The following is a 55,530-nucleotide window of genomic DNA, read 5'->3' as shown; positions in this document are numbered from 1 at the left end:
TTTCGCGGTGACCATCCCCGAACTGGGCACCGTCCGCGCCCCGGTGCCGCCCATCGTCATCCTGACGTCGAACCGCACGCGAGAGATCCACGACGCGCTCAAGCGCCGCTGCCTCTACCACTGGGTCGATTACCCGGTCTTCGAGCGTGAGATGGAGATCCTGCAGGCCCGCGCGCCGGAGGCGTCAGACCGGCTCAGCCGGGAGGTCGTGGCCTTCGTGCAGAAGCTCCGGACCGAAGATCTGTTCAAGAAGCCCGGCGTCGCGGAAACCATCGATTGGGCCAAGTGCCTGCTGGCGCTGGACATGATGGAACTGAGCCCCCAGGTGATCGCCGACACGCTCGGCGCGATCCTCAAGTATCAAGACGACATCCAGCGGCTCGAAGGCTCCGAAGCCAAGCGCCTCCTGGACGAGGTCCGCGCCGAGCTTCCGGCGGCATGACTTTCCTTGGCCAGGAGGCGATCTCGCGCGCGACGCGGACCACGGGCCGGACGGTGCCGCTCCTGTCCGGCACCGCCATCTTCCTGTCGCTTGGCCGGATCGAGATCGCCGAGACATCCGTTGTCGGCCTGCGCTTTGCCGCGGAAAGGGTCCGGTTGGCGCTGGCATTTCTCATCGGTGCCGCCGCGCTGGGACACGGCGTGCAATGGTATGGCGACTGGATTTCGGTTCGGAACTGGACTCTTCTGGGACGGAAACTGGGTGAAATCAGATACGATGCACGTGCCGAGGCATCCAAATTCGACCGATTGAGGGAAGACCTCCATAGCTTTGCATCTCGAACGGAAACCGAAGACTCCGACGAAACCGCCAGGAATGCACGCCAAATAGCGGACGTGCTGCCGCTTGCCGCAAGAGACGTTGCATACTTCGGGATCTACGCCCGCCTTTACCTGTGCGGCTGGCACCTCGGCCTGCCGATGCTTGCCGCAGCAGTCGCCATTGGTGCCTTGCTCTGGACGACCCCCGCATGACCCTCGTCACCGCCATCGACCACGTCGTTCTGACCGTCCGCGCTCCCGAGGCCGCCGCCGATTTCCACGCCCGCGCCCTTGCGCTCCGACGGATCGACTTCGGCACGGGGCGCATCGCCCTGAAGATCAACCTCCAGAGCCTCGGACAGGAGACCCGCAACCACGCCGGTATCGGAGCGGGCGACATCTGCCCGCTGACCGACCGTCCGCTCGCGGACGTCGCGGCCCGGCTGAAGGCACAGGGGGTGGAGATCCTCGAAGGGCCGGTCGCCAGGTCCGGCGCGCGCGGCCCGATTGCCTCGCTCTACTTCGCCGACCCGGACGGCAACCTTGTCGAGGTCGCGACCTATGGCTGAGGGGCGTATTTCATCTTTCCCCATACATCCTGGGGGGCCGCGCAGCGGCGGGGGCAACGCCCCCTGGTACCCCCATGGCTAGATACGCCGATCTGGATCTGCCCGAGCATCCCAAGCTCGCCCATAACATCACCTGGTTCGCGCGCGCGCTCCGCAACGCGGGCCTGCCGATCGGGCCCGGGCGGGTTATCGACGCGATCCGCGCGGTGGAGGCGGCGGGCTTCACCGACCGGCGGGACTTCTACTGGACGCTCCATGCCTGTTTCGTGACCCGGCGCGACCAGCGTGAGGTCTTCGACCAGCTCTTCCGTCTCTACTGGCGCGACCCGCGCTACATGGAGCAGATGATTTCGTTCCTGTCGCCCATGGTACGCGGCGTGGCGGAGGAACGCGCGGCACGGGCGGCCGAAAAACGCGCGGCGGAGGCGCTGCTGAACGGCGCCGAGGAACCCGATCTGCCACAGCCGGATCGGCAGGACGCGCCCGAGGACCATGTTCTGGAAGTCGACGCCAGCCGCACGGTCTCCGATGAGGAACGACTCCGGACGCTCGACTTCGAACAGATGTCCAATGCCGAGATGGCCCGCGCCCGCAGGATGATCGCGCGGCTGACGCTGCCGGTCCCGCCGCTTCGTTCGCGCCGCACCATCGCCGACGCTCTGGGCCGACGCGCCGACTGGCGCCGCACCATGCAGGGCGCCCTGCGCCGCGGCGGTGAGGTCACCCGGTTCGAGACCCGGACCCAGCGCATCCGCTGGCCGTCGCTGGTGGCGCTGTGCGACATCTCCGGCTCCATGTCGGCCTATTCGCGCGCGGTGCTGCATTTCCTCCACGCCGTGTCGAACCAGAAGGGCGCGGGCTGGGCCGATGTCCATGCCTTCACCTTCGGCACCCGGCTGACCAACATCACCCGCCACCTGCGCCACCGGGACGTGGACGCGGCCCTGGCGGCGGCCGGGGCGCAGGCGCAGGACTGGGAGGGTGGAACGCGTATCGGCGCCAGTCTGGCCGCGTTCAACCGCGACTGGTCGCGCCGGGTCATGGGCCAGGGGGCGATCGTCCTTCTGATCACCGACGGGCTGGACCGGGGCGACCCGGAGGAGCTGGACCGCGCCATGGCCCGGTTGAGTCTGACCGCGCGCCGGGTGATCTGGCTGAACCCTCTGCTGCGCTTCGACGGGTTCGCCCCCCGGGCGCGCGGCATCGCCACCATGATGCGGCACGTCGACAGCTTTCGCGCCGGTCACGATATCGCGTCGCTCGAAGGGCTGGCCCGCGCCGTGGCGCGCCCCGAGGACAAGGGCGAGAAGGCGCGCATGCTGGCCCTGATGCGCTGAGCCCCGCGTCACAACTTCGCCAACGGGCGGAACGGGGCCGCGACACCGCCGTTGTGGCGTCAACACACCATCCGGAGGAAACACAGATGAAATCCGCCCTCAAGACGACGACGGCCATCCTGGCCAGCCTCAACCTGGCCGTGCCGTTCCCGGCCCTGGCGCAGGATGCCAGCCAACAGAGCGTGCAGGAAATGCTGGGCAAGGTGGGGCAGGCCTGCTCCGCGGGGGCGGACAGCGATGGCTGCCAGAGCGCCATAGCGGGCGCGACCGCCGCGGGCGTCCCGCAGGACGCCATCGACGCGGTGGTGCCGTCGGCCGGCGCCGACGCGGCTCCGGCAGAGGCCGGAGAGAGCGCGCCGGCGCCGGCCCCGGCGCCGGAAGCGACGGCACCCGCGCCGGAGGCTCCGGATGCCGGAGAGGCGCCGGCGCAGACAGGCTCCGAAACACCGCCGGAACAACCCGCCGCCCCCGCAGCGACGGAGGAGACGGCCCCGCCTGACGCCAGCGGTGCGGCCGAACCCGCCGCCCCGGACAGCGCGGCCGCTCCGAGCGCTCCGGAGGCGGGCGCGGCCCCCGCACCGGGCGCGGAAACCGCCGCACCGGACACCAGCGCCGAGACCGCCGCGCCGGATGCGGGCGGTCAGACCGCCGCGCCGGATACGAGCGGCCAGACAACTGCACCGGATGCGGGCGCCGAACCCGCCGCGCCGGACGCCAGCGCCGCGACCGCCGCGCCGGATGCGGGCGCCAACACCGCCGCGCCGGATGCGGGTGGCCAGACCGCCGCGCCGGAGGCCAGCGCCGAGACCGCCGCGCCGGATGCGAGTGGCCAGACCGCCGCGTCGGATACGAGCGGCCAGACCACCACGCCGGATGCGGGTGCCGAACCCGCGGCCCCCGAGACCGCGGCGCCCGCCGCGGAACCCCAGGCGGCACCGTCTGCCGGTGATACGGCGCCTGCCGCGACTGGCGGGGCCGCTGCCGATGCGGAAATGCCGTCGGCCGATGAGCTGGAGCAGTCCCTCGGCGCGGCGCAGGAGCCCGCAGCCGGCGCAGAGACCGGCAGCCAGACCGGCGCGGCGCCGGCCGAGACGGCAGCCCCCGGGGCAGGTGCCGACAGCGCAACCCAGACCGCCCCCGCGGAAACGGGCGCCGCCGCGCCGATGACGCAGACCGAAGCGGCCGCCGTCGAAGGCCAGGCGCCCGTCGCGGCCGCCGCAGCAGAGGACGCAGAGGCCGTCGATACCCAGACCACAACCGTCACCGAGGAGACCTCACGATCCAGTTCGGAGGATTTCGCGACCTCGATCCAGCGGAGCGCGGAGGGCGCGGCAGGAGCGAATGCCCAGCAGCAGACCGGCCAGCAACAGGCGGGCCAGGAACAGACCGGCCAGCAGCAGACGGGCGAGGCGGATGCAACCGCCGCCGCCAACGACGACGGCGGCGGTCTCAGCAACCTCGAAAAGGGTCTCTTGCTCGGCGCCGGCGCGCTGGCCGTCGGGGCTCTGATCCGCGGCAACCGGCAGGTCGTGGCCTCTGCCGACGACAGGGTCGTGGTGTCCCGCGGCGACGGCAGCTACGAACTGATCAAGGACGACAACGCGCTTCTCCGCCAGCCCGGGGCAGAGGTCCGGAACGAGACCTTCAGCGACGGCTCGACCCGCAGCACGGTCAGCTATGAGGACGGCAGCCAGGTGGTCACGATCCGCGATGCCGACTTGCGCGTCGTCCGCCGGGTGCGGATCACGCCGGACGGGACGCGCGTCGTGCTGATCGACGACATCGACCAGACGTACCAGCCGGTGGACGTGGCACAGCTCCAGCAGACCGAACAAACCTCTCGTACGGTGGATCTGAACGACGAGGCCGCACTGCGCGACGCCCTGTCGGCCAACCGTCAGTTCGACCGCGCGTTCAGCCTGTCCCAGGTGCGCAACATCCCGGAGGTGCGCTATCAGGTGCCGGCGGTCGATCTGGAGGCGATCACCTTCGATACCGGCTCCGCAGCGATCCGGCCGGAGCAGGCGCAGCAGCTGCGCGCCCTCGGCCAGTTCATCCGCGACACCATCGCCCAGGAACCGCGCGCGGTCTTCCTGGTCGAGGGCCACACGGATGCGGTGGGCGACGCGGCCTACAACCTGGCGCTGAGCGACCGTCGCGCCGAATCCGTCGCGCTGGCTCTGTCGGAGTACTTCCAGGTTCCGGCCTCCAACATGGTGGTGCAGGGCTATGGCGAGCGGTTCCTGAAAGTGCCGACCGAAGCGGACGAACGGGCCAACCGCCGCGCCACGGTGCGCAACATCACCCCGCTTCTGCAGGTCGCCGCGGCGAACTGAGGGGCGCGGATCCGCGCGAGCCATCGCGCGAACGGATGACGGCGGGCCGGGTCGCTTCTGCGGACCGGCCCACCGCGTCGATGACCCCGGCGGCTTCGCTGCGTTCGTGCACGTTGACGCGGACCCAGTTGCACCTGGATACTGCCGAAATGCGCTGCGGAAGGGAGAATCACATGTGCCGAGTTTACGCCAATCAGGATCCGGGGCTCTACGCCAGCACGTCCCGCAGCCTCCGCCTCCGGGGGTACAGCACGTCGATCCGGCTGGAGAACGTCTTTTGGGAGGTGCTCGACCGCCTTTCCGCTGAGGAACGCATGAGCCTTACGGATTTCATCGCCACGCTGCACGATGAGATGGCCCTTCGTGGCGATACGCCGCAAAATTTCACGTCGGCGCTCCGATCGGCCTGCGTGATCTACCTGTCTCGGCCCGACGCGCCGGGATCCATGATGGCCGCGGAATGACCTCCGACCAAAGTCTGAGGCCGCCGGCGCATATGCAGTAAGCATATACCACCACCGGCCGCGTCTCCTGGGGCAGAGTTTTCGCAACAGGCTGCTGCACCGGAGTCCCCATGGCCAAAGCCATACACAGCATGATCCGCGTCCTGGAAGAGGCGCGATCGGTCGCGTTCTACCGGACCGCCTTCGGTCTGGACGTGGCCGACCGGCTGGATTTCGACGATTTCACGCTGATCTATCTCAGCAATGCGGAAGCCGCGTTCGAGGTCGAGTTGACCGTCAACAAGGGCCGGACCGAAGCCTACGATCTGGGCGACGGCTACGGCCACCTGGCCGTGTCGGTCGCGGACCTGGACCGGGAGCACGCGCGCCTGACAGAGGCCGGGTTGAGCCCGCGCAAGATCGTGGAATTCGCACCCAGGGGTACGTTGATCGGGCGGTTCTTCTTCATCGCCGATCCCGACGGCTATCAGATCGAGGTGCTCGAGCGCAGCGGCCGGTTCGGGTGACGCAGCCCCATCAGGGCGGACAGCACAAGAGGGAGGAAAGAGACATGACCACGACGACGGCCCCCAGGGGCCTGACACGGCGCCAACTGCTGTCACGGGCCACCGCGGCCGGCGCCTTCGTCTGCGGCGCGGGGTTCGTGGCCGGGCGCGACGCCGCATGGGCCACCGAGATGACGGCCATGACGCCCGAGAGCTTCGCCACGCTGGTGCAGATGGCGCGCGACATCTATCCCCACGACCGGATCCCCGACGCCAACTACGTGACCGCGGTCAAGGGGTACGACACGCCCGAAGAGGCCGACGCGACAGAGGCCGGGATCGCGGCGCTGGACAGGCGCGCGACGGACCTCAAAGGCAGCCGCTATCTCGACATCGGGTGGGAGCGGGACCGCGCGGAGGTGCTGCGATCCATGGCCGACGACGCGTTCTTCGAGAAGATCCGGGCGGGCCTGGTGACAGGGCTCTACAACCAAAAGGCCGTCTGGCCGATCTTCGGATATGAGGGCGAATCGTATTCCCAGGGCGGTTACATCGACCGCGGCTTCGACGACATCGCGTGGCTGTGAGACGCGCAGGGAGGATCTAGAACATGCCAGCACCATTCGACCTCAGCGACGACAGCGTCGTGGTCATCATCGGAACCGGCGCCGGGGGCGGGGTTCTTGCCAACGAACTGGCCCAGAAAGGCATCGGCGTCGTCGCGCTGGAGGCCGGCGGGCGCTATCTGCCGGAGGATTACGTCAACGACGAATGGGAGAGCTTCGGCCAGCTTGCCTGGCTCGATCCGCGCACGACCTCCGGCGACTGGCGCGTGGCCAAGGACTTCTCCGGGCTGCCGGCCTGGATCGTCAAGGCCGTGGGCGGCACCACGACCCACTGGGCCGGTGCTTCGCTGCGGTTCCAACCGCACGAGTGGAAGGCTGCGACCACCTATGGCGCGCTGGAGGGCGCGAACCTTCTGGACTGGCCCATCGACGACAAGGAACTGGCGCCCTGGTACGCCAGGGCCGAGGAGAAGATGAAGGTCACCCGCACGGGCGGCCGCGCGGGTCTGCCCGGTTCCAACAACTACAAGGTCTTCGAAACCGGGGCCAAGGCGCTGGGCTACGAAGAGGTCCACACCGGCCGCATGGCGATCAACTCCGACTGGTACGACGACCGGCCGCCCTGCCAGCAGACCGGTTTCTGTTTCCAGGGCTGCAAGTGGGGGGCCAAGTGGTCCACGGCCTATACCGACATCCCGGCGGGCGAAGCTACCGGCAACCTGGAAGTCCGCGAAAAGGCCCATGTGCTTCGGATCGAGCACGGCCCCGACGGCAAGGCGAACGGCGTGGTCTACGCCGCCGAGGACGGGACCGAGCACAAGCAGATGGCCCGCATCGTCTGCGTCGCGGGCAATTCCATCGAAAGTCCGCGGCTGCTGCTGAACTCGGCCTCGTCGATCTATCCCGAGGGGATGGCCAACAGCTCCGGGCAGGTGGGGCGCAACTACATGCGCCACCTGACGGGTTCGGTCTACGGAATCTTCGACAAGCCGGTGAAGATGTGGCGCGGCACGACCATGGCCGGCGTCGTGCAGGACGAGGCCCGGCACGACCCGTCGCGCGGTTTCGTCGGCGGGTTCGAGCTGGAGACCTTGAGCCTGGGCCTGCCGTTCATGGCCGCGTTCCTCGATCCCGGCGCGTGGGGGCGGGAGTTCACCACCGCGCTCGACTCCTATGAGAACATGGCCGGGATGTGGATCGTCGGAGAGGACATGCCGCAGGAATCCAACCGCGTCACCCTGAGCGACACCAAGGACCAGTTCGGCATGCCGGTGGCCAATGTCCACTACTCCGATCACCAGAACGACCGGGCGATGCGGGACTATGCCTACAAGGTCGGCATGGCGATGTACGATGCGGTCGGTGCCACGCGAACGTTGCCGACGCCGCCCTATCCGTCCACGCACAACCTTGGCACCAACCGGATGTCCGCCAATCCGCAGGACGGCGTGGTCAACAAGTGGGGCCAGACCCACGATATCGCGAACCTCTTCGTATCGGACGGCTCTCAGTTCACCACCGGCGCGGCCGAGAACCCGACCCTGACCATCGTGGCGCTGGCGATCCGCCAGGCCGACCATATCGCCGGAGCGATGTCGAAAAACGAGGTCTGACACCTTCCGCCGGCGGCGGCACCGCGGACGGGCGCCCCGCGCGGCGACCCGTTCCGCCGTGCCGGCCGGGCGGCGGTGTTCCCGCCGCCCCTGTCATGTCCGGGCCTGCCGCCATCCCGGCGGTGGCCGTCTCCTGCGGACAGACTGGCGACATGGCTTCCGCCACGAACGGGTGGGCCGCCGGGCGCCAGCCGAAGCAAGAAGGGACCCACCCCGCCCATAGGGACCCGCCGGACCAAGGGGCGATCCCGGCCAGGCCGGGCCAGAGGCCCCCGCCGAAAGGCGGCCCGGACCCCGGGGCTGACGGACGTGACGGAGACGGCCTCCGGCACGGACACGGACTTGGCCGCCATCCTCCGATGTCGTCACATGGCGGCGTCCGGACGGGGGGACCAGACACCCGCCGCCTCAGGGCGACAGGCCGGAAGGGCGCTGAGCCGGGAGTGCGGAATGGCGTTCCCGCGCGGGCGGCCCTTTTCATTCCCGGCGTGGTCCTTCATCCTTGCGGAACTGTCGCGGCGCCGGATCGGGCCGCGCCGATCCCCACCCCATCACCGGGCGCCTGCCATGACCAGCTTCGACGACATCCCCGAGATCGCGCTTGACTGGCACCGGGCCGGACGCGGCGCCGTGCTGGCCACCGTGGTCGAAACCTGGGGCTCGGCGCCGCGCCCCGTCGGCAGCCAGCTGGCCATTTCCGGCGACGGGGAAATCGCGGGGTCGGTCTCTGGCGGTTGCGTCGAGGGCGCCGTGGTCGTCGAGGCGATGGAGGCCGCGGAGGAGGGCGGGTCGCGGCTGATGGAGTTCGGCGTCTCGGACGATGAGGCCTTCGCCGTGGGCCTGGCCTGCGGCGGCCGCATCCGCGTCATGGTCGAGCCGGTGCGCGACGGCGACCTGCCCGCCGACCTGCTGGCGGACCTGGCCGGGGCGCGACGCGACCGGCGCCAGGTGGCCTATGAGGTCGATACCGAAAGCTGGGCGCGGCGGCTGGTTCACCCCCCGGCACATGGCGACCGTTTCCGCCTGGATCGCTCCGGCTTTCAGGACGGCGGCACCCGCTTCGTCGCCATCCACAACCCGCCGCTCAGGATGGTGGTGGTCGGCGGCGTTCACATCGCCCAGCCCCTCCTGCAGATGGCCCGGCTGACGGGCTACGATGCGGTGCTTGTGGACCCGCGCGAAAGCTTTGCCAGCCCGGAACGGTTTCCGGACCAGACGCTGATTCACGACTGGCCGGACGAGGCGCTGGATGCCCACGGGCTCGACCCGCGCACCGCGGTGGTGACGCTGACCCACGACCCCAAGCTGGACGATCCGGCGATCGAACGGGCGCTGGCCTCCGACGTGTTCTACCTCGGCTGCCTCGGCTCCACCCGGACGCATGGCAAGCGCGTCGCCCGGTTGCGCGACAAAGGCTTCACCGAAGCGCAGATCGCCCGCATCCATGCGCCTGTCGGGCTCGATATCGGCGCGCGCAGCCCGTCGGAGATTGCCTTGGCCGTGATGGCGGAGATCACCGCGCGGCTGAGGCAGGGGTGATGGAATTCGGGGAGCGGCCTCTTGTCCGCGCGAAAGGCGCGATCCTGGCCCATTCGCACCGGTTGGCATCGGGGCGTATCCGCAAGGGGCGCAGGCTGGACGCCGACGACATCGCCGCGCTGGAGGCAGAGGGGATCGACCGCGCGATCGTCGCGGTTCCGGGCCCCGACGATCTGGACGAGGATACCGCCGCCGCCGCCATCGCCCGCGCCATCGTGGCGGATCCGGGGGCGGCGGGGTTGCGCGTGACGGAGGCGAGCACGGGGCGCGTGAACCTCTATGCGACCGGCCCGGGGGTGCTGCGGCTGGATGCGGGCGCGATCCACCGGCTCAACCTGCTCGATCCGATGGTGACGCTGGCGACCCTGCCGCCTTTCGCCCGGGTCGCCGCGGGCACCATGGTCGCCACGATCAAGATCATCTCTTACGCCGTGCCGGGCAGATCGGTTGCGGAGGGCGCGCGGATCGCGGCGGGGGCGGTGGCCGTGGCGCCGGTGGTCCTGTCGGATGCCACGTTGATCGTCACCGACCTGGGCGGGGGACCCGGCAAGGGAGAGGCGGCGATCGCCACCCGGCTGGACCGGTTGGGAATGCAGCTTTCGGCGGTCCGGGTCGTGCCCCATGACGCGCCCGCCATCGCCGCGGCGCTGGGGGCGGTGACAAGTGACCTGGCGCTGATCCTCACCGCCTCCGCCACATCCGATGCGCGGGATGTGGGGCCCGCGGGACTTGCCCTTGCGGGGGGCGCGCTGGTGCGGTTCGGAATGCCGGTCGATCCGGGAAACCTGCTGTTTTACGGAATGCGCGGCTCGGTGCCGGTGATCGGGCTGCCGGGCTGCGCCCGGTCCCCGGCTCTCAACGGTGCCGACTGGGTGCTGGAGCGGATCTGCTGCGGGATCGAGCCGACGGCGGAGGAGATCGCCGCCATGGGGCTGGGCGGTCTGCTCAAGGAAAGCCCCGCGCGTCCGCACCCCCGCGCCGGCTGATCCGCTACCTGACGGGCAATGTGCCGGAGCGTGTGCGGCGGACCGGGGAGATGCCGCGTTTCCGCGCCCTGATTGCGGCACGACGCCGCGACCGGCACGCTCAGTCCGTCTCGCTTCGCTCCAGCGCCTCGCGGTACGTGTCGACGATCCGGTCGATCTCGTCCCGCTCGGTCGCGGGAAGCTTGGGGGGGGTACCGTTGGCGCGGCGTGCGGCCTCCCGGTCCAGATCGATCCGTGCGATCAGCGGAAAGTGGTCGGACCCCACATGCGGTCCGCGCCGGAACTCGGAAACCGCCACCTCCTTGGTGACATAAAGCTGGTCGATCGGAACCCGCAACCAGCGGCGGTTGGCGTCGAAGCTGGCGACCATACCGCGCCCCACTCGCGGGTCCAGATACTCGCCCACCCGCTTGAACGTCCGCGACGAACTGGACCAGGCCGCGTCGTTGAAGTCGCCCACGGCAATCAGCGGCACGTCGTCCTTCTTGGCGAAGCGCGCGGCGAACAGGATCTCCGCGTCGCGGTCGTCGGTGTCGTTGCCCGGCACGGGCGGTCGCGGGTGCAGCCCGACGACGCGGAACACCTGACCCGCCGGCGTTTCGAGCTCTGCAAAAAGGGTCGGGGTATCGTCATGGCTGAGATACACGATGTCGAGCTCATGGACCTTCAGCCGGGTGCAGAAGATCATGCCGTAGTAGTTCTCTCGGATCTCGGTGGCGACGGTCTCATAGGCGGCAAGCCGGTCCTTGAGCGCCGCGTGCCAGCGGGCGTTCGGCTCCATCAGCAAAAGCATGTCGGGGTCGATGTCGTCGATCAGCCGCAGCACGTCGCCATGGCGTTCGTTCGGCATCTCCACGTTGGAGGATACCAGCGTCACTTGCGATCCGCTGTCGTTCGGTGAGACCAGCGTCATCTCCGTCCGCGCGAACGGGCTGAACGGGTAGATCCGCACCGCCTGCCAAAGTGTCGCCAAGAGCGCTGGAACGCCGAGTGCCCAGCCCAGGGGCGGTGTCGCCAGCGGGCTAAGGACCAGTGCGATCAGTCCGACGATCGCGATTTGCAGGCGGGGAAAGTCCCATGCGCGGATCCACCACTGATGTGTCGGCAGAATCGGCATGATCGTGCCGACAACCGCAAGTAGAGCGGCGGCCGTGATCAGTAGGTCGAGAACGGTCTGCATCGATTGGCCCCCAGTCCTTTGCGGTCCGGTTCAGTCCGGCCTGCTGATGCAGACGATCTGCACGGCGTAATGCCTAGACCGCGGAGTCTACCGCGATGGTCCGATCATCATCACCATCTGGCGGCCTTCCATCTTGGGGAAGTTTTCCACCTTGCCGATGTCCTTGGTGTCGTCGGCGACGCGCTCCAGGAGTTCCCGGCCCAGGTTCTGGTGCGCCATTTCACGGCCCCGGAACCGCAGGGTGATCTTTACCTTGTCGCCGTTCTCAAGGAATTTGAACACGTTGCGCATCTTGACGTCGTAATCGTGGGTGTCGGTATTGGGGCGAAACTTCACCTCCTTGACCTCGATCGTCTTCTGCTTCTTGCGCGCTTCGGACTCGCGTTTCTGCTGTTCGTACTTGAACTTGCCGAAGTCCATGATCTTGCAGACCGGCGGCGTCGCGTTGGGCGAAATCTCGACCAGGTCAAGTCCGACGGCCTCCGCAAGCTCCATCCCGCGGTCCGGGGTCACCACCCCGACATTCTCGCCCTCGGCCCCGATAAGGCGGATTTCTGCGGCCCGGATGCGATCGTTGACACGTGGTCCGGTGTCGCGCGTTGGCGGGGCATTGTGCGGTCTGCGAGCGATGGGGGTCGTCCTTTCGGTTGTGAACAGGGTCAGGCCGTCAAAATAGCGGCTTGGCGACCCTTCATCAAGACGCGAACGGGTGGTCGAAACGTGTTTCGCCCTATCTGAAGGGTAGTCGGGAGGGGAAACGGCAGAGAAACAACGATAGGAGACGATGATGACTATGCGAATGACCTCGATTGTGGCGCTTCTGGCGGCCGGAATGACGCTGGCGGCGTGCCAGGACGAAGAAGCGGATGGCGCGTCCGGGGATTCGACGGAGTCGAGCGCGGCCGAAGGGTCGGCAGGGGGGTCCGACCAGAGCGCGGCCGGAGCCGATCAGGGCGGCGGAGATGCCGGGGCCGGATCCGGCGCGGCCTCCGAGGACACCGGGGCGGCCGCCCAGAGCGAGTCCGCGGCCACGGAGGCCGACACGAGCGATACCGGCGCGGCCTCCGGCGAGGCGACCGACGCGGCCGAGAATGCGGCCGAGAGCGGTGACTCTCCCGCCGTGGCGGCTCAGGACGATGCCGCAGCGGCTGCCGAGGACGAGGGCACGGTCGGCGCCGAAGCCGGTGGCGATTCCGGTCAGGCGGCGACGCTTGCGGAGGACTCCGGCTCCGGCGACGGCGCGTCCATAGAGGATCTGCTCACCGTCGAGGGCTGGAACAGCGACGAGGTGGTGACGTACCTGCAGGACGAAAGCGGCCTTCCCGAAGAAGAAGTGACGCCTCTGGTCGAGACCGCGCAGAACGTCGATCCCAGCGACGATGCCGCCGTGCAAAGCGCCATCGACGAGATCCGGAGCGCACTGGGCATGTGATCGGCCTGCCGTCGCCCCCGACGCAGGGCGGCGGCGACATCCGCTCCGGGACCGGGGCGCCCGCCTGGCGGAGGCCGGGCGGGCGCCGCGCGGTTTATCCGACGAAGGCCTTTTCGACGACGTATTCGGCCGGCTCGGAATTGGCCCCTTCGCGCAGGCCGAAGCCTTCGAGGATCTCCTTGAGGTCGGTGTTCAGCCCGATGGAGCCGCAGACCATGGCCCGGTCGGTATCGGGCGTCATGCCCTCGATGCCGAGGTCGCGGAAGATTTCGCCCGATGACAGCAGGTCCGTGATCCGACCGGTCTTGGGGCTCTGCTGCTGGGTCGTGGTCGGATAATAGATCAGCTTGTCCACGCCGCCTTCCGTCAGTTCGCGCAGCATCTCGTCGGATCTGACCTGCTCGACCAGTTGCCGGCCGTATTCCAGGTCGGCCACGTTCCGGCAGGTATGGGTGAGGATGACCCGGTCGTAGTCCTCATAGGTCTGCGGCTCGCGGATGAGGCTTGCGAATGGCGCGATGCCGGTGCCGGTGGAAAAGAACCACAACCGGCTGCCTGGAAGCAGCGCGTCATGGACCAGCGTGCCCACCGGCTTGGGCCGCAGGATGATTTCATCCCCCGGCCGGATGTGCTGCAGGCGCGAGGTCAGCGGGCCGTCCTCGACCTTGATGGAATAGAATTCCAGCTCGTCATCCCAGGCGGGGGAGGCGATGGAATAGGCTCTCAGAAGCGGTTTGCCGTCCTCTTTCAGCAGGCCGATCATCACGAATTCGCCGGAGCGGAACCGCAGCGACGCAGGCCGCGCGACCCGGAAAGAAAACAGCCGGTCGGTCCAGTGGGTGACCGACAGAACGGTCTGGGCATCTGGAAGGGCCTTTGGCCGGATGGGGCTGACGGAAGTCATCTGGTTCATGCTCTATTGCCGGACGGATTGCCCGGCCCTCTATACAAAATTTCGGTCTGTGCGAAAGGCGGCGCTCAGCCGCGGAGGCGGGACTGGTAGTCATGCGCCCGCCAGTCGGCCCGGGCCAGCCACTGCGATTCCGGCTGGCGCGCGGCCAGGTCGTCGTCGATCTCGACCTCATCGAAACCGGCGCGGCGGGCCATCGCGTACTGGTCGGCGATGACGTGCCCCCTGGCGCGGAGCCGCCCGCCATAGCCCTGGCGGCGCAGCTGTTGCGCGATGGTGAAGCCGCGCCCGTCGGAAAAGGATGGAAAGTCGACGCGGATCATCTGCACGCCGGCCAGCCGGTCGGCCAGCTCGGCGGGATCCGCGTCCGACGGCACGTCCAGCGACAGACCGCGGCCGGCCTCGTCCGAGGGGTGGTTCTGCAACGGCGTGTAGCCCGCCGTCCAGTCGTCCGGAGCAAAGCCATGGTCGGTGACGATGACGCTCATGCCGCGTCCTCCCCTGCGATCGGCCGGCGCACTGCCTTCCCGTTGACGAAATGGATGCCGCATTCCTCCTTGTCCTGTCCGCGCCAGCGCCCGGCCCGCTGGTCCTCGCCCTCCGCCACGCGGCTGGTGCAGGGCGCGCAACCGATGGACGGATAGCCGCGGCTGACCAGCGGGTGCCGGGGCAGGCGGTTGTTCACCATGTAGTCGCGCACGCCGTCACGCTCCCAGTGGACCAGCGGGTTGACCTTGATCCGACCGGTGCCGGCCTCTTCTTCGAAGAATTCAAGGCTGGCCCGGCTGCCGCCCTGGAACCGCTTGCGCCCGGTGATCCAGGCGTCGAATCCGTCCAGAGCGCGGGCCAGCGGCGCGGTCTTGCGCATGTTGCAGCAGGCGTCGGGGTCGGTGCGATTCAGCAGCCCGTCGGGGTCCAGCCGCGCAACGTCCGCCGGATCGGGATGGATCACGCGCACATCGGTCAGACCCAGCTTGAGCGCGACGTCCCGCTGGTAGTCGAGCGTTTCGGGAAACAGCATCTCGGTGTCCAGGAACAGCACCGGTGTGGACGGGTTCACGACCGCCACCAGATGCAGCAGCGCCACCGATTCCGATCCGAAGGACGACACCATGGCGGTGCGCCCTACGGCCGGATCCTTCAGAGCATGACGCAACACGTCGATGGCCGCGTGGTGGGCGTAGCGGCGGTTGAGATCCGCCACCCGGTCCGCCACCGGCGCGATCCGGGGTTCATGCCGCATCGGCGCGTTCCTCGGCATCGTAGAGCGCGGATTTGAAGGGCGCCATGCCAAGCCGCTTGTAGGTCTGCAAAAACGTCTCTTCCGCGTTCGCGCGCTGGTCCAGATAGGCCAGCAGGATCCGTTCGATGGCAGGCACGATCTCATCATAGGCAAAGCCCGGGCCGGTGCGCGTGCCGATGGCCGCGTCCTCCGTTCCATCGCCGCCCAGCGTGATCTGGTAGTTCTCCACCCCCGCGCGATCCAGACCCAGTATGCCGATGTGGCCCACGTGGTGATGGCCGCAGGCGTTGATGCAGCCGGAAATCTTGATCTTCAGCGGGCCGATCTCGTGCTCCAACTTCAGCTCCTCGAAGCGGGTGGCGATCTCCTTGGCGACGGGGATCGAGCGGGCGGTGGCAAGCGCGCAGTAATCCATGCCGGGGCAGGCGATGATGTCGGAGACAAGGCCGATGTTGGCGGTGGCAAGCCCCGCCTCCTTCAGCGCGCGATGCAGTTCCGGCAGATCGGCGCGGGCGACATGGGGCAGGATGACGTTCTGCTCATGGGAGATGCGCAGCTCATCGTGGCCATAGGCCTCGGCCAGCGCGGCGAGCACCTCCATCTGATGGGCGGTGGCGTCCCCCGGCGTCTGGCCAGGCGCCTTCAGCGAGACCGAGACGATCGCGTGGTCGGGCTGCCGGTGCGCGGTCAGATTGATGTCGGCCCAGGCGCGAAACACCGGGTCGCCGGCATAGGCCGTCTCATAGGCATCGGTGCGCGCGGCCTCCAGGTCGGGCGGCGCGAAGGCGGCCCGGATCCCGTCCAGAAGCTGCTGGTCCACGCCGGTGAAGGCGGGCCGGATCTGCGCGAATCGCTCTTCGATCAGGCGGGAAATCTCTTCGACGCCAGTCTCGTGCACGGTGATCTTGATGCGCGCCTTGTACTTGTTGTCGCGCCGGCCGAGCAGATTGTAGACGCTGACGATGGCCTCGCAATAGGGCAGCAGGTCCGCTTCGGGCAGGAAGTCGCGGATCACCTTGCCGATCATCGGCGTCCGCCCCAAGCCGCCGCCCACCAGCACACGGAACCCGATTTTCCCTTCGCGTTCAATGATCTCCAGGCCGATGTCGTGGGCGCGGGTGACGGCGCGGTCATTGGGGCTGCCGGTCACCGCGATCTTGAACTTGCGCGGCAGGAACTGGAACTCAGGATGATCGGTGGACCACTGGCGCAAAAGCTCCGCATAGGGGCGCGGGTCCGCGATCTCATCCGCGGCGGCGCCGGCGAAATGGTCGGCGGTGACGTTGCGGATGGTGTTGCCGGAGGTCTGGATCGCGTGCATCCCGACATCCGCCAGAGCGTCGAGGATATCGGGAATATCCTTCAATTCCGGCCAGTTGTACTGGATGTTCTGGCGCGTGGTGAAATGGCCGTAGCCCTTGTCCCAGCGGCTGGCGATCATCGCCAGCTGGCGCATCTGCCGGCTGTTGAGCGTGCCGTAGGGGATTGCCACGCGCAGCATGTAGGCGTGGAGCTGGAGGTAGAGACCGTTCATCAGGCGCAGGGGCTTGAACTCATCCTCGGTCAGCGCGCCGTCGATGCGCCGCGCGACCTGGGCGCGGAACTGGGACACGCGCGCGCGCACGAATGCTTCGTCGAAGTCGTTGTACTGGTACATTATTTCAGGCCTCCGCCTGCTTGCCGTGAGGGTAGTTGGATGGCCCGCGGGTGCGGAACACTTCCCGGAAATGGGTGGGTTCGGGGCCGTCCGGTCCGGATTTCGCATCCGCCAGATAGGCGCCCACGACCAGGCGGGACTGGCTGTTGGCCAGGAGCAGACGGTCCTGGGCGACGGCCTCGTCCTCGATCAGTTCGGCCTGGGTCATGTCGGTGGACCAGCGGTCGTCTTCGGTCAGCCAGACCGCGTCGCCTTCGAGCAGGCGGTTGGCGGTGACCACTTTGGGGGTAAAGGCGCGGGGCATCAGAGAGCCTCCTGAAGGGCAGGATGTTCCGTAGGAGTTCCGTAAGAGTTCCGTATGACTCCGGTGCGCGGCGCGAGGCCCAGAAGCACCAGGGCCGGACCGTCGAAACCGGCATCGCCAAGGGACGGTTCCAGCCGGGACAGGGTGGTGGCGAGCGTCCGCTCATCGGGGCGGGAGGCGTTCTCGACCACCGTCACCGGGGTCATCGGATCGGCGCCGTGCATCATCAGCCGGCCTTGGATGTAGCGCGCGGCGCGCTTGCCCATGTAGATGGCGGCGACCTCACCGGGACGGGCAAGGGCAGCCCAGTCGTGATCGGCGAAGCCCTTCATGTCGTGGCCGGTCAGGATCCGCACGGAGCCGTTGCGGCCGCGCCGGGTCAGGCTCTGGCCGATGGCGGCGACCGAGGCGGAGGCGGCGGTGATCCCCGGCACGATGGACCAGCCGAGCCCGGCGGCGGTCACGGCCTCGATCTCTTCGTCGAGACGACCGAAAACGGTGGGATCGCCGGATTTCAGCCGCACCACCTGATGGCCCCGGGCGGCGCGGTCCACGATCAGCGCGTTGATCTTGGCCTGCGGCGTGTGGCGGCCGAACCCCTCCTTGCCGACGTCGATCATCTCCGCCTCGCGGCGCGCCAGCTCCAGGATCTGAGGCGTCACCAGCCGGTCGAAAACCACCACGTCGGCGGCGTCGAGCGCCTTGCGCGCCTTCATGGTCAGAAGGTCCGGATCGCCCGGACCCGCACCGACAAAGGCGACATGGCCGGGGGCGGCGCGGGCCTGCAGATGGCCGGCAAGCAGGGTGTCGAGCGTCGCGCGCACCGCGGCCTCTCCGCCCGCGGCATGGGCGCGGGGCCCTGCCGTGGCGTAGTATTCGGCCCAGAAGTCGCGCCGCGCCCGGCCCATGGGCAGCGCTTCGGCCATCTGGCGGAAGGCCTTGCCGATGCGCGCCAGCGGCCCCAACACCGGCGGCAGCCGCTCTTCCAGGTCGCGCTTGATGGCCCGGGCCAGGACCGGGGCGGCCCCTTCCGTGCCGATGGCGACGGTCACGGGGTCGCGGTCGACGATCGCGGGGGTGATGAAGTCCGAGCCGTCGAGGTTGTCGACCATGTTCACCGTCGCGCCGTCGCGGCGGGCCAATGCGGCCACGCGCGCATCCTCTGCGTCGTCGTCGTTGGCGGCGTAGAAAAGGGCGGCGCAGAGCGCATCGCCCGGTTCCGTGCCGCGTTCGACGAGCCGCAGGCGCCCCTCTGCGGCCCATTCGCGGATCTGCGGGTCCGGGTCCGGGGCGATCACGGTCAGGCGGGCTTCGGTCTTCAGCAGCAGCCGCAGCTTGGCCAGGGCCGCCGGACCGCCGCCCGAGAGCACCACGCGGCGCCCGTCGAGCGCCAGGAAGATCGGGAAATGCTTCATCGGGACGACTCCTTGCGACCGTTCCATCGAGATAGAACATGTTTCCGCTTTCGGGCAGGGGAGGGCCGTATATAAGGAACGTATGTTTTTCGGGGGCGCCGGGCTGGTCCGCGCGTTCCGCATCGGTGGGGTAAGGCGAATGGCCGTCCGTCTGGACGATCTGGACCGGAAGATCCTTCGCGAACTGCAGCGCGACGCGGGCCAGTCGCTGGACGAGATCGCGGGCCGCGTGGGATCCTCCAAGACGCCGGTGTGGAACCGGATCCGCAAGATGCGCGAGGCCGGAGTCGTCGGCACGCAGACGGTGCTGCTCGACGCGGAGACGCTGGGGTTCGACGCCTGCTTCTTCGTGCTGATCCGCACCAGCGAGCATGACGCGGACTGGCAGGGGCGGTTCCTGCAGGCGCTGCGGTCCCGGGCCGAGGTGCAGGAGGCGCACCGGCTGGCGGGCGATATCGACTATATCCTGAAGGTGCGGGTGCCCAATGCGCGGGCCTACGACACGTTCTATCAGGCGCTGATCGCGGAGGTGAAGATCCACAACGTCACAGCGCTGCTGTCCATGGAAGAGTTGAAATTCACCACGGCGCTGCCGCTGTGAGCGGCCCGCGGGCCGCGCGGGGCCATCGCCCGTCCGGGGGATTGGGCGCGCGGCGCCCGTCGGATAGGATCCGGTCATGGGACGCGGTCTGAGCGCATTGGTGTTGTGCCTGGGGCTTCTGGGGCTGGGGGCGGTGTCGTGGCCGGTGCTGCACGGGCGCGCGCTGGACCGGCTGGCGCAGGGCGCGCGCGCCGATCTGGACCTTGCCGCCGATGCACTGGTCAGCCTGTTGCAGCAGTACCGCGAGACGGCCGTGCTGGCGGCGGACTACCCGTCGGTGGTCGCGGCGGCGGCCGCCGGGGCGGGGTCGGCCGAGGCCGAGGCGCGGCTGGGGCGGATCGCCGACAAGACCGACCTGCGCGCGCTGCGGCTGGTGGCGCGCGACGGGCGGGTGCTGTCGGCGGCCGGTCCGCCCATGGGGCCGCGGGCGGGCGGCGCGCCGCTGGACCGCGCGCTGACCGGCGCGCTGGGGCGCGGCGTGGCGGTCGTTCCGCCCGGCGCGCCCCGGCTCTACGAGTTCGCCGCCCCGGTCTTCGCGCCCGGCGGCGGCGTGCTGGGCGCGGTGCTGGCGGGCGTCGATCTGGACCGCATCGACCGGCTGTGGCGCGGCGCGCCGGAGCCGCTCTTCTTCGCCACGCCCGCAGGGGAGGTGCTGATCTCGAACCGGGCCGAGCTGGGGGCGGTCGCGGTGCGCCGGATCGGCGTGCGGGGCCATGAGCTGTGGCGGATCGACGGCGCGCGGGAGCTGCCCGAACGCGCCCTGGTGGCGACCCGCGACCTGCCGGTGGTGGGGTTGACCGGGTCGCTGCTGGCCGACACGGCGCCCGCGGTCCGCGCGGCGCTGGCGCAGCTGGCCGGGGTGCTGGCCGCGGCGGCCGTGGCGGGCGCGATGATCCTGACCGGCCGCGCGCGTCTCAGGGCCGAGGCGCTGGCGGCGCGGCGGCTGGAGCGCCAGGTCGCCGCGCGGACGGCGGAGCTGCGCGCCGCCAACGCCGGGCTGACCCGCGAGATCGCCGAGCGCCGGGAGGCGGAGGCGGCGCTGGAGCGCGCGCAGGACGACCTGGTGCAGGCCGGCAAGCTGGCCGCGCTGGGCCAGCTGGCCGCCGGACTGGGCCATGAGCTGAACCAGCCGCTGATGGCGGTACGCTCCTACGCCGAGAACGCCGCCGCCTATCTGGAGCGCGGCCGGCCGGAGCGGGCGGCGGAGTCGCTGGGCCGGATCTCGGAGATGGCGCGGCGGATGGGGCGGATCATCCGGTCCCTGCGCGCCTTCGCGCGGGCCGAGGACGCGGCGGTGGCGGATGTGGATCTGACCGCGGTGATCGAGGCGGTGGCCGATATCGTGCGCTTCCGGGCGCGCGCCATGGGGGCCCGGGTGGACTGGCCGGAGGCGGGCGCGCCCGTCTGGGTGCGCGGCGGCGAGGTGCGGCTGCAGCAGGTGCTGCTGAACCTGGTGACCAACGCGCTCGACGCCGTGGAGGGCCGCGACGGGGCGCGGGTGTCGGTGCGGATGGCGGCGGGCGATCCAGTGCGGCTGACGGTGCGCGACAACGGCCCCGGCATCGCCGAGCCGGGGCGGATGTTCGACCCGTTCTATTCCACCAAGGACGTGGGCAAGGCAGAGGGGATGGGGCTGGGGCTGTCGATCTCGCATCGGCTGGCGTCGTCCTTCGGGGGCGAGCTGACCGGGCGCAACCTTGCCCGCGGCGGCGCGCTGTTCGAGCTGCGGCTCCGGCCCGCCCGGCTGGAGGCCGCCGCATGAGCCGCCGCGTGCTGCTGGTCGAGGACGACGCCGATGTGCGCGACGCGCTGGGCCAGACGCTGGATCTGGCCGGGCTGGAGGCCGAGTCCGTCGCCTCGGTCACCGTGGCCAAGGACCGGCTGGTGCCCGATTACGACGGCGTGGTGCTGTGCGACATCCGGATGCCGGGGCGCGACGGGTTCCACTTTCTCCACCATGTCCAGCGGATCGACCCGGAGCTGCCGGTGATCCTGCTGACCGGAGAGGGCGACGTGCCGATGGCGGTGCGGGCCATGGCGGAGGGCGCGTTCGACTTCCTGGAGAAACCCTGCGCGCCGCAGGACCTGGTGGGCGTGCTCGACAAGGCGCTGCGGACGCGCGGGAGCGTGCTGGACGCGCGCCGCCAGAAGCGCCGGGCCACGGCCGGCGACGCGGCCGAGCGCTGGATCTTCGGCGTCAGCGCCCAGGCCGCGGCGCTGCGCGACCGGGTGCGGCAGGTGGCGCGCACCGATGCCGAGGTGCTGATCACCGGCGCGCCGGGATCGGGCCTGTCGAAGGTGGCGGAGGTCATCCACCTGCTGTCTGGCGCGGCCAGCCGCCCGTTCCACAAGGTCCGCGCCGCGTCGCTGGGCGCCGGGGACGTGGCCGCCGCGGTCGAGGCCGCCGGGCAGGGCACGCTCTACCTCTACGAGGTCGCGCGCCTGACCACCGCCGCCCAGTTCGCCCTGCGCGCCCGGATCGAGGCCGGCGCGGGGATGCGCGTGATCGCCGGCACCACCGACGATCCGGGCGCCGCCTGCCGCGAGGGCCGGTTCGACCCGGACCTGCTGCTCAGGCTCGACGTGCTGCGGGTGCGCATCCCGTCCCTGTCGGAACGGCCAGAGGACATCCCGGCGATGTTCCGCGCCTATGTCGCCCAGGCGGCCGACCAGGCGGGCGTGGCGCCGCCGGAGGTGGACGACGCGCATCTGGCCCGGCTCACCGCCCAGGACTGGCCCGGCAACACCCGCGCGCTGATGAACGCGGCCATGCGCTTTGCCCTGGGCGCGGGCGGCGCGCCGGACACCGGGCTGGGTCTGGCCGAACGGATGGCCGCCTATGAGCGCAGCCTGCTGATCGACGCGCTGAAGCGGTTCGACGGCCGCGCCAGCGACGCGGCGCGATCGCTGCAACTGCCGCGCAAGACCTTCTACGACAAGCTGGCCCGCCACCGGCTGAGGCCGGAGTCCTACCGTTCCTGACGCCCGATGTGCGTAAACCCGCACAGCGCCGCCGGACGGCGCAATAATCCCGCCCCGCAAGGCCCTGATATCCGAAACTTTACCGCAAACAGCGAGAATCCGCCTTGCGCGGCGCGCAGGGCTCTTCATCCTGCATCCCGGACCGCGCCCCGTTCGGGACGGCGCGGCGGACCGGATCGAAACGATCGCATCGGGAGGATAACGATGAAGTTTCTCACCACCACAGCCATGGCCCTTGGCCTTCTGGCCGGCGCGGCGAGCGCCCAGGACGAGGAGGTCCAGGGCGCCAACGAATGCAACGACGGCGAAATGGTCATCAAGTTCAGCCATGTCACCAACACCGACAAGCACCCCAAGGGCATCGCGGCCAGCCTGCTGCAGGAGCGGATCAACGCCGAGATGAACGGCACCGCCTGCATGGAGGTCTATCCCAACTCGACGCTCTACAACGACGACCAGGTGCTGGAGGCGATGCTGCAAGGCGACGTGCAGATGGCGGCGCCGTCGCTGTCGAAGTTCGAGGCCTTCACCAAGGAATTCCGCCTGTTCGACCTGCCGTTCATGTTCGTCAATATCGCAGCGGTCGACGCCTTCCAGGAGTCCGATGCCGGCAAGGCGATGAAGGACTCCATGCAGCGTCGCGGGCTTCAGGGTCTGGAATTCTGGCACAACGGGATGAAGCAGTTCTCGGCCAACGTGCCGCTGATCGAGCCGGGCGACGCCGCGGGGCTGAAGTTCCGCGTCCAGCCGTCGGACGTGCTGGTGGCCCAGATGGAGGCGCTGGACGCCTCGCCCCAGCCGATGGCCTTCTCGGAGGTCTACGGCGCGCTTCAGCAGGGCGTCGTGGACGGGCAGGAGAACACCTGGTCCAACATCTACGGGCAGAAGTTCTTTGAGGTGCAGGACGGCACCACCGAGACGAACCACGGCATCATCGACTATCTGGTGGTGGCCAGCGTGGACTGGCTCGACAGCCTGGAGCCCGACGTGCGCGACCAGATCACCACGATCCTGGCCGAGGTCACCGACGAGCGCAACGCGGCGGTGGCGGACGTGGACGCGGAGGCGCGCCAGGCGATCCTGGATGCAGGCGCCGAGATCCGCGAGCTGGACGACGCGCAGCGCCAGGATTGGGTCGATGCGATGAAACCGGTCTGGGAGCAGTTCACCGACGACGTGGGCCAGGAGAACATCGACGCGGCCCAGGAGTTCAACGCGCAAGTGTCGGGCTGATCCGACCGCCGCGGGCCGCGCCTTTCGGGGCGCAGCCCGCGGCCCTTGCCGGCGGGGCCGGGCGGAGGACGTTCCGCGGCACCGGCATTCCGCGGCACCGGCATATCGAGGATCGACCGTCTGGGGAGGCATCCATGTCCACATCCGATACGCGGGATCGCGGCGCGCTCTACCGCGCGGTCGATGGCTTCGAAAAGACCGCCATCGCCGTGCTGCTGGGGCTGATGACCATGGTGACCTTCGCCAATGTCGTGCTGCGCTATTTGTTCAACTCCTCGCTCATCTGGGGGCTGGAGGTCACGCTGATCCTGTTCGCCTGGCTGGTGCTGTTCGGCGTCAGCTATTGCGTGAAGGTGACCGCGCATCTGGGCGTGGACGCGCTTCTGAACGTCCTGCCCTCCGGTCCGCGGCGGGTCCTGACGCTCCTGGCGGGGGTGATCTGCCTGATCTACGCGCTGCTGCTGCTCAAGGGCGCCTGGGACTACTGGGCGCCCTACGCGTCGCTGGACCGCACGGCCGGGCGCTGGTTTCCCACCGGTTTCGAAGAGACCCGCGACCAGGCCTGGTACATCACCGATCAGGTGCCCATGGTGCCGGTGCTGCGCTGGCTGGAGCCGCTCATCAACATGGGCGAGGAGTACGAGAAGCTGCCCCGCGTGGTCGGCTACACCATGCTGCCCGTGGGCGTGTCGCTGCTGCTGTTCCGCTTCGCGCAGGCCTTCGTGGACGTGGTCCGGGGCAAGCGCGAAAGCTTCATCGTCAGCCACGAAGCCGAGGACGACGTGGCCGACGCGCAGGCCCGCGCCGCGCAATCCGAAAAGGAGGCCTGAGCCATGGACGTCGTCCTGCTGTTCTCGATGGTGATCGGGCTGCTGCTGATCGGCGTGCCCATCGCCGTGGCGCTTGGGCTGAGCTCGACCCTGTTCCTGCTGTGGTTCTCGGACACGTCGCTGGCGTCGATCGCGCAGAGCTTCTATCAGGCGATGGCCGGGCACTACACGCTGCTGGCGATCCCGTTCTTCATCCTGGCCTCGAGCTTCATGTCCACGGGCGGGGTGGCGCAGCGCATCATCCGCTTTTCCATCGCCATCGTCGGGCACCTGCCGGGCGGGCTGGCCATCGCCGGCGTGTTCGCCTGCATGATGTTCGCAGCACTCTCCGGCTCGTCCCCCGCGACGGTGGTTGCGATCGGATCCATCGTCATCGCCGGGATGCGGCAGGTCGGCTACAGCCGCGACTTCGCGGCGGGGGTGATCTGCAACGCCGGCACGCTGGGCATCCTGATCCCGCCCTCCATCGTGATGGTCGTCTATGCGTCCGCCACGGATGTGTCCGTGGGAAGGATGTTCCTGGCCGGAGTCATTCCGGGACTTCTGGCCGGCACGATGCTGATGACGACGATCTACGTCATCGCCAGGGTCCGGTCCCTGCCCAAGGGCGAGTGGCAGGGATGGGGGGAGGTCTGGGCGTCGGGCCGGGACGCGGCCTGGGGCCTGTTCCTGATCGTCATCATCCTGGGCGGCATCTACGGCGGCATCTTTACCCCGACGGAAGCCGCGGCGGTGGCTTCGGTCTACGCGTTCTTCATCGCCTGCTTCGTCTACCGCGACATGGGACCGCTGGCCGACGGCCGCGCCGGGTCTCCGGCCATGGCGGCGATGGTCGAGAAGCCGGGAGAGCGCAGCCTCTCGGCGGCCCAGGCGCCGGCGGCGGGCAAGTCCAGCTTGCTGGAAAAGCCCTGGGCGCTGGTGACGGCGTTCTTCCACCGCGATACCCGCGATACGCTGTTCGAGGCCGGCAAGCTGACGATCGTGCTGATGTTCATCATCGCCAACGCGCTGATCCTCAAGCAGGTGCTGACCGACGAGCAGATCCCCCAGGACATTGCCGGCGCGATGCTGGACGCGGGGTTCGGGCCGATCATGTTCCTGGTGATCGTCAACGTCATCCTGCTGATCGGCGGCCAGTTCATGGAGCCGTCGGGCCTGATCGTGATCGTGGCACCGCTGGTCTTTCCCATTGCCATCGAGCTCGGGATCGATCCGATCCACCTCGGCATCATCATGGTGGTGAACATGGAGATCGGGATGATCACCCCGCCGGTGGGCCTGAACCTCTTCGTGACCAGCGGCGTGGCCAACATGTCGGTCATGGGCGTGGTGCGGGCGGCACTGCCGTTCCTCTGCGTGCTGCTGGTGTTCCTGGTGCTGGTGACCTACATCCCGTGGCTTTCGACCTGGCTGCCGACCACCTTCATGGGGCCCGAGCTGATCACCCGGTGATCCGGATCCGCGGGGCGGGGCCCCCCGGACCCGGGCGAGGGGCGCTGCCCCTCGCGCTCCCCGGGATATTTTTAGAAAGATGAAGGGCAGGGGGGGCTTCATCTTTCCCCAAATATCCCGGGGGGTCGGCCGCAGGCCAGGCGGGGGCAGAGCCCCCTCATGCCCGTCAGCCGTGACCCCGTGCGACGAGACGCGGGAGCATGGCCGAGAAGTCGCGTCCGCGGCCGTCCTCATCCTCGACGAAGGTTTCGTAGAGATCCCGGGCGGCGCGGCCCAGGGGTGTGTCCGCATCCGCCGCGCGCGCCGCGTCCATCGCCAGCCGCAGGTCCTTCAGCATCAGCTCCGCGGCGAAGCCTGGCCGGTAGCCGTCGTCGGCAGGGCTTTCGGGTCCGATGCCCGGCGCGGGACAGTAGGCGTTCATCGACCAGGAGTAGCCGGAGGAGGTGGAGACGACGTCGAACATCGCCTGACGGTCGAGCCCCAGCTTGTCGGCCAGGGCGAAGGCCTCGCATGTCACGATCATCGTCGCCCCCAGGATCATGTTGTTGCAGATCTTGGCGGCCTGTCCGTTGCCCGCGCCGCCGCAGTGGACGGCCTTCCGGCCCATGATCTCGAACAGCGGACCGACCGTGGCGAAAGCCTCCTCGCCGCCGCCGACCATGAAGGTGAGCGTGCCGCCCTTCGCACCGCCGATCCCGCCGGACACCGGCGCGTCGAGCGCAACCAGTCCCGCCTCTCGTGCCTGGGCGGCCACCGCGCGAGCGCTTTCCACGTCCACCGTGGAGCAGTCGAGAAGGATCGCACCCGCTCCCATCGCCGGTACGATCCGGTCCGCGACGGCGCGTAGGATCCGCCCGTCGGGCAGCATGGTGATGGCCACCTCCGCCCCGGACACGGCCTTTTCGGCGGAGGCGGCGAGGGGGAAGGGCGCCTCCACCGGCTGCGTGTCGAAGCCGGTGACGTCGTGGCCTGCCCGGGCCAGGTTCACGGCCATGGGCAGGCCCATGTTGCCGAGGCCGATGAATGCGATCTTCATGCTGTCACTCCTTGTTGGCCGGTGTTCCACTGTGCCGCAACCTCAGATGAGGGGGCGGGGCCGACGGGGGCCGTACCGGGTGCAGGGGCCGGGTCCGCGCGCATCGGCAGGCCGCCGTGCGGCATCGCGCGCGAAGCGGTCGCGCCGGGGATCGCGTTCCGGCATCGGCTCATGCCCGCGTGCCGAGCGGGGCGAGGTAGGACGCGATCTCTGCCTCGGGGACGGCGGCGAAGCTGTCGTGGCGCCAGCGCGGGGTGCGGTCCTTGTCGATCACCTGGGCGCGGATCCCCTCTATCAGGTCGCCTGTCTCGATCAGGCGGTGGGTGCAGCGGTACTCGTGCTCCAGCGCGCCCTCGATCGTGTCGAGACCGCGCACGGTGCGGATCAGGGCGAGTGCCAATTCGCCCGAGAGCGGCGAGATGCGCGCCAGGGCCGCCGCGGTTTCGGCGGCGAACCCGGTGTCGTCGGCGACGAGGACGTCCGCGATCCGGGACAGGCGCGGGGCGGCGAAGAGCGTGTCGATCCGGCCGCGAAGCGGCGTGAGGGGGCTTTCGTCCGGATCGGTGGCGGCATCGGCGATGGCGGCGGGATCGCCGGTTTCGACCAGCCGTGCCACCAGATCCGGCCAGGCGTCCTGCGGAACGAAACGGTCCGCGAAGCCCGCGAGGATCGCGCAGGCCGGCCCCATCCGGTGGCCGGTGGTGCCGAGGTATTCGCCCAGCCGTCCCGGCGCGCGCGCCAGGATCAGCGAGCCGCCCGCGTCGGGCACGAGGCCTATGCCGCATTCGGGCATGGCGATGCGGGAGCTTTCGCAGACCACGCGCGCGGAGGCATGGCAGCCGAGCCCCACGCCGCCGCCCATCGTATAGCCCTGCAACAACGTGACCACGGGTTTGGGATAGGTGCGGATGCGCGCGTTCAGCCGGTATTCGTCGCGCCAGAACGTCCGGGTGGGCGCATAGTCGCCGCGTGCGCCTTCGGCATGGATCGCGGCGATGTCGCCCCCGGCGCAGAATGCCCTGTCGCCGGCGGCGTCGATCAGCACCAGGGCCACGTCGGCGTCGGTCTCCCAGGCCTCCAGGGCGCGCTCGATCTCCAGGCCCATGGCGTGGGTCATGGCGTTGAGCGCCTTCGGGCGGGTCAGGGTGATGCGGCCCGCGCGGCCCTCTGTGCGGATCGACAGGTCGGTCATGGGGCCAGCAGGCCCCGGGCGGTGATCAGGCGCATGATCTCATTGGTGCCTTCCAGGATCTGGTGGACGCGCAGATCGCGGACGATCTTTTCGATCCCGTAATCGGCAAGGTAGCCGTAGCCGCCGTGGAGTTGCAGGCACTGGTCCGCGACGCGGGATCCGGCCTCTGTGACCAGCGCCTTGGCCATGGCGGCATGGCGCGTGGCATCGGGGTGCTTGCGGTCCACCATCCAGGCGGCCTGGCGCAGGAAGAGGCGCGCGGATTGCAGCGCGATCTCCATATCGGCCAGGCGGAACTGCAGGGCCTGGAACGCGGCGATCGGTTTTCCGAAGGCGCGGCGCTCGGCCATGTAGGCAAGCGTCGCGTCCAGCGCCGATTGCGCGGCCCCCAGCGAGCAGGCCGAGATGTTGAGCCGCCCGCCGTCCAGCCCCTCCATGGCATAGGTAAAGCCGCGGCCCTCCTCTCCGACCAGGTTGGCGGCGGGAACGGCGCAATCGTCGAACTGGACCTGCCGCGTGGGCTGGGACCGCCAGCCCATCTTGTCCTCCAGCCCGCCGAAGGACAGGCCCTTGGCGCCATCCTCGATCACCACCGAAGAGATGCCCCGGGGGCCGTCGTCGCCGGTGCGGACCATGGCGACATAGGCGTCGGAATAGCCCGCACCGGAGATGAACGCCTTGGTTCCGGTGACGCGGTAGCCGTCGTTGGTGCGTGTCGCGCGGGTCTTCAGCGCGGCGGCGTCGGACCCCGCGCCGGGTTCCGTCAGGCAGTAGGACAGCACCGTTTCCATCCGGCATGCGGGGAGGAGGATGCGGGACTTCAGATCCTCCGAGCCATGGCGGTCGAGCATCGCCGCGCACATGTTGTGGATCGACAGGAAGGCGGCGACGGAGGGGCAGGCCATGGAGAGCGCCTCGAACACCAGCGTCGCGTCGAGGCGGGAGAGGCCGGTGCCGCCCGCCTCCTCGGACACGTAGAGCCCGCCGAAGCCCAGGTCCGCCGCCTTGCCCCAGAGGTCGCGCGGGATCGTGCCGTCGCGCTCCCAGTCGCGGGCGTGGGGGGCGATTTCCTCGGCGCCGAAGCGCCGGGCCATGTCGAAGATGGCCTGCTGTTCCTCTGTCAGGGCGAAATCCATGGCGATCCTTTCGTCATGCGACACCGTCGAGAAAGGCATCCGCCAGGTCGCGGGTCACGGCGCGCGCGGCCTCCTGCGGCGTGGCGCCGCCGTCCACGGCCTGGCGGAAGATACGGCGCTGGCGGTCGGCGGGGGTGCCCCGGGCAAGGGTGTCGCGCAGGGAAGCGACGTCGGAGACCGAATCCAGCGCCTCCGCGTCCTCGGCCAAAAGGTCGATCCATTCCTCTACCAGGCGGGGGACCGGGACCAGTTCGCCAAGACCGAAATCCAGCAGCCCCTCGGCGCAGCCGAAGCGGCGGGCGCGCCAGCGGTTCTCGTCGATCAGGCAGTTGTCATAGACGCGCCAGCGCTTGTTGGCGGTCTTGAGCCGCCAGAGCATCCGCAGCGTCGCCTGAAAGACCGCCGCAAGCGCCAGCGTCTGCTCGATCCGCGGGCTGGCATCGCAGATCCGCGCCTCCAGCGTGGGGTAGTTGGCCGAGGGGCGCAGGTCCCACCAGACCTTGGTGGCGTCCTCTATCAGACCCGCGTCGATCAGCGTGTCGACGTAGCGGCGGTACGCGGACCACGACCCGAACCGCGGCGGCAGGCCGGTGCGGGGCAGGTTGTCGAACACGCCGACGCGGTAGGAGGCAAGGCCCGTGTCCTTGCCCTGCCAGAACGGCGAGGAGGCCGAGAGCGCCAGCATGTGCGGCAGGAAATAGGAGGCCTGGTTCATCAGGTCGATCCGGGTGTCGTCGTCGCCGATACCGACATGGACGTGCATCCCGCAGATCAGCATCCGGTCGGAGATCAGGCCCAGCTCCTTTTTCAGCTGGTTGTAGCGGTCGCGGTCGCGGTGGGTCTGCTCGGACCAGTCGGCGGCGGGATGGCAGCCGGCGGAAATCGGGGTCAGCCCGTGCCCTTCGGCAACCTCGGCGATGGTGCGGCGCAGGTTGCCCAGATCCGTGCGCGCGTCGCCTATCGTGTCGCAGACCTTGGTGCCGATCTCGATCTGGCAGCGCAGGAACTCCGGCGCCACCTGGTCCCCCAGCCGGCGCTTGCACTCCGCGATCATCGCTTCCGGCGCCTCCGCCAGATCGAGCGTGCGCGCATCGACCAGAAGATATTCCTCTTCTATGCCGATGGTGAAGGCGTCGGCGCCGCTCATGTCGGTGATCCCTTCCGTCGCGCCGCCGGCCGTGGCGTCAATCCATCGCCCTGAAGGCGGTTTCGGCACCGTCCTTGATGCCGGAGAACCAGCGCTCGGTCACCGTCTTGGTGCGGGTATAGAACCGGAACGCGTCCGGGCCGTACTGGTTGAGATCCCCGAACGCCGATTTCTTCCAGCCGCCGAAAGTGTGATAGCTGAGCGGCACCGGAATCGGGAAGTTGATCCCGACCATGCCCACGTTCACACGATGCGCGAAATCGCGCGCCACATCGCCGTCGGCGGTGAAGATCGCGCAGCCGTTGCCGTAGGGGTTGTCCATGGTCAGTTTCAGCGCGTCCTCATAGGTGTCGGCGCGGACCTGGCAGAGCACGGGGCCGAAGATCTCCTGACGGTAGATCTCCATCTCCGGGGTCACGTCGTCGAAGAAGGACGCGCCGACGAAAAAGCCGTCCTCATAGCCCTGCATCCTGAACCCGCGGCCGTCCACGCGCAGGGTGGCGCCTTCGTCCACGCCCTTGTCCACCAGCCCGTTGATCCGGTCCTGCGCGGCCCGAGTGATGACGGGGCCGAAATCCACATCGTCGCCAGCGGTATAGGGGCCGATCTTGAGGCTTTCGATGCGCGGGACGAGCTTTTCCACCAGCGCGTCGGCGGTCTTCTTGCCCACCGGCACGGCGACCGAGATCGCCATGCAGCGTTCGCCGGCGGCGCCGAAGCCGGCCCCCACCAGCGCGTCGGCGGCCTTGTCGAGATCGGCGTCGGGCATGACGATCATGTGGTTCTTGGCCCCGCCGAAACATTGCGCGCGCTTGCCGTTGGAGCAGGCGCGGCCATAGATGTACTGCGCGATCGGGGTGGAGCCGACGAAGCCGACCGCCTGGATCGTGTCGTCGTCCAGGATCGCGTCCACGGCCTCCTTGTCGCCGTTGACCACCTGCAACACGCCGTCCGGCAACCCGGCCTCCTGCAGCAGTTCGGCGAGCCGCAGGGCGGTGGAGGGACAGCGCTCGGACGGTTTCAGGATCATCGCGTTGCCGGAGACGAGGGCCGGACCCATCTTCCACAGCGGGATCATGGCGGGGAAGTTGAACGGGGTGATTCCGGCCACGACGCCAAGGGGTTGGCGCATGGAGTAAAGGTCGATGCCGGGGCCGCCGTCGTCGGTGAACTCGCCCTTGAGGTGGGAGGGCGCGCCCATGCAGACCTCTATCACCTCAAGGCCGCGCTGCACGTCGCCGCGCCCGTCGGGCAGGGTCTTGCCGTGCTCGCGGCTGACCAGCTCTCCCAGCTCGTCCATGTGCTGGTTGATGAGCTGGCCGAACGTCATCATCACCCGCGCGCGGCGCTGGGGATTGGTCGCCGCCCAGCCGACCTGCGCGCGGGCGGCGGAGGCGATGGCCGCGCCGATCTCCTGCGCCGAGGCCAGCGGGACGCGGGCCTGCACCTCTCCCGTGGCGGGGTTCATGACATCCGCGAACCGATCCGATCCACCCTTCGCGCGTTTGCCGTCGATCCAGTGATACAGGTCGTCCATCGCTCGTTCCTCCCCGGTGTGTCGTTGGCGCAGACTAGGCCGTGGATTCCGGGGGTTCAACGCGCAGTTTGCGGTCCCGGCGGACCGGCCCGGCTTGACAGAGGGCCGCACCCGCGACCACGCTGGGTCCGCGAGCACGGCAAGGAGGTGAGACCATGCGCATCGAGCGGATCCTGGGCGACAAGGGCGGCGACGTCGTGACCGTGAAACCCGGTGCCACGGTGGGCGATGCCGCGCGCCTGCTGTCGGAAAAGCGCATCGGCGCGGTGATCGTCTGCGACGAGGACGAGGCCCCTGTGGGCATCCTGTCGGAGCGGGACATCGTGCGCGAACTCGGCCGCAGCGGGCCGGGATGCCTCGACCGGGACGTGGCGTCGATGATGACCGCAACGATCCAGTCCTGCTCTCCCCACGACGGTCTGGACGAGGTGCTGAGCAAGATGACCGAGGGGCGGTTCCGCCATATGCCGGTCATGGCCGGCGACCGCATGGTGGGGCTGGTGTCCATCGGCGACGTGGTCAAGGCCCGGCTGGGAGAGCTGTCCATGGAGCGCGACGCGCTTCAGGGCATGGTGATGGGCCACTGACGCCACCGCGAGGCTTGCGTTCCGGGACGCAATCCCGTTGCCTGCGCGAAACAGGCGAGGGAGGGCGCGGCGATGAGGACGGCACTCTATCCGGGGACGTTCGACCCGGTGACCAACGGCCACCTGGACATCATCAGCCGGGCCTGCCAGCTGGTGGACCGGCTGGTGATCGGCGTGGCGATCAACCGCGACAAGGGACCGATGTTCGAACTGTCCGAGCGCGTCGCCATGATCGAGGCCGAATGCGGCTCCATCGCCGCGCGCACCGGGACGGAGATCTTCGCCCATCCGTTCGAGAACCTGCTGATCGACTGCGCCCGCGACGTGGGCGCGCGGGTGATCGTGCGCGGACTGCGCGCGGTGGCCGATTTCGAGTACGAGTTCCAGATGGTCGGCATGAACCGCGCCCTGGACGACAGTATCGAGACGGTGTTCCTGATGGCCGAGCCGGAGCATCAGGCCGTGGCCTCGCGGCTGGTCAAGGAGATCGCCCGCCTGGGCGGCGACGTGGGTCCGTTCGTCCCCGAAAGCGTTCACCGGGCGCTGAAGGCGCGGCTGGGCGTCCCGGACCGCGCCGTGAAGCGCGCTCTCTAGGTCCCGGGCGGCGGCAAATCGGTGTCCGCGTTGACTTGGCCGCCGCCGGTCCCATCTGACGGGCGGAGACTTGAGCGACGCCGCCAGGAGATCCGATGTCATCCATGCCCATCGCCCTTGCCGGGATCGGCAAGATCGCCCGTGACGAACATATCCCGGCGCTGAACGACAGCCCCGACTGGCATCTGGCGGCCACGATCAGCCGCAATGCCGAGGTCGAGGGCGTCCGCGCCCATGAAGATATGGACGCTTTCCTTGCCGATCCCGGCGACATCCGCACGGTGTCGCTGGCGCTGCCGCCGGCGCCGCGCTTCGCCTATGCCAAGAAGGCCATCGCCGCCGGTCTGAACGTGATGCTGGAAAAGCCGCCCGCCACGACGCTGGGCGAATGCCGGATCCTGCAGGACATGGCCCGCGATGCGGGCGTCACGCTCTATGCCAGCTGGCATAGCCGGATGGGCGCGGCCGTGGAGGAGGCGGCGCGGCGCCTTCGGGGTGCCGCGCTGCGCCGGCTGCATGTGGACTGGCGGGAGGATGTGCGCCAGTTCCATCCCGATCAGGACTGGGTGTGGGAGGCGGGAAACCTAGGCGTGTTCGACCCGGGCATCAACGCGTTCTCGATCCTGGTGGCGATCCTGGACGGGCGGGTGCACCTGACCCGCGCCGAGATGGTGGTGCCGGACGGGCGCGAGACGCCTATCTCCGCCGATCTGGAATTCGGCCACGGCGACGGGGCGCGGGTTTCGGCGCGGCTCGACTGGGGCCACAAGGGCGCGCCGGTCTGGAACATGGAGATCGAGACCGACCGCGAGAGCTTCGTGCTGACCCGCTCCGGCACCGGCATAGACGACGGGCAGGGTGAGATCGACCTGGGCGGTGAGACAGCGGAATACGCGCTTGTCTATGCGCGTCTGGCCGAGCTTGTCCGCGGATCCGGGAGCGACACGGACCTGCGGCCCCTGGAGATGGCGGCGGATGCGTTCCTGCTGGCGTCGCGCAGCATCGGGCCGCCGTTCGAGTGGTAGCTTGCGGTCCCCCCGGCACCGGATGTATGGCGGTCTGCGGGGGCGATTAGCTCAGTCGGTAGAGCGTCTCGTTTACACCGAGAATGTCGGCGGTTCGAACCCGTCATCGCCCACCATCCGCACCCGTCATCCCAAAGAGTCCGACGGTCCGTCACGCGACGTCGCAGACGGCCGGCCCTTGCGGCGCGGAATGTCTTGTGACAATCGGTCACGGGCCTCTTTCACGACTCGCGGGTGACGCTAGGTAACTCTCCCGCGACGGGTTCTATAACGTACCGAAGGGGATATACGGCCGCTGCGACGCCATCGCACAGCGATAACTCCAATAAAGTTCTTTATCGAAGGACGTTCCGCCTGCTATGAACTCCCCTAGGGGTTGCAAATTGGATGCTAATGTTCACGGCATCCACGTTACGGTGAGTGAGCGATGATATATAACATGAGAGGACGTGTCCTTTGCGAGGACACGGTTCAGGATCTGATTGTCCGGCAACTGGCGACGATCGATGCGCTGCTGGAACCGATGTCGGACGAGGATCGTGCCGATGCTGAGATCGCGCTTGCGGCCAGCCTGTGCGAGCGGAGCGCGTATCGCAACGCGCGCCGCTGGCCGTCCGAGCGGATCGGGCAACTGATTGGCGTCGCGGCCAAGTTGCAAAGATTGATGCCGGGCGTGCGGCGCTGTTTTGACTGAGCGAATTTCCCTGATCCGGTCCTTTGTCGCTTGACGGGTCTGGAGGGGGTGCATAGAACGCCGCTCACGTTCGCAATGGGCGGTTGTAGCTCAGTTGGTTAGAGTACCGGCCTGTCACGCCGGGGGTCGCGGGTTCGAGCCCCGTCAACCGCGCCACCATTGCCCCGGACGTCGCTACGCGGTTGTAGCTCAGTTGGTTAGAGTACCGGCCTGTCACGCCGGGGGTCGCGGGTTCGAGCCCCGTCAACCGCGCCACCTCTCGCCCCGTCCGCCCCCGGTTGTCCGCCAGATGCGGCACGACAGGTCACCGGAGGCACTGCGGGCGGTGCCGCACGTCCGACATGTAGCGCAGGCCGGGTTCGGGCACGTCCCCGGGGCAGGAACGGGTGGCCACGCGCGTGCCGCTCCGGTTATCGCCGGCAGGCCACGCCATCTGCGCAATCCGTCCGGACGGCGGTCTCTTCCTCGGTCAGAGGGGGGCCGGTGAATCGCAGGTGATACCGCGCGCCGATGTCGGAAATGGTGTCGAAGTCTTCCGGGATCTGATAGCCGCCCGTGGCCATGTCGGAGAAGAACTCCTCGAACCCGCCGGGCGACAGGATCACCAGGTGCCGTGAGGGCCCGTCCGCCGAGACCCGGAACGTATGTTCGGCGCCGCAGGGGATGTGAGCGGATTCCCCCGGGCCGCGCTCGACCACCGTGCCGTCGAGCCAGAAGAACACCCGGCCCGACAGGATCACGAAGGTCTCATCCGCGTCTTCATGAACGTGCCGCGGCGGCCCCATCGAGGCGGGCGTGACGCTGTCCACGATCGAAAGGGATCCCGACCCCTCCCCAGCGGCCAGAATCGTCTTGTAGCTCGTGCCGAGCCATTCCACCGTGTCCGGACCCAGTATGTGGTCTTGCAATCGATCCTCCGCACAGCTTCTTGCGCCTGCATTGCTGCAGTCGCAAACAACTTAGCCGAGATTAAGACGGCTGTTAAATTCATTGATCGTATAGTACGTATCGGCTCCATGAATTTCGCCAGTTTCGACCTGAATCTGTTGCGCGTTCTCGACGCGCTTTTGCGCGAGGGCTCAACCGTGCGGGCGGCGACCCGGCTGGGCCTGTCCCAGCCCGCCGTGTCCGCCGCGCTGGGGCGGCTGCGCCACGCGCTGGACGACCCGCTGTTCCACCGCCACGGCAACCGCCTGGAAGCCACCGATTTCGCGGTCTCGCTGACGCTACCGATTCGCGATGCGCTGGAGTCGCTCGAATCGCTCCTCGATGGTCCGAAGCCGTTCGAGCCGGAGACCGCCGAGGCCACGTTCCGCCTTTCGGGCAGCGATTTCTTCGCCGAGATGCTGATGCCGGGGCTGGCCGCCGACCTGGCCGCCCGGGCGCCCGGCATCCGGGTGCAGCTGGTCGACCTGGTGCCCGACAGCTACGTGGACACGCTCGACCGCTACGAAGTCGATCTGGCGCTGATCCCGCAGACTTCCTATCCCGACTGGGTAGACCACCGGCCGCTGTTCTGGTCGGCGTTCGCCGCCATCGCCCGGGTCGGCCATCCGGCGCTGGCGCGGGCGCAGGTGGCTCCGGGAGGGGTCATCCCGCTCGACCTCTTTTGCGAGCTGGGACATGTGCTGTTTTCCCCGGAAGGACGGCTGGAGGCCATGGGCGACGCAGCGCTTGCCAAGGTCGGACGCAGCCGGCGCGTGGCGATGACCCTGCCGGTCTTCTCGGGCGTCTACCGCGCGGTCGCGTCGTCGGAGCTGATCGCGCTGATCCCGGTCCAGCTGGCCCATGCGGTGGCCGAGAAGGCCGGCATCTCGGTCTATGCGGCGCCCATGGACGTCTCGCCGCCGCGCATCGACATGGTCTGGCACCGCCGCTCCACCCGCTCGCCCGCCCATCGCTGGATCCGCGAGCAGATCGTCGCGGCGATGGAGCCGATCGGCGATCCCGCCATGCCGCTGGTCTGATCGGCCGCCCGGAGGAAGATCGCATGCCGACGACGGGGCTCTCCCGCGCCTCCGGGTCATGCGATGCCTTGCCGGCAGCGATGCGCCCCGCCGGGGGGTCGCCGATCGCTCCGGCCCTCCGCTCGCGCTGCGGGCGTGATCGGCGGCGACGCCCCACCGGGGCGTCGCTGATCGCCCCGGCCCTCCGCTCGCGCTACGGGCGTGATCGGCGGCGACGCCCAACCGGGGCGTCGCTGATCGCCCCGGCCCTCCGCTCGCGCTACGGGCGTGATCGGCGGCGACGCCCCACCGGGGCGTCGCTGATCGCCGATCACCCGTCGAAATTCACCTCTTCGACCAGGCGGAGCGCGTCGCCTCGGTGCGCGGCGATGGCGGCCAGGTCGGTGTCGTCCGGCGTGATGTCGCCCCAGCTTTGCACCAGATCGGCCGGTGGAGTGTCCGGATCGGCGGGATACTCGTACACCGCCTCGGCATAGATCTTCTGGGCCTCGGGCGACGCGAGGTACTCCATGAACGCCTTCGCGTCCTCCCGGTTGGGGGCATTCGCGGCCATCGCCACGCCGGAGACGTCCACATGGGTGCCGCCGTCCTCGAACTGCGGAAAGGTCACCCGCACCGAATTGGCCCATTCGGCCTGCTCGGGATCCTCCAGCATCGCACCCATGTAATAGGTGTTGCCCAAAGAGATGTCGCATTCGCCGGCCCAGATCGCCTTGACCTGCGCGCGGTCGTTGCCTTCGGGGTCGCGCGCCAGGTTGTCCTTGACCCCCTGCAGCCAGGTCCTGGTCTCTTCCTCGCCGCGATGCTCGATCATCGCCGCGACCAGTCCCAGCGTGTAGGGATGGGTCCCGGAGCGCGTGCAGATGCGTCCCTTCCACTTCGGATCGGCCAGATCCTCATAGGTGGTGATCTCTCCCTCTGCCACGCGGTCCTTGCTGGCATAGACGATGCGGCCGCGGGTGGTGACGCCGTACCAGTAGCCGTCCGGGTCGCGCAGGGTCGCGGGGATGTTGTCGGAAAGCGCGCCGCCTTCGACCGCCTGGAGGACGCCGGCCTCCTTGGCGTTGATCAGCCGGCCGCTGTCCACGGTCAGGATGATGTCGGCCGGACTGCGCGCGCCTTCGGCCTGCAACCTCTCCACCAGACCCTTGTCCACATAGGCGACATTGGTGTCGATCCCGGTCTCTTCGGTGAACCCGTCCAGGATCGGCTGGATCAGTTCCGGCTGGCGGTAGGAGTAGATGTTGACCTCGGCCAAGGCGGGCAGGGCGGTTGTGGCCGCCAGCGTGGCGGCAATAAGTGTGCGCATCGGGGAGCCTCTCGGGGTTGCGTCTTCGATGGGGCCGAAAGAACCTGAGTTTTTTGGTCGGGTCAATACCTGACTGGGAAGGTCGGATTATTCGCCCCGCTCCGACCGCTTTGCGGCGTCCCAGGCGGCGTCCATTTCGGCCAGGCTCGCCTCCTCCGGGCGCGTTCCGGCGGCGGCCAGCGTGGATTCGACCGCGCCGAATCGCCGCACGAACTTGTCGTTGGCGGCGCGGAGGGCGGTTTCGGGATCCACGCCCAGATGCCGCGCCAGGTTCACGAGAGAGAACAGCAGATCGCCCATCTCCTCTGCCGTCCTGGTCGGGTCCTGGCTCTCGCGGGCCTCCGCCAGCTCGGCCGACTCCTCTGCGATCTTGTCCAGGACCCGGGCGGCGTCGGGCCAGTCGAACCCGACCCGGGCGGCGCGTTTCTGCAGCTTCTCGGCGCGCATCAGCGCGGGAAGGGCAAGGGCCACCCCGTCCAGGGCGCCGGTGTCCCGGCGCGCGGCCCGTTCCCGGGCCTTCTCCGCCTCCCAGTCGGCGGTCTGCTGGGCCGCGCTCTTGTCGCGCGACTGACCGCCGAACACATGCGGGTGGCGGGCGATCATCTTGTCGGTGACGGTCGCGACCACGTCGTCCAGGTCGAAGGCGCCGGCCTCCTCGGCCATGCGCGCATGGAACACGGACTGGAACAGCAGATCGCCCAGCTCTCCCTTCAGGTCGGCCATGTCGGCGCGCGCGATCGCGTCGGCGACCTCATAGGCCTCTTCGATCGTGTAGGGGGCGATGGTGGCAAAGCTCTGCTCCACGTCCCACGGGCACCCGCCGGCGGGATCGCGCAGCCGGGCCATCACGGCGCGCAGCCGGTCGAGGCCCTCCGGCACGGAAAAGATCGGATCCTGCGGGTCGGTCATGGGATGGGTTTGGCGCGCGGCGCGCTATATGTCCACTGCCCGAAGGGAGCTGCCATGAAGATCCTGCTCATCCTCCTCATCCTGCTGGCCATCGCGCTGGCGGCGGTCATGATCTGGGCGCGCGGGGTGTCCCCGGACCCCGAGCGGCTGTCCCGGCCGGAGACGATGCCGGTCACCGGCGACTACCCCGAACCCGGCGGGTTCACCGCCGTGCGGGACGCTCCCGACGGCACGCTGGAGCGTCTGGACGCCATCGCGCGGGCCACTCCGCGCACCGAGCGCGTGGCGGGCGGCCCCGAAACCGGACACACCGCCTATGTGACCCGCACCGCCGTCATGGGGTTCCCCGACGTGACCCATGTCTGGCGCGAGGGCGATCGGATCGCCGTCTCGGCCCATCTGGTGGTGGGCAGGTCGGACATGGGGGTGAACCGCCGGCGGGTCGAGGACTGGCTATCGCAGGCCGGGATCGACTGAGGAGATGGCGCAGGGCAGGCCGGTGTCGCGCCAGATGGGCACGTTCAGCGACATCTCGCACAGGCCGGTGAACCGGCGCTGCCCGATGCGCAGGCAGGCGGTCTGGCGCAGTTCCACGCGCCGGCCGTCGGTATCGGTGCAATAGCAGTCGGCCGGCGCCACCGGCGCCATGGCCTGCGCGGTGAGCAACTGGGCGGCGACAAGGGCGGCAGGAAGCGGCATGGGCGGATGCTACCACAGTCCGGCGGCTTGACCAGAGCGCGCGTTCGGGCAAGGAAGCCGCGATGATCCCCACCGACCGCCTGCATCAGATCACCGAACGTTTCGAGTATCTCGAGGCCGCCATGGCGGAGGGCGGCGACGCGCGCGACCTGGCCCAGCTTGGCCGCGAATACGCAGAGCTTCGCCCCGTGGTCGCCGTGGCGCGGGACTGGCAAAGCCTCACCGAAGAGATCGCCGCGACCGAGGCGATGCTGGCCGATCCGGAGATGCGCGCCCTGGCAGAGGACGAGCTGCCGCGCCTGCGCGACCGCCTGGAGGAGATGGAAGAGCGGCTGCGGCTGGCGCTTCTGCCCCGCGACGCTGCCGATGCGCGGCCCGCGATCCTGGAAATCCGGCCCGGCACGGGCGGCGAGGAGGCGGCGCTTTTCGCAGCCGATCTGATGCGCATGTACCAGCGGTTCGCGGAACGGCAGGGCTGGCGGTTCGAGGTGATCGAGCAGCAGATGAGCGAGCTGGGCGGCCTGCGCGAACTGGTGGCCAACATCCGCGGCGACGGCGTCTTCGCGCGGATGAAGTTCGAATCCGGCGTGCACCGGGTCCAGCGGGTGCCGGCGACCGAATCGGGCGGGCGGATCCACACCTCGGCCGCGACCGTGGCGGTGCTGCCGGAGGCCGAGGACGTGGACGTGGCCATCGACGCGAACGACATCCGAATCGACACGATGCGCGCCAGCGGGGCCGGTGGGCAGCACGTCAACACCACCGATTCCGCCGTCCGGATCACCCATCTGCCCACCGGGCTGGTCGTGACCAGTTCCGAGAAATCCCAGCACCGCAACCGCGAGATCGCCATGCAGGTGCTGCGCGCGCGGCTCTTCGACATGGAGCGCAGCCGCGCGGCGACCGAACGCGCCGACACGCGCAAGGCGCAGGTCGGCTCCGGCGACCGGTCCGAACGGATCCGGACCTACAATTTTCCGCAGGGCCGGCTGACGGACCACAGGATCAACCTGACGCTCTACAGGCTGGACCAGGTGATGCAGGGCGACCTGGCCGAGGTGGTGGACGCGCTGGTGTCAGAGGATCAGGCCGCGCGGCTGGCCGATCTGGGCGCATGAGCGTCCGCATGGCGCTGGCGCGGGGCCGGGCGGCGCTGCCGGGATCCGCGGCGGTGCGGGACGCGCGGCTGCTGCTGGCCCATGCCGCGGGCCTGCCCGGCGACGGGCTGCACCGGCTGGCGGACGCGGACGTGAGCCCGGCGCTGCTGGCGCGCTACGACGCGCTGCTGGCCCGGCGCCGGGGCGGCGAACCGGTCGCGCGCATCCTTGGCCGGCGCGCCTTCTGGACGCATGTGTTCCGCATCACGCCGGAGGTGCTCGACCCCCGCCCGGAGACGGAGACGCTGGTCGCCCTGGCGCTGGAGGATCCGTTCGAAAGGGTGCTCGACCTGGGCACCGGTTCGGGCTGCATCCTGGTCAGCCTTCTGTCTGAGCGGCGGGCCGCCACCGGGCTGGGGACGGACCTGTCGGACGGCGCGCTGGCCGTGGCACGGGACAATGCGCGGCGCGCCGGGGTCGGCGACCGCGCCGCGTTCCAGAGGGCCGACTGGACGGCCGGGCTGGCGGGACCGTTCGACCTGGTGGTGTCGAATCCCCCCTATATCGCCGGGGACGAGATGGCGGACCTGCCGCCGGAGGTCCGCGACCACGATCCGGCCATGGCGCTCACACCCGGGGATGACGGGCTGCTGGCCTATCAGGCCATCGCGGCGGGGGTGCCGGGCCTGCTGTCTCCCGGCGGCCGCTGCCTGGTCGAGATCGGCTGGACGCAGGGCCGGGCCGTGGCGGCGATCCTGGCGCGGGCCGGCTTCGCCGAAGTGGCGGTCCACCCGGATCTGGACGGCCGGGACCGGGTCGTGGCGGGCCTCTGGCCGGGTCCGCCCGCAGCCTGAAAAGCGCCCCGCGCGCCGATCTGCGCCGAAATGCCGACAATTGCCACGAATCGGCTTGCCAAACATGGGAACACATGGTCTCACGGTAGGTGCAGAGGGTGAAACGCCAGTCGGGCGCTCACCTCAGGCACTGCCAGAACATGCCCTGCCGAACGGTCGCACACCCTGCGGGCCGAGGCGGCAAGGGGCTGTCATTAGCCACGACAAAACCCGGAACATACTCCGACATGCGATCTTCCAACAAACGCTCGCGGTCAAAGAGCAGCCGCAACCGTCCCTCATCCGGCGGCAATATCGTCAACCGGGTCTTCGACAGCTCCGGTCCGGAGGGCAAGGTGCGCGGCACGCCGCAGCAGATCATCGACAAGTACAACCAGCTGACCCGCGATGCGCAGCTTTCCAACGACCGCGTGGCGGCAGAGAACTTTGCCCAGCACGCCGAGCACTACACGCGGATGCTGGCCGAGGCGCAGCGTGAGATGGATCAGCGGCGCGACCAGCACGACAACCAGAACCGCGACCGCCAGCAGGGCGGGCAGCAGTCAGGTCAGCACGATGGCCCCTCTGCGCAGGACGGCTCTGACGGACAAGGGCGCGGCGACGGGGACAATCGGCCCCGCTCCGGCCAGGACGGCTCTGGCGGCGGCGCCGGGGATCAGGGCGGTCGCGGCAGAGATGCGCGGCCCGGTCAGGACGACGCCGGTGACGGACGCGGGCGGCAGGCCCGCGGCCGCGGGCGCTCTGTCGGCGACGGTCCCATGCAGGGCGCGGAGACCGAGTCGGAGGCTCCGGCCGGACCGCCGAAGCGCCCCCGCCGCGCGCCGGCGAAAAAGCGCGACGACGACGTGATCGACACCTCAGACGACACCGACGACATCCTTGTCGAGACACCGGAGAGCCCGTCGCGGCGGCGCCGGTCGCCCAGGGCAAAACCGGATGCGTCAAGCGACGGCGACGGCGACGACACGGACGGCAGCAAGGACGACGGCGACGGACGGACCCAGGCCGCCGAATAGGCCTGGTTCCGGCGCGGGGGACAGCGCCGAACGGCTGTCCGGTCCCAGACCGAACGGGAACGACGCGACGGCGCGCGGCAGGGAGGCCGGGCGTTTCGGCGTGGATTGCGTGGTACGGACGGGCCGGAAAAGTCCCGCGTCTTGGGTCGGCTCGCCCGCTTGGTCTCAAGGACCGGGACGTTTTCCGAGATTTTCGACGCGCACCGGCATTTATACCTGGCGGCGGGCCGACTTGCGCGCATGGCGGAGCGCCCCTGCGATCCTCGGCCGGACCATCGGATCAAGGAACAGCCGGTGCTGCTCTACATCCGGGCAGCGGGGCAGGAAACGTCGCGCCCGCGTGTTGCCGCCCGAGAGAGAGCGGCGGATCGTGCGCCACGCACGGGACACACCGGTGCGACGGCCACAGAGAATTCCATCGAGGTTCCGGAAACGCCGCTGAAAGGTCTGCTGCGTCGCATCCCGCGTCGTACCAGGGAACCATGTGACCGTAGATTTGCCCGGCGTCGGACCCTGCTACATGAAGCCCAGTTCCAGACGTGCCTCATCCGACATCATGTCCATGCCCCAGGGCGGATCCCAGGTGATCTGTACATCGACCTGGCTGACCCCCTCGACGGGTTCGACCGCCTCGGCCAGCCAGCCCGGCATCTCCCCGGCCACCGGACAGCCCGGTGCCGTCAGGGTCATGGTGATGCCGACCTCGTTCGCCTCATTGATCTCTATCGTGTAGACCAAACCGAGGTCGTAGATATTCACAGGGATTTCCGGGTCGTAGACCGTGCGGCACGCTTCTACGATCCGCTCGTGCAGAGGATGGTCGGTGGAGGAAGGCTGGATCAGCGGCGTCCCCTCCAGCTGGTCGGTCTGAGACATCTGGCGTTTCCCGCTTTTGGTCGAACCCGTTCGACAAGGCTGAGTGTTTAGATAGGGATTCGCGGCGCCGTCGTCTACCCGGCCGAGACGGATGCGCCCGGGGCCCCGTCCATGTCGTCCAGCGATCCCTGAGGCAATACGGGGTTCCCCGTTTCCTCCTCCAGCGCCTGCGCGGCGGTCAGGATCGCCTCTCGGACACGGCATTCGGTCGCCCATGTCTGGTTGGGGTCATCGACCGGGAACTGGAAACGCGCGACGATCCCGAAGGCGTCCTGGCTGAGGATCACGACCGTGCAGCCGCTGCGATCGGTCACGAACTCATCCTCTTTGCAGATCGTCATGAAGCGGTCGCGCAGGGCGTCGATGTCGGCGCGCTGGGCAAGCGTGATCTCTGCGCTGCAGATCATGCTCGCGTCGACAAGCGACCAGCTTTCGAACGTGTCCGACAGGAAGTAGCTCACCGGAACCACGAGCCGGTTCGCGTTCCATTTCTTGAGCTGGACATAGGTAAAATGGATGCGCTCGACAGTGCAGAACTGGCCTTCGAAAATGATCTGATCGCCAATCCGCGCCGAACGGTTCAGAGAGATCTGCAAGGATGCCAGGATATTGCCCAGGATATGCTGGGCCGCAAAACCGACGATCAACGTGACCGCGCCGGCAGAGGCCAGAAGCGAGAAGCCCAGAGAGCGGAACACGTTCGCCGAGGCGAGCACGATTCCGGTACCGATCAGGACTCCGCCGACCATGAGGACGCGTCGCGCGCCTGTCATGAGCGTCGCCTGGGCGCGGACGGTGGAATTGTCGGGATCGGCAAGGTTGTCCGCGTCGAATGTCACGATCCGGTCGAGCGCGGTGTCGAGCAGCGTCATGGCGAACAGCATCACCGCGACCACGTAGCCGATCAGCGTCACTGGCGTCAGAATCGACGCGACGGTGCCCGAGACGGTGAAGATCTTCAGTGCGGCGACGAGGACCACGGTGGTGGTTACGATCAGGATCGAAGGCCAGCGGATCGCGCGGAGCGCGGTGCGGGACCAGTATCCGCTGGCCCTGCGGGCAAGGCTGCGGAATAGCAGGAAGGTGATCCGACCGGCGAATCCGGCAAGTATCAGGGTAATCGGCAGGCCGATGGTCTCGAACACCCGGGTTCCGAGGATCGTCTTTTGGACCAGCCAATTCGGAAGGGCCTGTTCGAAACGAGACGGACCGTAAAGTGCGTAGAGCGCGGGGATCTGGCTTACCGTCCGGCGCGAGAACACCCAGACCGGATCGCCGTCCCCGGGGCGGATGCGGTTCAGGCGGATGGCGGCCTCACTGTCGCCCTTCTCTAGGATGCCGATCAGGAGCGAACGGCGCGGCTCGCCAGCCAAGGCGGCCGAACTGCTTTGGGCCGCGTCAAGCGCGTCCGGCCGTTCCAGAAGCGCGCTGTAGGACAGGATCGCCCGCCGCTTCAGCACGACAGCGAACTTGGTGGCCAGTTCCGCTCCGCGCGCGGCCTGCGCATCGGGCGGGATCTCCGACAGGTCCAGAACGTGGGCCGCGTCCTCGGGCCGATCATCGGCGATGGCGTCCAGAAAACTTTCCACGGCGCCCTGCGGCGTCCGGATGCTCATGTCGTCGGGAAGCGGACCCAGCCCGGTGTTCAAAGCCTCGACCGGGAACCAGGTTCCGGGCGGGCCGGATTGGTCCTGAGCCGCCGCCGGGACGGCGAGGGCGAGGGCGACAACGAAGATCAGAAAGCGCAAACCCATCATGACCGCCAATATGGGGCACATGGTGTATGTGTCCCGCGCTATTCGGACGGGGCCGTCTGCTAAGGGGGTCGCGCAGGGTTCGGCGGGGGAGGGAGCAGAGGTCAGGCGGTGCGGCCCGGCCGGACAGTCGGGCACCGGATGTGCGTGTACGGGCAGAGTGAGGCGGACCATGGGCGCAACCCCTCAACCCCGGCTTCCGCGCAGCGGCGCCATGCACCGCGACGCACTGGCCGCGTGCGGCATGCCGGCGGACCGGGGGGCGCCGTCCGGTCGGAGGCGACCGCACGGACGGGGCGGGGCGGTTATTCGGCGGCGCTGCGGGCCCGGGGCTTGCGGACCGGGGCAGGGCGGGCGCGCTTCTCGATCATCTCGCAAAGCGCCGCGGCGAGGTTCTTTCCCGAGGCCGCCTCGGCGCCCTCCAGACCGGGGGAGGAGTTGACCTCCAGCACCTTGGGGCCGGTCTCGGACCGCAAGAGGTCCACGCCCGCGAACCCCAGCCCGAAGGCGCGGGCGGCGCGCTGGGCCGTGTCGCGCTCGGTCCGGGTGATCTTTACCCGTTTGGCCGTACCGCCCATGTGCAGGTTCGACCGGAACTCTCCCGGTGCGGCGGTGCGCTTTATCGCGGCCTCCACGCGGCCGTCCATGACGATGCAGCGGATGTCCTCTCCGGCGGCCTCCTTGACGAATTGCTGGACCAGGAAATCCGCCTGCAGGCCGCGGAAGGCGGTGATGACGCTTTCGGCGGCCTTCTTGGTCTCTGCCAGCACCACACCGCGCCCATGGGTCGATTCCAGGAGTTTCACGATGACCGGGGGGGGGCCGGCCAGGTTCATCAGGTTGGCCGTATCCTTGGGCGAAGAGGCGAAGGCGGTCTGGGGCATGCCGATCTTCTTGCGGGCCAGCACCTGATGGGCGTGGAGCTTGTCGCGGCTGGCGGTGATTCCGGCGCTGCCGTTCAGGCAGAACGTGCCGATGGTTTCGAACTGGCGGACGATGGCGGTGCCGTAGGGGGTGATCGAGGCTCCGATACGCGGGATCACCGCGTCGAAGCGGGGCAGGCGCTGGCCGTCGTAGTGGATTTCCGGCGCCAGCGGGTTCAACGTCATGTAGCAGCGCAGCGTGTCGATCACCTCGACCACATGGCCGCGCCGCTCGCCCTCTTCCACCATGCGGCGGGTGGAATAGGCGTCGGGCTCGCGGCTGAGAACGGCGATGCGAAGGGCGCGGACAGGACCGGGGTCGCGCCCGCGGGTCGAGGAATAGGCGTCATAGCCGATCTGCGGCTGGCAGAAGCTTTCCTGCGGTGCGATGACCGCATCCTCCGGGATCGCGGTGCGGCCCAGCAGCATCCGGTAGGCCATGGCGCCGCGATCGGTCAGCGTCACCTCCACGGGCCAGATGCTGTCGCCCATCTTCATGCGGGTCTCTATGACGTAGCGCAGCTCGCTTTCGCCGTTGGAGGACGTGACCTCTCGCCGGTCCTTGACGGGGGCGGAGCAGGGGATCGCAAGATCGGGGCGCGACGGCACCGGATACATCATGAACCGCACTTTCGGCGCGGAGGCGGGGCCGAAGGGCTCGATCTCGAAGGCGTGCAGGGCGGAGGTCCGCGCGCCGGTATCCACCTTCGCCTTGAGCGCGGGCAGCCCCAGATCCGGCAGGGACAGCCATTCCTCCCAGCCCAGACGCAGCGGTTCGCTCATGACATTCCTCCCTTGCGGCCATGCACCGTTTGGCACGGGGACTGGCGGGATGCAAAGACACGATCAGGTCCGCCGCGCCCGTTCCAGAACGAAGACGCGGATGGCGGAGGCAAGGCCGACACCGGGCGCGCGGGCGGCGTCGATCTCTGCGGCAAGGGCGTTGATCGGGCGGCCCTCCGCGGCGGCGATGCGGCGGAACTCTGCCCAGAATGCGTCCTCCAGCGATACGCTGGTGCGATGGCCCTTGAGCGTGAGGGAGCGTTTCTGCGGGCGTCCGGTCACGGCTCTCGCTTGTGCGCGTCCAGCGCGGCGCGGATCTTGCGGACCTGCGCCTCGGCGCGGTCGCGCTCTGCGCGGCTGAGGCCGTGGGCCGCGGCGTTCGCGTCGGCCTGCTTGCGCGCCTGCTCCCTGGCGCGGGCCTTGCGGACGTGGTTGAGATTGATCGGTCCGCTCATGGTATTCTCCGCTTTGGCAAGAGGGTCGCGGCTTGTCGTGGTGTTCCGCCCCCCGGGTCGGTCCCAAGGGCAGACCGGGCCGCAGGTCCCGTCGGCGCTCGATGGTCCCCTTTCCGGGCGACCGTGTCCAGACCGCCCGCCCGCCGGGCGCCGGGCCGCCCGTCAGTCCCGGGGGCCGATCATGTCCTCCGGGCGGACGACCTTGTCGAATGTCTCTTCGTCGACGAAGCCGAGTGCCACGGCCTCCTCGCGCAGCGTGGTGCCGTTCCTGTGCGCGGTCTTGGCGACCTTGGTGGCGTTGTCGTAGCCGATGGTCGGCGCCAGCGCCGTCACCAGCATCAGGCTCTCGCGCATCAGCTTGCCGATCCTCTCCTCGTTGGCCTTGGTGTCCTTCAGCATCCGGGTGGTGAAGCTGTCTGCGGCCTGGCCCAGAAGCGTCATGGATTGCAGCAGGTTGTAGGCCATCATGGGGTTGTAGACGTTCAGCTCGAACTGACCCTGCGATCCCGCGAATGAGATTGCGGCGTCGTTGCCCAGGATATGCGCGCAGACCTGGGTCATCGCCTCTGCCTGCGTGGGGTTGACCTTGCCGGGCATGATCGAGCTGCCGGGCTCGTTCTCCGGCAGGATCAGCTCTCCCAGGCCAGAGCGCGGGCCGGATCCCAGAAGGCGCATGTCGTTGGCGATCTTGTAGCAGGCCATGGCCGTGGTCTTGATGGCGCCGTGCATGAACACCATGGCGTCATGGGCGGCGAGCGCCTCGAACTTGTTCGGCGCGGTGACGAAGGGCAGGCCGGTGATCGTCGCCATGCGCGCGGCCACGTCCTCGGCCCAGCCTTTCGTCGTGTTGAGTCCGGTGCCGACCGCCGTGCCGCCCTGCGCCAATTCGTGGAGCCCCGGCAGCGCCAGCTCGATCCGGTGGATTCCGTTCCTGACCTGCTGCGCGTAGCCCGAAAACTCCTGTCCCAAGGTCAGCGGCGTGGCGTCCTGGGTGTGGGTGCGGCCGATCTTGATGATGTCGGCGAAGGCCTCCGCCTTGGCCTCCAGCTCATCGGCCAGCATGGTCAGGCCGGGCAGGAGGGTGTCGCGCACCGTCGTCGCGGCGGCGATGTGCATGGCCGTGGGAAAGGTGTCGTTGGAGGACTGGCCCATGTTGCAGTGATCGTTCGGGTGAACCGGATCCTTGGAGCCGACCTGCCCGCCAAGGATCTCGATCGCGCGGTTGGCGATCACCTCGTTGGCGTTCATGTTGGACTGGGTGCCGGAGCCGGTCTGCCACACCACCAGCGGAAAGTTGTCGTCCAGCCTGCCGGAGATGACCTCATCCGCCGCCTCGACGATCGCGTCGGCAAGACGCGCGTCCAGCTTGCCGCTGTCCCTGTTGGCCTGGGCGCAGGCCTTCTTGATGACACCCAGGGCGCGGACGATGGCGACGGGCTGCCGTTCCCAGCCGATCGGGAAGTTCAGGATCGACCTCTGGGTCTGCGCGCCCCAGTACTTGTCTGCGGGAACCTCGAGCGGGCCGAAGCTGTCGGTCTCTGTGCGGGTGTCGGTCATGCTGTCGTCCCTGTCGTATGAGGCCTATGGCCCGTCGCCGGGGATTTGGCACGCTGCGCGGAGCCTGTCCACCGGGCGCCCTCCGCCGACACGGATCTACTTGCGGAACTTGTCGAGGGAGACGATCTCTGCGTCCTTCTTCCCGGCGTCGGGTGCCGTGTCCGACATCGGATCCTCGTCGTCGATCTCGATCATCTGGGCGGCCGGGGCGTCGCCATCCTGGCTTTTGAAGTGCAGGCCGAATTCGACGGACGGGTCCACGAAGGTCCGGAGCGCGTCGAAGGGGATATAGAGCGGTTCGGGACTGTCGCCGAAGTTCAGCGTGACCGAGAACCCGTCGGTGCCGACGTCCAGGTTGTCGTACCAGTGCTGCATCACCACCGTCATCTCTCCCGGGTAGCGGTCGGACAGCCAGTCGGCGATCTCAACGTCCGGGTGCATGGTGTCGAAGGTGATGAAGAAGTGGTGCTCGCCCGGCAGGCCCTTGGCCTGTACGTCCGACAGGACCTTGCGGATCAGGCCGCGCATGGCGGCGTGCATCAGGTTTCCGTAGTCGATCGTGCGGTCCATGAACGTCTCATCCGGAAGGTGCGCCCGTTCCGACCATGCAGCCTTCCGGGCGGAATGGAAAGACCCGGCCTTCGGCGGACGTAAGGACAAGATGTCTATGCTTGTCTCAACGCTGCCGCGGTTCGTTCCCGGTTTGGTCCCAGATCGGCGCGAGAATGAGGGCGTGGCGCATGTCGGTGCCCGCCGGATTCGGCGGCCGCCGGGTTCAGAGTGGTTTGTGTCGCGCCCGAAAGTGTTGCCGGGCCTCTCAGGCGAGGCTCGGCAACCACAGCACGATGGACGGGAAGGCGACCAGCGTGGCGATGGTGATCGCGTCGGCGATGAAAAACGGGGTGACCCCCTTGAACACGTCCTGGACGGATATGTCCGGGTGAACCCCCGCGACGACGAAGCAGTTCAGCCCGATGGGCGGGGTGATAAGGCAGAACTCCGCCATCTTCACCACCAGGATGCCGAACCAGATCGCGGCCATGGTGCCGTTCATCCCGAACGCCGAGTCCGCGGCCGTCACGTCCACCCCGCCGTTGAGCGCCATGACCGCCGGATAGACCACCGGCAGCGTCAGCAGCAGCATCCCGATCGCGTCCATGAACATCCCCAGGACCGCATAGGCCAGCAGGATCAGGACCAGCGTCATCAGCGGCGGTTGGTCCAGTCCGGTGATCCAGTCGGAGAACGCGCCCGGAAGGTCGGCGAATCCCAGGAAGCGGACGTAGATCAGCACGCCCCAGATGATGGTGAAGATCATCACGCTGAGCTTGGCCGTCTCGATCAGCGCCTCCTTCAGTTCGGTCCAGCGCATCCCCCGCCAGAGCGCCATGAGGAATACGATGAACGCGCCGACCGCACCGCCTTCGGTGGGGGTGCCCCAGGCCGACCCCCCGAACGGGTTGTAGACGAAGAAGATGATGACCACGACCACCGCAAGGATCGGCAGCGCCGGGGGGAGGGCGGCGAAACGCTCGCGCCAGGTGAACCCCGAGACCGGCGGCCCGAAGCCCTTGATGGTGAGCGCAAGGCCGACGATGAGAACGGCGTAGATGAGCGCGGACACGACCCCGGGGATGAATCCCGCCAGCAGCAGCATTCCCACGTCCTGCTCGACGATGATGGCGTAGATCACCAGGATCGCAGAAGGGGGGATGAGCGAGGCGAGCGTGCCGCCCGCCGCCACCACGCCGGCGGCGAAGCGCTTGTCGTAGCCGATCTTCAGCATCTCCGGTATGGCGATGCGGGCAAAGACTGCCGCGGTGGCGACCGACGCGCCCGACACGGCCGCGAAACCGGCGGTGGCGAACACGGTCGAGACCGCCAGCCCGCCCGGCACCCACGCGAACCAGCACTTGGCGGCTTCGAACATCGCCTTGGTCAGTCCCGCGTAATAGGCCAGAAACCCGATCAGCACGAAGGTCGGGATCAGCGACAGGGCCTGGCTGGCGACCTTGCCCTGCGGGATCTGGCCCGCGGTCTTGACGGCGACGGTGATCGCCCAGCCGAATTCTTCGGGCGCATAGCCCTTCTTGTCCCAGAACACCCAGATCAGCCCGACCAGGCCGGCGAACGCCGCGGCGAACCCGACGCGCATCCCCAGCACCACCAGCAGCAACAGACCGCCGGTGACCCAGAGCCCGATGTCGATCGTGCTCAAGAGCGCTCCTCCAATGCGTCGGCCTCTGCCCGTGCGATCTCTGCCGCGGACATGATCAGGGGCACGGCGACGGGGCTTTCGTCACCCCGGACGAACGCGCGCCCATAGGCCCAGAGCTGCAGCATCAGCCGCAGCGCCAGCAGCGCGAAGGACAACGGCACCACCAGCTTGGCCGGCCAGATCGGCAGTCCGATGTCGATGGTGGAATCGCGGCTCCAGTTGGTGGCCGCGAAGTCGAAGCTGCGGTCGAAATGCGCCCAACTGCCCCAGATCAGCAGCACGATAAGGACAAGGACGCAGAGCGTGGTCACGAATTCGGCCAGCCAGAGCGCCCGTCCGGACAGTTGCCCGACGACGATATCCATGCGGATATGGCCGCCGGTGCGCATGAGGTAGGACACGCCGAGAAATGCGATGAACGGCATGGCCAGCTCGATCCAGTCGACATATCCCGACAGCGGCCGATTGAAAAACTGCCGACCTGAGACCGAGACGACGGCCATCACCATCAGGCCGAATACGGCGATGCCGGAGGTCAGGGCCAGTACCCTCTCGATGCGGCACAACCGCCGATCCAAGCGCGAGATCGCGCTGTCGTCTTCCAGTACGGATGCGGCGCCGGCCATCGCGTTCCCCTCGTCGTCGGATGCGCCGGGGCGGCGGACGCCCCGGCGGATGGATCAGCTTCCGTTCTTGCTGTCTTCGATGGTCTTGGTCACCAGGTCATAGAGCTCCTGACCCGGAAGGCCGCTGGCGGTCGCCTCCTCGATCCAGGCCTTGTGGACGCCATCGGTGGCGTCGCGGAACTTCTGCAGCTCCCCTTCTGCGATCTCGACCTTCTGGACCTCCTTTTCGGCCAGGATCTCATCCCAGCGCGCCAGCAGTTTCGCGTAATTGGCCAGGTAGTAGTCGATCGCCTCGTCCACGGAGCTGTCCAGTGCCTCCTTGTTTTCCGGCGACAGCGACTCGTAGGCGTCGATGTTCACCACCACCGGGCAGTTCACCGTCCCGGGGTTGAGGTTCGCGGTCCACCAGTCGGCCTCGTTGATGGTGCCGTAGCTCAGATGCGCGTGCTGGGCGAAGGCGGCGGTGTCTATGACGCCCGACTGCATGGCCTGGTAGACTTCGGTGGCCGTCATCGATGTCGGCACCGCGCCCACGGCGGCGAAGGCGTCGCCCAGACCTCCGGTGGCGCGCACCCGCATCCCATCGAACTCGCTCAGCTCGTCCCGGGGCTCACCGGTGCCGACGATGTTGTACTGCGGCATCGGCGACGGCATGAGCAGCTTGGCGTTCCATTGCTCCATTTCCTTGGCCACGGCAGGGTTGGCATAGACGGCATTGGACACGGCGACCTCCTGCTCCAGCGTCTCGACGCCCAGGAACGGCAGTTCCAGAACGGTGATCGCGCGGTTCTTGTCGGCGTGATAGCCGGCACAGAACTGCGCCATCTCGAACGCGCCGATGGAGATCCCGTCCAGGTTCTCGGTGTTCTTCGACAGCCCGCCGTAGGAGATGTTGATGGTGAACGCGCCGTCGGTCTTTTCCTCCACCAGCTCGGCGATCTTCTCGACATGCTCGGTAAAGGCCCGGCGCTTGCCCCAGAGCGAGGCGTTCCATTCCACGGCGACGGCTTCGGTGGCGAAGGCGGTGGCAAAGGCGCACAGGGCCAGGCGGCCCGTCAGATTGGTCATTGTGTAGTCCTCCCGATGCGGATCTTGCCCGTGGCAGATCGATTCTCACTGCGGGCCATGATGACCAGAGTCGCGCTTGCCGCAACAGCATTCCGGCAGGGCGCCGCAGCTTTCCGCCCGAACCCCTTGAACAACCGTGTTTTGTCTTGGGTTGCCCGGCGCAGACGCGCGGGCAGATCCGCCGGAACGTGCGGAATTCCGCATGGATCCGGCCGGCGGGCACGCCAGAGACCGCTTTCCTTCCAGGCCGCCCCATGAGATAGGGACGCGCCAAACGATGCCTCCCAAGGAGACCCCCATGGAGATTCGCGAGGCCTTCACGTTCGACGATGTGCTCCTCCAGCCGGCCGCCTCCAGCGTGCTGCCCTCCACCGCGGACACGCGAACGCGGGCGACCAGGGCGATCTCTCTCAACGTTCCGCTGCTGAGCTCGGCCATGGACACGGTAACGGAGGCGCGCATGGCCATCGCCATGGCCCAGGCCGGCGGCATCGGCGTCATCCACCGCAACCTGTCCGTCCAGGAGCAGTCCGATGAGGTGCGCCGCGTGAAGCGGTTCGAGAGCGGGGTGGTCTACAAGCCGATCACCCTGACGGAAACGCAGACCCTAGCCGACGCGAAGGCTCTGCAAGAGCGGTTCCGCGTCACCGGCTTTCCGGTGGTGGACGGCGCGGGGCGCGTCGTGGGCATCGTCACCAACCGCGACATGCGGTTCGCCAGCGACGCCGACACGCCGGTCTCTGCGATGATGACGCGGGACAATCTGGCGATCCTGACCGAACCCGCCGATCTGGACGAGGCCAAGACCCTGATGAAGGCCCGGCGGATCGAGAAACTGCTGGTCACGGACCGGCAGGGCAAGCTGACCGGGCTGTTGACCCTGAAGGACAGCGAACAGGCGGTGCTGAACCCCGCCGCCTGCAAGGATCCGCTGGGCCGTTTGCGCGTCGCGGCTGCGACCACCGTCGGCGATGCCGGGTTCGAGCGGTCGGAGGCTCTGGTGGATGCGGGCTGCGACATCGTGGTGATCGACACGGCGCACGGTCACTCCGAGGGCGTCGCCGAGGCCGTCCGGCGGGCCAAGCGGATCTCGAACGAGGTTCAGATCATCGCCGGCAACGTGGCCACCTCGGACGGCGCGCGGGCGCTGATCGACGCCGGGGCGGATGCGATCAAGGTCGGGATCGGGCCTGGCTCCATCTGCACGACGCGGATGGTGGCGGGCGTGGGCGTGCCGCAGCTGACCGCGATCATGGACGCGGTGGCGGGCGCGGGGGACGTTCCGGTGATCGCCGACGGCGGCATCAAGTTCTCCGGCGACTTCGCCAAGGCCATCGCCGCCGGGGCGTCCTCGTGCATGGTCGGCTCGATGCTGGCCGGGACGGACGAAAGCCCGGGAGAGGTGATCCTGTACCAAGGACGGTCGTACAAATCCTATCGCGGGATGGGATCTCTGGGTGCCATGGCGCGGGGGTCCGCGGACCGCTATTTTCAGAAGGACGCGGCGTCTGACAAGCTGGTGCCGGAGGGGATCGAGGGCCAGGTGCCCTACAAGGGCGCGGCCGGAGCGGTGATCCATCAGCTTGTCGGCGGGCTGCGGGCCGCGATGGGCTATACCGGCTGCGCGACGGTGGAGCGGATGCGGACCGGATGCCGCTTCGTGCGGATCACGAACGCGGGGCTGATGGAAAGTCACGTCCACGACGTCCAGATCGTCCGGGAATCGCCGAACTACAGGATGGGATAGGGCCGCGGGGTTTCGGCGCCGAACCCTGTGCGGCCTCATCTTCGCGGACCGCCGATGTACGGGATCGGCGCTCGGCGCAAGCCGACACGGTTGGGCACGCAACCCGCGTTATGGCGGTCCGTGCGCTCGGGGCAGTTCCGCGGTGCACGATACCGTTGCCCGGACCGATCCACCGAACGGCTGTCCGGAGAAAGCGTCTTTCCCCTCAGCCGACCGCCCCCCTTCGGAAAAACAGGGGACAGGGCGCGGGGGGGGCGCCTACCCAGCCGTACTGTGTGCTTTCACCGGGTTTGTCACCGGAAGAGACCGGAAGTCCGGCTCCTATCCGGAATGGTGTGACGTCGGATAAGGTCAGGATAGAGGTGTCGTTTTTCGCCGGAGCTTCCACCAGGCGTGGATTGCCGACCGGCCGACGCGGCGGTCAGGCGGGAAGTGTTCGGCCACGGCGTTTGCGACCTGCGCGAACGTCATGTGGTCGATCCGGTCGTTGATGAAGGCGCGCGGGTCCGGGTCCTATGTCGATCCGGCGCGGCCGTCGGGATCGGTGCGCGCGCCGGTGCTCCTCGGGCGGTGTGGCGGGCGGGGTGAACGGGGTGTTTCGGGGGCGTCGAACGTCCCGTTCACGGGCGGCGTCGGGCGCGGCCCGGACGGTTGCCAGCGCGGCGGCGGCGTCGTCCACGGYCGCGAGSGCCGCAGGCCGTGCGCCGGAGCCGTCGGGGCGCCAGGCAACGCGYGGAKCCGTCGGGGGCCGCGGCGGTCATCCGCGGCGCGCCTCGGCCCGGCCGTCCGCGCGGCTGCCCTTGCAGGACATCGAGCGCCATTCCGGGC

Annotated in this window: 55 protein-coding genes and 3 tRNA genes (1 of these 58 only partly in view); 31 read left to right on the top strand and 27 right to left on the bottom strand. The window is 68.7% G+C overall.

What is annotated here, in order from left to right:
* The 11 genes from KW83_RS12420 to KW83_RS12370 all read left to right on the top strand — a co-directional run.
* A protein-coding gene (locus tag KW83_RS12420) for an AAA family ATPase (RefSeq protein WP_036179203.1) crosses the window boundary here: on the top strand, positions 1-442 show its final stretch. 470 nt of this gene lie to the left of the window's left edge; the window shows 442 of its 912 coding nt (coding positions 471-912); the start codon falls outside the window, past its left edge; the stop codon is at positions 440-442.
* The gene (locus KW83_RS12415; RefSeq protein WP_036179200.1) at positions 439-975 is read left to right on the top strand and encodes a hypothetical protein; all 537 of its coding nucleotides are present in this window, start codon (positions 439-441) and stop codon (positions 973-975) included. Before KW83_RS12420 ends, KW83_RS12415 begins: the two co-directional genes overlap by 4 nt.
* Positions 972-1,331, top strand: a complete 360-nt coding sequence (locus KW83_RS12410; RefSeq protein WP_036179188.1) for a VOC family protein — start codon at positions 972-974, stop codon at positions 1,329-1,331. Before KW83_RS12415 ends, KW83_RS12410 begins: the two co-directional genes overlap by 4 nt.
* Before the next feature lie 74 nt (positions 1,332-1,405).
* Entirely contained in the window at positions 1,406-2,668 is a 1,263-nt protein-coding gene (locus tag KW83_RS12405; protein WP_036179185.1) for a vWA domain-containing protein, read from the top strand.
* 86 nt (positions 2,669-2,754) lie between these two features.
* The gene (locus tag KW83_RS12400; protein ID WP_036179182.1) at positions 2,755-5,004 is read left to right on the top strand and encodes an OmpA family protein; all 2,250 of its coding nucleotides are present in this window, start codon (positions 2,755-2,757) and stop codon (positions 5,002-5,004) included.
* Between the two features lie 173 nt (positions 5,005-5,177).
* Positions 5,178-5,468: a ribbon-helix-helix domain-containing protein gene (locus KW83_RS12395; protein WP_036179386.1), complete on the top strand. Its 291-nt coding sequence runs from the start codon at positions 5,178-5,180 to the stop codon at positions 5,466-5,468.
* 110 nt (positions 5,469-5,578) lie between these two features.
* Positions 5,579-5,974, top strand: a complete 396-nt coding sequence (locus KW83_RS12390; RefSeq protein WP_036179179.1) for a VOC family protein — start codon at positions 5,579-5,581, stop codon at positions 5,972-5,974.
* Positions 5,975-6,018: 44 nt separating this feature from the next.
* Positions 6,019-6,540, top strand: a complete 522-nt coding sequence (locus KW83_RS12385; protein WP_036179175.1) for a gluconate 2-dehydrogenase subunit 3 family protein — start codon at positions 6,019-6,021, stop codon at positions 6,538-6,540.
* A 23-nt stretch (positions 6,541-6,563) separates the two neighbouring features.
* Entirely contained in the window at positions 6,564-8,132 is a 1,569-nt protein-coding gene (locus KW83_RS12380) for a GMC family oxidoreductase (protein WP_036179172.1), read from the top strand.
* 567 nt (positions 8,133-8,699) lie between these two features.
* A complete protein-coding gene (locus KW83_RS12375; protein WP_036179383.1) occupies positions 8,700-9,671 on the top strand; it encodes an XdhC family protein in 972 nt (323 codons plus the stop codon).
* Positions 9,671-10,657, top strand: coding sequence for a molybdopterin-binding protein (locus KW83_RS12370; RefSeq protein WP_036179169.1), 987 nt, complete (start codon positions 9,671-9,673; stop codon positions 10,655-10,657). The genes KW83_RS12375 and KW83_RS12370 overlap by 1 nt, the downstream gene beginning before the upstream one ends.
* 100 nt (positions 10,658-10,757) lie before the next feature.
* Here the strand turns inward: KW83_RS12370 and KW83_RS12365 are convergent, their stop codons facing one another.
* Both KW83_RS12365 and infC read right to left on the bottom strand, forming a co-directional pair.
* Positions 10,758-11,837, bottom strand: a complete 1,080-nt coding sequence (locus KW83_RS12365; RefSeq protein WP_051928477.1) for an endonuclease/exonuclease/phosphatase family protein — start codon at positions 11,835-11,837, stop codon at positions 10,758-10,760.
* A gap of 87 nt (positions 11,838-11,924) precedes the next feature.
* Positions 11,925-12,467, bottom strand: coding sequence for a translation initiation factor IF-3 (gene infC, locus KW83_RS12360; protein ID WP_036179166.1), 543 nt, complete (start codon positions 12,465-12,467; stop codon positions 11,925-11,927).
* Positions 12,468-12,636: 169 nt separating this feature from the next.
* Between infC and KW83_RS12355 the strand changes: the two genes are divergently transcribed.
* Entirely contained in the window at positions 12,637-13,269 is a 633-nt protein-coding gene (locus KW83_RS12355; protein WP_036179163.1) for a hypothetical protein, read from the top strand.
* Between the two features lie 94 nt (positions 13,270-13,363).
* On the opposite strand, the gene KW83_RS12350 is transcribed toward KW83_RS12355, so the two are convergent.
* From KW83_RS12350 to cysG, 6 genes are all read right to left on the bottom strand, one after another.
* Positions 13,364-14,182: a ferredoxin--NADP reductase gene (locus KW83_RS12350; protein WP_036179160.1), complete on the bottom strand. Its 819-nt coding sequence runs from the start codon at positions 14,180-14,182 to the stop codon at positions 13,364-13,366.
* Positions 14,183-14,247: 65 nt separating this feature from the next.
* Positions 14,248-14,667: a DUF934 domain-containing protein gene (locus tag KW83_RS12345; RefSeq protein WP_036179157.1), complete on the bottom strand. Its 420-nt coding sequence runs from the start codon at positions 14,665-14,667 to the stop codon at positions 14,248-14,250.
* Positions 14,664-15,422: a phosphoadenylyl-sulfate reductase gene (locus KW83_RS12340; protein ID WP_036179155.1), complete on the bottom strand. Its 759-nt coding sequence runs from the start codon at positions 15,420-15,422 to the stop codon at positions 14,664-14,666. Before KW83_RS12340 ends, KW83_RS12345 begins: the two co-directional genes overlap by 4 nt.
* Positions 15,412-17,079: a nitrite/sulfite reductase gene (locus tag KW83_RS12335; RefSeq protein ID WP_036179152.1), complete on the bottom strand. Its 1,668-nt coding sequence runs from the start codon at positions 17,077-17,079 to the stop codon at positions 15,412-15,414. Before KW83_RS12335 ends, KW83_RS12340 begins: the two co-directional genes overlap by 11 nt.
* 4 nt (positions 17,080-17,083) lie before the next feature.
* Positions 17,084-17,383 (bottom strand): DUF2849 domain-containing protein, encoded by a 300-nt coding sequence (locus KW83_RS12330; protein ID WP_036179149.1) that lies wholly within the window; start codon positions 17,381-17,383, stop codon positions 17,084-17,086.
* Positions 17,383-18,798, bottom strand: a complete 1,416-nt coding sequence (gene cysG / locus KW83_RS12325) for a siroheme synthase CysG (RefSeq protein ID WP_036179147.1) — start codon at positions 18,796-18,798, stop codon at positions 17,383-17,385. The genes KW83_RS12330 and cysG overlap by 1 nt, the downstream gene beginning before the upstream one ends.
* A gap of 139 nt (positions 18,799-18,937) precedes the next feature.
* On the opposite strand from cysG, the gene KW83_RS12320 reads away from it, so the two are divergent.
* The 6 genes from KW83_RS12320 (at position 18,938) to KW83_RS12295 (ending at position 25,896) form a co-directional block, all read left to right on the top strand.
* A complete protein-coding gene (locus KW83_RS12320) occupies positions 18,938-19,399 on the top strand; it encodes an Lrp/AsnC family transcriptional regulator (protein ID WP_036179367.1) in 462 nt (153 codons plus the stop codon).
* Positions 19,400-19,475: 76 nt separating this feature from the next.
* The gene (locus tag KW83_RS12315) at positions 19,476-21,161 is read left to right on the top strand and encodes a sensor histidine kinase (RefSeq protein ID WP_036179145.1); all 1,686 of its coding nucleotides are present in this window, start codon (positions 19,476-19,478) and stop codon (positions 21,159-21,161) included.
* Complete coding sequence (locus KW83_RS12310) at positions 21,158-22,381, top strand: sigma-54-dependent transcriptional regulator (protein ID WP_036179143.1); 1,224 nt, start codon at positions 21,158-21,160, stop codon at positions 22,379-22,381. The genes KW83_RS12315 and KW83_RS12310 overlap by 4 nt, the downstream gene beginning before the upstream one ends.
* Before the next feature lie 204 nt (positions 22,382-22,585).
* Entirely contained in the window at positions 22,586-23,614 is a 1,029-nt protein-coding gene (locus KW83_RS12305) for a DctP family TRAP transporter solute-binding subunit (protein ID WP_036179140.1), read from the top strand.
* A gap of 134 nt (positions 23,615-23,748) precedes the next feature.
* Positions 23,749-24,444 (top strand): TRAP transporter small permease, encoded by a 696-nt coding sequence (locus KW83_RS12300; protein ID WP_036179137.1) that lies wholly within the window; start codon positions 23,749-23,751, stop codon positions 24,442-24,444.
* A gap of 3 nt (positions 24,445-24,447) precedes the next feature.
* The gene (locus KW83_RS12295) at positions 24,448-25,896 is read left to right on the top strand and encodes a TRAP transporter large permease (protein WP_036179133.1); all 1,449 of its coding nucleotides are present in this window, start codon (positions 24,448-24,450) and stop codon (positions 25,894-25,896) included.
* A 166-nt stretch (positions 25,897-26,062) separates the two neighbouring features.
* On the opposite strand, the gene mmsB is transcribed toward KW83_RS12295, so the two are convergent.
* The 5 genes from mmsB to KW83_RS12270 all read right to left on the bottom strand — a co-directional run bounded on the left by mmsB (position 26,063) and on the right by KW83_RS12270 (position 31,944).
* Positions 26,063-26,932: a 3-hydroxyisobutyrate dehydrogenase gene (gene mmsB, locus KW83_RS12290; RefSeq protein WP_036179130.1), complete on the bottom strand. Its 870-nt coding sequence runs from the start codon at positions 26,930-26,932 to the stop codon at positions 26,063-26,065.
* Positions 26,933-27,101: 169 nt separating this feature from the next.
* A complete protein-coding gene (locus tag KW83_RS12285; RefSeq protein ID WP_036179127.1) occupies positions 27,102-28,124 on the bottom strand; it encodes an enoyl-CoA hydratase/isomerase family protein in 1,023 nt (340 codons plus the stop codon).
* Positions 28,121-29,260 (bottom strand): acyl-CoA dehydrogenase family protein, encoded by a 1,140-nt coding sequence (locus tag KW83_RS12280; RefSeq protein WP_036179364.1) that lies wholly within the window; start codon positions 29,258-29,260, stop codon positions 28,121-28,123. The genes KW83_RS12285 and KW83_RS12280 overlap by 4 nt, the downstream gene beginning before the upstream one ends.
* Before the next feature lie 13 nt (positions 29,261-29,273).
* Positions 29,274-30,407, bottom strand: a complete 1,134-nt coding sequence (locus KW83_RS12275; protein ID WP_036179124.1) for a carboxylate-amine ligase — start codon at positions 30,405-30,407, stop codon at positions 29,274-29,276.
* 37 nt (positions 30,408-30,444) lie between these two features.
* Positions 30,445-31,944, bottom strand: coding sequence for a CoA-acylating methylmalonate-semialdehyde dehydrogenase (locus KW83_RS12270; RefSeq protein ID WP_036179121.1), 1,500 nt, complete (start codon positions 31,942-31,944; stop codon positions 30,445-30,447).
* Positions 31,945-32,099: 155 nt separating this feature from the next.
* On the opposite strand from KW83_RS12270, the gene KW83_RS12265 reads away from it, so the two are divergent.
* The 7 genes from KW83_RS12265 (at position 32,100) to KW83_RS12235 (ending at position 35,099) form a co-directional block, all read left to right on the top strand.
* A complete protein-coding gene (locus KW83_RS12265) occupies positions 32,100-32,531 on the top strand; it encodes a CBS domain-containing protein (RefSeq protein WP_036179118.1) in 432 nt (143 codons plus the stop codon).
* Positions 32,532-32,603: 72 nt separating this feature from the next.
* On the top strand, positions 32,604-33,125 hold the full coding sequence (gene coaD / locus KW83_RS12260; RefSeq protein ID WP_036179116.1) for a pantetheine-phosphate adenylyltransferase: 522 nt from the start codon (positions 32,604-32,606) through the stop codon (positions 33,123-33,125).
* Positions 33,126-33,220: 95 nt separating this feature from the next.
* Entirely contained in the window at positions 33,221-34,150 is a 930-nt protein-coding gene (locus KW83_RS12255) for a Gfo/Idh/MocA family protein (protein WP_327203968.1), read from the top strand.
* Between the two features lie 40 nt (positions 34,151-34,190).
* A tRNA-Val gene (locus KW83_RS12250) sits at positions 34,191-34,266 on the top strand.
* Between the two features lie 323 nt (positions 34,267-34,589).
* Entirely contained in the window at positions 34,590-34,844 is a 255-nt protein-coding gene (locus tag KW83_RS12245) for a hypothetical protein (RefSeq protein WP_036179114.1), read from the top strand.
* 79 nt (positions 34,845-34,923) lie between these two features.
* Positions 34,924-35,000 (top strand) — tRNA-Asp (locus tag KW83_RS12240).
* A 22-nt stretch (positions 35,001-35,022) separates the two neighbouring features.
* Positions 35,023-35,099, top strand: a tRNA-Asp gene (locus KW83_RS12235).
* A gap of 155 nt (positions 35,100-35,254) precedes the next feature.
* On the opposite strand, the gene KW83_RS12230 is transcribed toward KW83_RS12235, so the two are convergent.
* Complete coding sequence (locus tag KW83_RS12230) at positions 35,255-35,752, bottom strand: cupin domain-containing protein (RefSeq protein ID WP_051928476.1); 498 nt, start codon at positions 35,750-35,752, stop codon at positions 35,255-35,257.
* A gap of 108 nt (positions 35,753-35,860) precedes the next feature.
* Here KW83_RS12230 and KW83_RS12225 point away from each other — a divergent pair, with 108 nt between their 5' ends.
* Positions 35,861-36,811 (top strand): LysR family transcriptional regulator, encoded by a 951-nt coding sequence (locus KW83_RS12225; protein ID WP_036179111.1) that lies wholly within the window; start codon positions 35,861-35,863, stop codon positions 36,809-36,811.
* 310 nt (positions 36,812-37,121) lie between these two features.
* Here KW83_RS12225 and KW83_RS12220 read toward each other — a convergent pair whose 3' ends face one another.
* Entirely contained in the window at positions 37,122-38,120 is a 999-nt protein-coding gene (locus KW83_RS12220; RefSeq protein ID WP_036179108.1) for a Fe(3+) ABC transporter substrate-binding protein, read from the bottom strand.
* An 87-nt stretch (positions 38,121-38,207) separates the two neighbouring features.
* Positions 38,208-39,029 (bottom strand): nucleoside triphosphate pyrophosphohydrolase, encoded by an 822-nt coding sequence (gene mazG / locus KW83_RS12215; protein ID WP_051928475.1) that lies wholly within the window; start codon positions 39,027-39,029, stop codon positions 38,208-38,210.
* A 54-nt stretch (positions 39,030-39,083) separates the two neighbouring features.
* Between mazG and KW83_RS12210 the strand changes: the two genes are divergently transcribed.
* Positions 39,084-39,506, top strand: coding sequence for a DUF1499 domain-containing protein (locus tag KW83_RS12210; RefSeq protein ID WP_036179105.1), 423 nt, complete (start codon positions 39,084-39,086; stop codon positions 39,504-39,506).
* Here the strand turns inward: KW83_RS12210 and KW83_RS12205 are convergent.
* Entirely contained in the window at positions 39,483-39,728 is a 246-nt protein-coding gene (locus tag KW83_RS12205) for a hypothetical protein (protein WP_036179103.1), read from the bottom strand. The two genes, KW83_RS12210 and KW83_RS12205, sit on opposite strands and share 24 nt — an antisense overlap.
* 62 nt (positions 39,729-39,790) lie before the next feature.
* Between KW83_RS12205 and prfA the strand changes: the two genes are divergently transcribed.
* The 3 genes from prfA (at position 39,791) to KW83_RS19980 (ending at position 42,695) form a co-directional block, all read left to right on the top strand.
* Positions 39,791-40,846 (top strand): peptide chain release factor 1, encoded by a 1,056-nt coding sequence (prfA, locus tag KW83_RS12200; protein ID WP_036179101.1) that lies wholly within the window; start codon positions 39,791-39,793, stop codon positions 40,844-40,846.
* A complete protein-coding gene (prmC, locus tag KW83_RS12195; RefSeq protein WP_036179100.1) occupies positions 40,843-41,679 on the top strand; it encodes a peptide chain release factor N(5)-glutamine methyltransferase in 837 nt (278 codons plus the stop codon). The genes prfA and prmC overlap by 4 nt, the downstream gene beginning before the upstream one ends.
* Positions 41,680-41,906: 227 nt before the next feature.
* On the top strand, positions 41,907-42,695 hold the full coding sequence (locus KW83_RS19980) for a DUF4167 domain-containing protein (RefSeq protein WP_036179098.1): 789 nt from the start codon (positions 41,907-41,909) through the stop codon (positions 42,693-42,695).
* 516 nt (positions 42,696-43,211) lie between these two features.
* Here KW83_RS19980 and KW83_RS12185 read toward each other — a convergent pair.
* From KW83_RS12185 to KW83_RS12140, 10 genes are all read right to left on the bottom strand, one after another.
* Positions 43,212-43,571 (bottom strand): SUF system Fe-S cluster assembly protein, encoded by a 360-nt coding sequence (locus KW83_RS12185; RefSeq protein WP_036179097.1) that lies wholly within the window; start codon positions 43,569-43,571, stop codon positions 43,212-43,214.
* Between the two features lie 74 nt (positions 43,572-43,645).
* Entirely contained in the window at positions 43,646-45,349 is a 1,704-nt protein-coding gene (locus KW83_RS12180) for a mechanosensitive ion channel family protein (RefSeq protein WP_161785493.1), read from the bottom strand.
* A gap of 281 nt (positions 45,350-45,630) precedes the next feature.
* Positions 45,631-47,031, bottom strand: coding sequence for a 30S ribosomal protein S6--L-glutamate ligase (gene rimK / locus KW83_RS12175; RefSeq protein ID WP_036179089.1), 1,401 nt, complete (start codon positions 47,029-47,031; stop codon positions 45,631-45,633).
* Positions 47,032-47,094: 63 nt separating this feature from the next.
* Entirely contained in the window at positions 47,095-47,313 is a 219-nt protein-coding gene (locus KW83_RS12170) for a ribbon-helix-helix domain-containing protein (protein WP_036179086.1), read from the bottom strand.
* Positions 47,310-47,486 (bottom strand): DUF4169 family protein, encoded by a 177-nt coding sequence (locus KW83_RS12165; protein ID WP_036179083.1) that lies wholly within the window; start codon positions 47,484-47,486, stop codon positions 47,310-47,312. Before KW83_RS12165 ends, KW83_RS12170 begins: the two co-directional genes overlap by 4 nt.
* A gap of 162 nt (positions 47,487-47,648) precedes the next feature.
* A complete protein-coding gene (gene fumC / locus KW83_RS12160) occupies positions 47,649-49,043 on the bottom strand; it encodes a class II fumarate hydratase (RefSeq protein ID WP_036179082.1) in 1,395 nt (464 codons plus the stop codon).
* 96 nt (positions 49,044-49,139) lie between these two features.
* The gene (locus tag KW83_RS12155; RefSeq protein WP_036179079.1) at positions 49,140-49,613 is read right to left on the bottom strand and encodes an SspB family protein; all 474 of its coding nucleotides are present in this window, start codon (positions 49,611-49,613) and stop codon (positions 49,140-49,142) included.
* 247 nt (positions 49,614-49,860) lie between these two features.
* Entirely contained in the window at positions 49,861-51,261 is a 1,401-nt protein-coding gene (locus KW83_RS12150; protein WP_036179076.1) for a TRAP transporter large permease, read from the bottom strand.
* Positions 51,258-51,887 carry a TRAP transporter small permease subunit gene (locus KW83_RS12145; protein ID WP_036179073.1) on the bottom strand — a complete coding sequence of 210 codons (630 nt, stop codon included), beginning with the start codon at positions 51,885-51,887 and terminating at the stop codon, positions 51,258-51,260. Before KW83_RS12145 ends, KW83_RS12150 begins: the two co-directional genes overlap by 4 nt.
* Before the next feature lie 54 nt (positions 51,888-51,941).
* Positions 51,942-52,955, bottom strand: coding sequence for a C4-dicarboxylate TRAP transporter substrate-binding protein (locus KW83_RS12140; RefSeq protein WP_036179069.1), 1,014 nt, complete (start codon positions 52,953-52,955; stop codon positions 51,942-51,944).
* A 298-nt stretch (positions 52,956-53,253) separates the two neighbouring features.
* On the opposite strand from KW83_RS12140, the gene guaB reads away from it, so the two are divergent.
* Entirely contained in the window at positions 53,254-54,702 is a 1,449-nt protein-coding gene (gene guaB / locus KW83_RS12135) for an IMP dehydrogenase (RefSeq protein ID WP_036179058.1), read from the top strand.
* Positions 54,703-55,530 lie beyond the last annotated feature (828 nt).

Source organism: Palleronia rufa (assembly GCF_000743715.1).
Lineage (GTDB): Bacteria > Pseudomonadota > Alphaproteobacteria > Rhodobacterales > Rhodobacteraceae > Palleronia > Palleronia rufa.
Note: the sequence above shows the minus strand (reverse complement) of the source record. Positions and strands in the feature narration are given on the sequence as shown.

Excerpts from the sequence above, each read along its gene's own strand:
- KW83_RS12415 (WP_036179200.1), top strand. The coding sequence starts at position 439 with ATGACTTTCCTTGGCCAGGAGGCGATCTCGCGCGCGACGCGGACCACG.
- KW83_RS12410 (WP_036179188.1), top strand. The coding sequence starts at position 972 with ATGACCCTCGTCACCGCCATCGACCACGTCGTTCTGACCGTCCGCGCT.
- KW83_RS12405 (WP_036179185.1), top strand. The coding sequence starts at position 1,406 with ATGGCTAGATACGCCGATCTGGATCTGCCCGAGCATCCCAAGCTCGCC.
- KW83_RS12400 (WP_036179182.1), top strand. The coding sequence starts at position 2,755 with ATGAAATCCGCCCTCAAGACGACGACGGCCATCCTGGCCAGCCTCAAC.
- KW83_RS12395 (WP_036179386.1), top strand. The coding sequence starts at position 5,178 with ATGTGCCGAGTTTACGCCAATCAGGATCCGGGGCTCTACGCCAGCACG.
- KW83_RS12390 (WP_036179179.1), top strand. The coding sequence starts at position 5,579 with ATGGCCAAAGCCATACACAGCATGATCCGCGTCCTGGAAGAGGCGCGA.
- KW83_RS12385 (WP_036179175.1), top strand. The coding sequence starts at position 6,019 with ATGACCACGACGACGGCCCCCAGGGGCCTGACACGGCGCCAACTGCTG.
- KW83_RS12380 (WP_036179172.1), top strand. The coding sequence starts at position 6,564 with ATGCCAGCACCATTCGACCTCAGCGACGACAGCGTCGTGGTCATCATC.
- KW83_RS12375 (WP_036179383.1), top strand. The coding sequence starts at position 8,700 with ATGACCAGCTTCGACGACATCCCCGAGATCGCGCTTGACTGGCACCGG.
- KW83_RS12370 (WP_036179169.1), top strand. The coding sequence starts at position 9,671 with ATGGAATTCGGGGAGCGGCCTCTTGTCCGCGCGAAAGGCGCGATCCTG.
- KW83_RS12365 (WP_051928477.1), bottom strand. The coding sequence starts at position 11,837 with ATGCAGACCGTTCTCGACCTACTGATCACGGCCGCCGCTCTACTTGCG.
- KW83_RS12355 (WP_036179163.1), top strand. The coding sequence starts at position 12,637 with ATGACCTCGATTGTGGCGCTTCTGGCGGCCGGAATGACGCTGGCGGCG.
- KW83_RS12350 (WP_036179160.1), bottom strand. The coding sequence starts at position 14,182 with ATGAACCAGATGACTTCCGTCAGCCCCATCCGGCCAAAGGCCCTTCCA.
- KW83_RS12345 (WP_036179157.1), bottom strand. The coding sequence starts at position 14,667 with ATGAGCGTCATCGTCACCGACCATGGCTTTGCTCCGGACGACTGGACG.
- KW83_RS12340 (WP_036179155.1), bottom strand. The coding sequence starts at position 15,422 with ATGCGGCATGAACCCCGGATCGCGCCGGTGGCGGACCGGGTGGCGGAT.
- KW83_RS12335 (WP_036179152.1), bottom strand. The coding sequence starts at position 17,079 with ATGTACCAGTACAACGACTTCGACGAAGCATTCGTGCGCGCGCGCGTG.
- KW83_RS12330 (WP_036179149.1), bottom strand. The coding sequence starts at position 17,383 with ATGCCCCGCGCCTTTACCCCCAAAGTGGTCACCGCCAACCGCCTGCTC.
- cysG (WP_036179147.1), bottom strand. The coding sequence starts at position 18,798 with ATGAAGCATTTCCCGATCTTCCTGGCGCTCGACGGGCGCCGCGTGGTG.
- KW83_RS12320 (WP_036179367.1), top strand. The coding sequence starts at position 18,938 with ATGGCCGTCCGTCTGGACGATCTGGACCGGAAGATCCTTCGCGAACTG.
- KW83_RS12315 (WP_036179145.1), top strand. The coding sequence starts at position 19,476 with ATGGGACGCGGTCTGAGCGCATTGGTGTTGTGCCTGGGGCTTCTGGGG.
- KW83_RS12310 (WP_036179143.1), top strand. The coding sequence starts at position 21,158 with ATGAGCCGCCGCGTGCTGCTGGTCGAGGACGACGCCGATGTGCGCGAC.
- KW83_RS12305 (WP_036179140.1), top strand. The coding sequence starts at position 22,586 with ATGAAGTTTCTCACCACCACAGCCATGGCCCTTGGCCTTCTGGCCGGC.
- KW83_RS12300 (WP_036179137.1), top strand. The coding sequence starts at position 23,749 with ATGTCCACATCCGATACGCGGGATCGCGGCGCGCTCTACCGCGCGGTC.
- KW83_RS12295 (WP_036179133.1), top strand. The coding sequence starts at position 24,448 with ATGGACGTCGTCCTGCTGTTCTCGATGGTGATCGGGCTGCTGCTGATC.
- mmsB (WP_036179130.1), bottom strand. The coding sequence starts at position 26,932 with ATGAAGATCGCATTCATCGGCCTCGGCAACATGGGCCTGCCCATGGCC.
- KW83_RS12285 (WP_036179127.1), bottom strand. The coding sequence starts at position 28,124 with ATGACCGACCTGTCGATCCGCACAGAGGGCCGCGCGGGCCGCATCACC.
- KW83_RS12280 (WP_036179364.1), bottom strand. The coding sequence starts at position 29,260 with ATGGATTTCGCCCTGACAGAGGAACAGCAGGCCATCTTCGACATGGCC.
- KW83_RS12275 (WP_036179124.1), bottom strand. The coding sequence starts at position 30,407 with ATGAGCGGCGCCGACGCCTTCACCATCGGCATAGAAGAGGAATATCTT.
- KW83_RS12270 (WP_036179121.1), bottom strand. The coding sequence starts at position 31,944 with ATGGACGACCTGTATCACTGGATCGACGGCAAACGCGCGAAGGGTGGA.
- KW83_RS12265 (WP_036179118.1), top strand. The coding sequence starts at position 32,100 with ATGCGCATCGAGCGGATCCTGGGCGACAAGGGCGGCGACGTCGTGACC.
- coaD (WP_036179116.1), top strand. The coding sequence starts at position 32,604 with ATGAGGACGGCACTCTATCCGGGGACGTTCGACCCGGTGACCAACGGC.
- KW83_RS12255 (WP_327203968.1), top strand. The coding sequence starts at position 33,221 with ATGTCATCCATGCCCATCGCCCTTGCCGGGATCGGCAAGATCGCCCGT.
- KW83_RS12245 (WP_036179114.1), top strand. The coding sequence starts at position 34,590 with ATGAGAGGACGTGTCCTTTGCGAGGACACGGTTCAGGATCTGATTGTC.
- KW83_RS12225 (WP_036179111.1), top strand. The coding sequence starts at position 35,861 with ATGAATTTCGCCAGTTTCGACCTGAATCTGTTGCGCGTTCTCGACGCG.
- KW83_RS12220 (WP_036179108.1), bottom strand. The coding sequence starts at position 38,120 with ATGCGCACACTTATTGCCGCCACGCTGGCGGCCACAACCGCCCTGCCC.
- mazG (WP_051928475.1), bottom strand. The coding sequence starts at position 39,029 with ATGACCGACCCGCAGGATCCGATCTTTTCCGTGCCGGAGGGCCTCGAC.
- KW83_RS12210 (WP_036179105.1), top strand. The coding sequence starts at position 39,084 with ATGAAGATCCTGCTCATCCTCCTCATCCTGCTGGCCATCGCGCTGGCG.
- KW83_RS12205 (WP_036179103.1), bottom strand. The coding sequence starts at position 39,728 with ATGCCGCTTCCTGCCGCCCTTGTCGCCGCCCAGTTGCTCACCGCGCAG.
- prfA (WP_036179101.1), top strand. The coding sequence starts at position 39,791 with ATGATCCCCACCGACCGCCTGCATCAGATCACCGAACGTTTCGAGTAT.
- prmC (WP_036179100.1), top strand. The coding sequence starts at position 40,843 with ATGAGCGTCCGCATGGCGCTGGCGCGGGGCCGGGCGGCGCTGCCGGGA.
- KW83_RS19980 (WP_036179098.1), top strand. The coding sequence starts at position 41,907 with ATGCGATCTTCCAACAAACGCTCGCGGTCAAAGAGCAGCCGCAACCGT.
- KW83_RS12185 (WP_036179097.1), bottom strand. The coding sequence starts at position 43,571 with ATGTCTCAGACCGACCAGCTGGAGGGGACGCCGCTGATCCAGCCTTCC.
- KW83_RS12180 (WP_161785493.1), bottom strand. The coding sequence starts at position 45,349 with ATGTGCCCCATATTGGCGGTCATGATGGGTTTGCGCTTTCTGATCTTC.
- rimK (WP_036179089.1), bottom strand. The coding sequence starts at position 47,031 with ATGAGCGAACCGCTGCGTCTGGGCTGGGAGGAATGGCTGTCCCTGCCG.
- KW83_RS12165 (WP_036179083.1), bottom strand. The coding sequence starts at position 47,486 with ATGAGCGGACCGATCAATCTCAACCACGTCCGCAAGGCCCGCGCCAGG.
- fumC (WP_036179082.1), bottom strand. The coding sequence starts at position 49,043 with ATGACCGACACCCGCACAGAGACCGACAGCTTCGGCCCGCTCGAGGTT.
- KW83_RS12155 (WP_036179079.1), bottom strand. The coding sequence starts at position 49,613 with ATGGACCGCACGATCGACTACGGAAACCTGATGCACGCCGCCATGCGC.
- KW83_RS12145 (WP_036179073.1), bottom strand. The coding sequence starts at position 51,887 with ATGGCCGGCGCCGCATCCGTACTGGAAGACGACAGCGCGATCTCGCGC.
- KW83_RS12140 (WP_036179069.1), bottom strand. The coding sequence starts at position 52,955 with ATGACCAATCTGACGGGCCGCCTGGCCCTGTGCGCCTTTGCCACCGCC.
- guaB (WP_036179058.1), top strand. The coding sequence starts at position 53,254 with ATGGAGATTCGCGAGGCCTTCACGTTCGACGATGTGCTCCTCCAGCCG.